This window comes from Psychrobacter sp. NPDC078501 (assembly GCF_044900935.1).
In the GTDB taxonomy this organism is placed as follows: Bacteria; Pseudomonadota; Gammaproteobacteria; order Pseudomonadales; family Moraxellaceae; genus Psychrobacter.
In genome coordinates, this window is sequence record NZ_JBJDOS010000005.1 from 1 (window position 1) to 56,389 (window position 56,389).

Sequence of the window (56,389 nt, forward strand, 5' to 3'; positions counted from 1 at the left end):
TTGAGCGTACTGTACTACGTGGTGAGATACAGGCACGGGTTGGTAACACGCCCTTTATGCTTATGGGAAATTATCCTATCTTGATAATAATAACCTTGTTATTACTACTAAGCTATTTTGGCAAAGGTCTAACCACACTTAGAAGACGAGGGTAATAGTAAACTTAATCATAATAATTTAATCAGTGTAAGTTTTTTATTTTTTCTAGGTAACGTCCTAACGCACGTAAATATAAAAGTTTTAAACTATTGACCCCTGCCGTCAAATCCGTATACATAAACTTGGGAGATTTTAATTACGCAGCTTGACGATAATAATCAAACCACACCTGTCTTGGCGATTGATAGCCCAAACCCTTTTGAATCCTCGTCTGATTGTAGTACAGCTCGATATAACTGATAATATCATTGATGGCTGTGAACCTTGTTTTATAGTCTTGATGATATACCAGCTCATTCTTTAATGTGCCCCAGAAGCTTTCTATCGGAGCGTTATCGAAACAGTTGCCTTTGCCGCTCATTGAGCCTATAAATTGATGCTGCTTAATGGTCTTGTGGTAGGCGTGACTGCAATACTGACTGCCTCTGTCTGAATGAACGATTAGCCCTTTGCTTGGACGTTTACTCTTGATGGCCATATTTAGTGCTTTGCAAACTAAATCTGCGGTCATACGCTTGTTAATAGCGTAACCGACAAGCTCTTTGGTGTATAAGTCTTTGACCCCTGCTAAGTACAGCCAACCCTCATTCGTCCAGATATAGGTGATGTCGCTGACCCACGACTCGTTAGGGCGCTTAGCATCAAACTTCTGATCCAGTACGTTTGGATAGACCAGCTTGTTGTGATTGGAGTCGGTGGTGACTTTAAAGCGCTTATGACGACGACATTTAATGCCGTGTTGCTCTTTGATGCTTCTTACCATATACAGGCTAATGTTATGGCCTTGCTCGCTTAGATGAGCATGCAGTCGATCTGCGCCATAACGTTCTTTCGTTTCATTGTGAGCCGCTTTAACCAGTAATTCAGACTGGTTGCGATGTATCTGTTGGTCGCTGAGATCACGACTTAGCCAGTCGTAATAGCTTGATGGCTTAACCCTTAACACACGGCACATAGTGGTGATGCGAAAGAGGAACTGGTTGTCTTTGATAAAGGCGTACCTGACTAACTGTTTCTCGCGAAGTACGCCGTCGCCAACTCGAGCATAGCTCTCCCCTTACGTCGGGGCGAAGCAGTGCTTCGCTTTATCCCTCCTCATTTAGTATTTCGCGTTCCTCTTCGGCAACTTTAAGCTGTCGCTTTAGGCGTTTTACCTCTTCAAGCGCACTCATAAGTTCAGGGTCATACTGCTTTGTTCCTACAAGCTTGCCTTGATTAGCTTTGTTCTGCCAGTTGGATAGCGTTTGCATGGCGATGCCAAGTTGCTTTGCGGTCGCTGAAATATTGCCGTTGTTATCCGCTATCTTCTTGACGGCTTCAGCTTTAAATTCGTCACTGTAGGTTCTTACTTTCTTGGTCATGGTAAACTCCTGTCAATACGCTTAGTTTACCAAGTTTATCTCTACGGTTTCTTCAGCATAGCTCACCATGATTTTGTATCCCTTAATAGTATATTGTAGTATGTTGTATATAATATAACCCCAGTTCGGGATAAGCACTCAAAAAAAAGATAAAAAAGAAGTCCAAAGTTGCTAAAGTAAGTTTACCAAGACAAACTTCACAACAAGGACTTCTTACATGGACAACCTAACCGAACTATACTGCCATATTGACGACTTTTATCAGCAATTCAAACCTGAGTTTGACGCTCATTTAATCGCAACGGGACACCAAAGGTTAAGAGCATGCCAGATAAGTGTAGCAGAGATTATGACCATCTTGGTACTGTTTCATCAACTGCGGTATCGACCGTTTAAGTCTTTTTACTACCATCACATGCTTGGCATGATGAAACGGGCGTTTCCAAATCTGCCGAGCTACTCGCGATTTATAGAGCTTGTGCCGCGCAGTATCATGCCACTGTGCAGCTACTTGCAAAGCATGATGGGCGACTGTACGGGTATCAGCTATATTGATTCAACCAAGATAGCAGTTTGTCATAACAAACGTATCTACCGTCATAAAGTCTTTGAAGGACTTGCAACCCGAGGCAAAAGCAGCATGGGCTGGTTCTATGGCTTTAAGCTGCACGCCATTATCAATCATAAGGGCGAGCTTGTATCTGTTAAAGTCACTGCGGGTAATACGGATGACAGAGTGCCTGTTAAGGATATGGCAACGTCTTTATTTGGAAAACTATTCGGTGATAGAGGCTATATCAGTAAAGCCCTGAACGAGTGGCTCACAAAACACACTGATACCACGTTGATCACTAAACTTCGGCGTAATATGAAACCCCAATTACTTGAGCCTATGGATGAGGCACTACTCAATCATCGCTCTTTGGTTGAAACGGTGTTTGGAGAGCTTAAAAACTTGTGTCAGATTGAGCATTCACGCCATCGTAGTGTGACGGGGTTTATCACAAACTTGCTGTCAGGTTTGATTGCTTATTGCTGGTTTCCCTATAAACCCACCATCAAAAATATGCCTCAGCAGGGACAGGTAGCAACATTGTAAATAGTATCAATGAGTTATAATGTGGCTTATCCCGAACTGGGGTTGTAAATAGACAAGTCCATACAGACAGTGAATTGGTCAATTCGAATATTGGAAATAATAGGTAGCCCTTCATGTCCCTTAAGAGCGCAGAAAAGTCTCCGTCATTAACGCAAAATAAATCGTCGAAAAAATCTTATCTGTTGGCGTTCGCTTTCAGCGCGGGTTCATTATTGACAGGGCTAGCAGCGACTGGGCTGACGGCCGTGCCAGTGGCATCGCAAGCGGCAGGATTGGGCGATTTATTTAGCAGTGATAAAAGCGCGACCCAACCGAAATTTTTGCCTGTTGATGAAGCGTTTCAGGTCAGTAGCAGTAGTAAACCTGTCAATAATGGCACGCGCTTAGCCATTAACTTTGACATTACGCCTGAGCACTATGTTTATAAAGACCAAATTAAGCTAACGTTGCCTGCTGGCGTGAGCGCTGCACCTTTTAGCTTTAGCCAAAAGCCTATCTCCATAGATGATCCGACCTTTGGTCAAGTATTGGTCTTTGACCAAGCCAATATGGTTGCTAGCACCGTTTTGAGCAGTAGTAATGGCAAGGCGATAAATAATGCCGCTGTAACGATAGGTTGGCAAGGCTGTGCCAAAGCAGGACTTTGTTATCCACCGGAGAAAATAAAAACCACGGTCAAAATTGCTGCGTCACAATCGGCAGCCAATAGTTCAAGTAGCACTGCTACAGTTTCTGCGAGCAATAACAGCAATGCAGAAACTGCGCAAGCATCTACAGAGGCGACTGATACTGATCGTCTTGCTACAGAGCAAACTACGCCAGATGACGAGGTGATTGATTACGCTTTGTTAGATGATGAAGCATTAGATGCAGAGCTTGGTACTAGCAATACCATCTCTGGTGCCGATGAAGAAGTTGTAGGCGACAATGTCACAAGTAATATGCCAGCAAACGATAGCGCTACAACTGCAACAAACAATACCGTTGTCGTTGATAACGCCATTAATAGTGACCCTTTTGGCTTAGCTTCGCATCCGTGGTTGGCATTGGTGTTATTGTTCTTGGCAGGGTTGGTCTTGGCATTGACGCCATGCGTGTTACCGATGCTACCGATTGTTGCCAATATCGTCGCGCGTGAAGACAATCCAACGGTAAAACGCGGTGTTATTTTAACGACCAGCTACGCTATTGGTGTTGCCATCGCTTATGGTATTTTAGGCGCGGTCATTGCGGTATTTGGCGAATCGTTAGGCATTATCGGTTGGCTACAAAATCCGATTATTTTAATTGGGTTTGCCATCGTTTTTGTCTTATTAGCCCTTTATATGTTGGGCGTATTTAGCATTCGTCTGCCGAGATTTATCAGTAGTAAAATGCAGGGTCTAAGCCAAGCGGGGGATAGCAAACTTGGTAGTACGGGTGGCAGTTTAATTGCGGGATTCTTATCGGCGCTCGTGGTATCGCCATGCGTTTCGGCACCCTTATTTGGGGCGCTGCTTGCTGTATCAACGATTGGAAGTCCGCTCCTTGGCTTTGCCGCTTTATTTATGCTCGGTTTTGGTTTATCGGCGCCGCTTATCTTAATTGGCGCGACCCAAGGTAAAATCATGCCAAAAGCAGGCGAGTGGATGAATTGGGTCAAGCAGGGCTTTGCTTTGTTGCTTTTTGCCGTGGCATTGTTATTAATTGAACGCGTCTTTATCTCGCCTGTGATGCTGATGGTTTGGGCGCTGTGGTTTATGGTCGTGGCGATGTGGGCGTGGAGCTGGCTAGGCAAAGGTCGGATGCTGACCCAAGCGCTAGGCTTAATCGCTGGTATTTGGGCGACGTGTTTAATCGTCGGCGCCGCATTGGGCAATGACGACAGCTTGCATCCGCTCGCGTCATTAAGCGCCGCGCCGGTGATGCAGACGACTGCTGATCAACCAGCCATGAGTAATGCAACAGATAAAACTGTTACTACGCTTGCTGAGTTAGATGCCATTGTCGCCGCCAATCCTAAAGTGCTGGTCGATGTCACCGCCGAATGGTGTATTGCATGCCGGATTATGGAGAAAAACTTATTTCATAATCGCCCTGCGCAAATGCAAGATTGGCAATTGGTCAGACTTGATATCACGGAGACTACGGCTGATTCAAAAGCAATCTTAGCGCGTTATAAACTATTTGGTCCGCCAGCATTGCTGTATTATCAAGACGGGCAATTGGTCAATCAGCAAGTGGGTGAAATCGGGCGCGCAGCGTTTGAGCAAACCTTAACCGCGCTAAATTAATCGTTTAAATGTAGATAAATTCCACATCATTTCTACCCATTAAAAAGACAACGTCCTTTGATAATAGGACGTTGTCTTTTTCAATCTTACTAAATAGCCTTTTTAACATAGACGCTAAATCCTTGGTTTAGCATTATTTATTACTACTTACCTTATTATTTACATCAGTATTTGCTCGCAATAACGCTAGTATAGTGCCCTTATTTTCATTACAATAAAGCAACATTGCTAAAGGCGCATTACCACGAGTAATGGCTACCTTGCACGTCCATATTTATTGATTTTCTTTAGGGCGTGTCATCAATTAAGCCAAACGACACAAGAAACTAAGTGAATGGCACTAAGGAAATGACTGGCTAACTTATCATAGCGAGTGGCAATCGCACGATACTGCTTAATCTTGGCAAAGAAGTTCTCTATTAGGTGCCTCGCTTTATAAAGCTCTTTATCGAAGTCTCTTGGCTGCAGCCGATGACACTTAGATGGTATAACTGCATTACCTTGCACTGCTTTAATCGGTTCAATAACGCGGGCATCAGCATCGTAAGCTTTATCGGCAAGCCACGTTTGGCTAATACTGACATCAAGCAATTCATCTGAGCCACACAGGTCATGAGCTGCCCCACCTGTTAGATAAAAGCCAGTAGGATTGCCTAATGCATCTGTTCGAGTATGTATTTTAGTCTTCAGTCCACCTTTGCTGCGTCCAATGGCTTGATCCCTTTTTTTCCAGCACTGTGCTGGTGGGCTTTAACAATCGTGGCATCTAGCATGGCATATTCGTCATCGGATTGTTCAGAGAGTTGATTAAAAACCTGCTTCCATACGCCTTTTTTTGACCAGCGACTAAAACGAGTATGAATCACTCTGAAGTCGCCAAAGCGTTCAGGTAGGTCACGCCAAGGTATGCCGGTCTTGTAACGGTACAGAACCGCTTCTACGAACAAGCGGTTATCCTTTGCAGTAACACCAACGTCACTTGGTTTACCAGGTAGAATGTCTTTAATTCTCTCCCATTGGTCATCACGTAGGGCATGTCGTCTTGTCATAGTCATTGAGCTCAAATTCCTAAATACGATCTAAGTATAGCTTATTCTGAAATATCTATGCTAATTGATGACACGCCCTAGTATGGCATACTTATTTTATCTCAAATTACTTTATAGATATTTTAGATAAAATCTCATGTCCACTAATATAAAGTTCATTAGACATGCACATCTCACTCCATCCTTTCCAGTAACTATTAGCTTTCTTTGAATACATTGACCTATCCCAAATATCTTCAATCCAAGAATTGTGACGATACTTATCAATTACTTTGATCGGATTTTGTTTGGCCCAAATTAATTCGTTAAAGTCTGGTTCTGAAACTATTGCTCCTCTGATCTTTGAGATATGGTACTTACAAAGATACTTTAATGTTAAGGATAGGAGCGCTCTGTCTTCAGAGCCACCTATACCTACTTTGTCACTGACATGCACACGAGAGTCTAGAACCAAACCATGCCAACTATCGTAATGCTTGATAATAACTAGTTCACCGTTTTCAGTATTGTTCCGAGCAAACCAGACCAACTTAACCTCATCTTCATTATTACCTTTTAATAAGCTTCTAGCATTCTCTTCAATATCATAACCAAACTCAAATGTTTCTTTTGCGAAAGGCCTTCCTTCATCATGAACGAGCCAATTCTTTTGGCATCCAAAGTATGTGGCTAATTTTTCTAATTCGTTAAACGATGGCTCTTTTCGCCCTTCAAACCAATCCTCAGTAACGCCCACACTATTGTATCCCAGGGCCTCAGCAACTCTAGAAATACTTGGGGTATGAAAACTATCAGTTGCCTTAGCTTCACTCAAGAGGAAATTTAGTTTGCCAGATAGTAGATTTAAGCGATCGCTACGTAAATGAGCATCAAAAAAACTCTTTAAATCGTCGATAGCTTCGATATAACTTCCTTCTTGACCTTCAAAAGATTTTTCTAGTCGATACTGTGCCTCGGCATTAATTGAACGTCCACTAACTTTTGAGGCATCGGAGATCAGGGCTTTCAATTCAGTAGGAATTCTTAAATTAAACTGCACATTTTTTGACATTTTAAAGCCCAAATAGAATATTGAATTTAAAACAAATAATATTACCATAAGGAACTTGCGGCAATGATAGCATAATGCTATCATATTATGTAACAAACCCTAAAGAGGTAAATACATGTCAAATCAGAAGGTTCAGATGAACGTCCGGGTACCTAAAGAACTTAAGAATTTTGCCATAAATGATGCAAAGAACCAGTTCCATTCGTTATCTCAATATATAGAAAAGCTTATGTTTAAAGCCAAAGAACTCAGTGAACTAGAAAAGAGATGAAACCTTCTCTTAAAGACCTTTTTGACTCTAATGCAAAAGTAATTTATCTAAGACGGTTTAGATTGCAGAATGCAAATTGGTCAAAGACTGCTCAGGCTAATGATTACGATTACACTTTTAGCTCTTTAGCTAACTCAGATTATCACTTCAGAATGCCTGTTATCATTCAATCAGATGGTTTACCTTGGAAAATAGGTAACCTATATCTCATGGGACAACTAGACACTCCTGCGCTTTCAAATATGAAAACGTTATCCGCAAGAGCTATCCACCTAAAATACTATCTACAGTACCTAGAACATAGTAACCAACACTTTTTAGACTTACCTACCCAGTATCAGCAAAGAGTTCCTCGCAAATTCAAAGCTTTTTTACAGGCTGTAATAGAACAGCACGACTTTAGCTCTCAATACATTAATAACATTCTGTCCTCTGTTGCTCATTTCTATAATTATATACAGCATCAATCATTCGTATCTCAGTCTGATATAGAGAATAAGCCCTTTAGAGAAAGGAAGGTTTCTATACCTATTCATAATAATGTAGGAATAATGAGGAATATTAGTGTTATTACAAATGATCTCAAGCTAAGAAGCAGCAGAAAACCCTTACCATCACTAGGTAAGTTGAGAGATGGAGGCAGTCTGCGTCCTTTAAGCTCTGAAGAACAAGAAATTATTTTCAGGGCATTTGATAAAAACTATGCGTCAATAGAGTTAGAGCTAATGATAAGAATAGCTCTCGGAACAGGAGCTAGACAACAAAGCGTATGCACTCTCTCTATTGCTTGTATCAAAACTGCTCTCCACTACTTAGAACAAAATGCTGATTCAAATTATGCCGTGATAAATACTGGATATAAATACAGAACAGATTCAAAGGGTGGGCGACTAAACCGCTTAATGTTTTCACGTAACCTAATTGATCATTTAGCAACATATATAGATTGCGAAAGAGCGGAACATAGAAGACAAAATATAAACAGCTTTTATGCAAATACTGACGATAACTATGTGTTTTTAACTCGAACTGGAAACCCCTATTTAACTGCTGAAAGAGAAATTATAGATCGTAATCGTAACAACCCTAAACCAGTTTGGAACACTGAAGCGCCCGTTATGGTACCTAAAAACGGCCAATCTTTAAGAAATGAATTAAAAAAATTCATTTCCAAGGTTCAAAAATTTGAACCAAGTCTTCAAAATTTTTCATTCCATGATTTGCGTGCTACCTATGGGATGAATATCGTAAGAAACCTTAGAGCTAAGGAATACCCTGATTCTAAGATATTTGATCATGTCAGACAAAGGTTAAACCATAGAAGCCTAACAACCACTGAGGCCTATCTAAAATTCGACTCGGAAGTAAAAGAATTCAATGATATACAAGATACGTTCGGCGTAACATTTGATAAGGGCGAATATAATGTCTAATTCTTTCAATGACAGGCAGCTTATTGAGATAAGCACTAAGCAAATAGAAGATATCGTTGATCCTCAATACACAGTAATTGTAGGTTCAAGAGCTGATGGTGTGTCCTTTAAAGTCGATATTGGTAGAGTCTGCTATACCAATAGAGAGAACGATTCTGGTCATTCCCGAGATAAAACTAAGAGCTATATTACGGGCCTAGTTGATGAATCAACATTGTCTATAGAACGTGTAGAATGGTTGAGAAGGTACCTTAGGGAAATCCTTCAAAAAGGGTTGAGAGATGAAACGGTGCGAGGTTACCTTCATAATTTAAGATATTTTTTTGATTTTTGTGATTTTGAAGGCTCTAAGCCTCTTACTTTAGATGATTTAGCATCTAATTATAAATATTATCAAATTAATCTCTATCAAAAGGCGCGTTTAAGTGGTGCAAAATCTATAAGCACTACAACTCTTTATGACAAGCTAAATACTGCAAGAGATTTCATAAAAATCGCTTATAACTTATCTGATATCGATATACTTAGTATTATTCCCAAGCATCGTCATATGGGGCATAACAGTAAAGAAAGAGACTCCTCATTAGAAGACTTCAAAAACTTCTTACAAACCTGCATTACATACTTTAATGAATTCTCATACGCCATATTAAATAAAATCTACCCTATACCTATTACTTTAGCAAAATCATCAAGTAATGATTATTATTGGGATTCAACTAGAAAATATGGCATAAAGAAACTACCTAATTGCTTCTACAATAGTGGTGAACCCTTACCCTTTAATGAGGTAAAAAATGCTTTATCAAATTATTATAATTGTGAGCATACTAAGAAAGATTTCTATAAAAACACATTAATAAACAACAGAAATACATGGATCAATGAGAATTTAGACTCTAGAAAAATTTATGCTTATAACCTATGTACATATTGCTTTTATTACATTTACCTTTCTTTCACTGCTGCTAATATACAACCCACACTTGATTTGAAAATATCTGATTTAAATTTGGAAAACCTTGGCTTATCAACTTTTGCTAAAAAACATAAATATCGAGCAGGTAGACAGATTGAATTTTCCGCTCCTTCTCACTTAAAACGTTATCTCATACAGTATTTGAAACTTAGAGAGTGGGTTGATAACCTTCATCTTCCTGGAGACTGTCAAGAATACTTGTTTATGCGTATTGGAGAACATCGTCAATTAAAGCGTTTTGCACGTAGCTCTGTCAGTTCTATTGACGACAATACTCCACTTTTTAAAGGGGTTAAAAGGGTTACTGCTAGAGACATTAGAAACCTATGTGCGGAATACTACATAAAACATTCTAAAGGAAATTTGTCATTAGTAGCTAGGAAGTTGAATAACTCTTTAACTACAGTAGCTAAATCTTACACTTCGATCGATATTGAGTCTCAAGCAATAGAGATGAATCATTATCACGAAAAAATGATTACCGCAGTTCTTAGGTCTAATCGAACTAATGAACAAACTATATCTATCAAGACTTCAACTAACTATGATACGGAGAAAATACCAGCAGGATCTTGTTCTAACCTATCAGATAATGATCCTGTTAAGGCATTGGGCTTTAATAATGAAGCCCCCAACCCTTCCTGTGCTACATTTGAAAGTTGTTTGTTCTGTGAATTTTTTGCAATTCATATAGATTTTGAAGATATACATAAACTATTAAGTTTGAAGGAGGCTCTACTAAAGTCTTCTATGATTCGTGATGATCCTGAATATCATCTTCTCTCTATAGAACCATCACTATTTAGAATTGACGAGATTATCAATATTCTTAAAGGAAAAGATAATAGAGTAATTGAACTCGTTGATGATGCTGAACAAAAAATAAAAATGCAAATTTATAATGAGTATTGGGATGAGCATATAAATTTTCTCACTGTAGCCTCAGAATCTAACAGAAAAAGCTTAAGTTTATGACCAAGACAATGATGCGTGAACCCCTCGTTAAAGAGATACAACCAATATCTAAAGACCTAATCGAAAACCCATCATCTGGTTTGATTGTAACGCTTTCCAAGAGTGGAGATGCTTTATCATTATTCTCTGATGATATTTGGGACTATAGTGCTACTAGCAATTCACATAGAACTATTAATTTTAGAACTAAAATTCGGAACCTATCCTCATCTATTAATACCGACGGCAAAAAATTCAAATCAGCAGTTAAGTTTTTGAAGGTATTTACTCTCAATTGGAATTGTGAGATGAATGGATGTTCTATGTCAAAATTGAATAGTGATATAGTCGCTATATCCTTCCTAATTAGTTACTGTGTAAACAATAATATTGACTTTAATAATATATTTACTGACAGTAGTGCAATCGACTTCCTAGTAACTAATAGTTCGACGGAGAAACAAATAGGTTTGCATTTAGGCAAGATACAAAGATTTATTGATACAGCATCTGTTTTAAATCAAAGTAATTTTTGGTGTAACATGCAACCTTCAAAAGAATTTTCAAGCAAACTAAGAAAGACTAGAAAATCTTTCCCTGAGACTTCTCAAAGTCTTCAAACCATGATCATTCCTTCACGTATTTATCAGAACCTGCTAAAAGATACCATTGAAAGTTTGCAGGTTTTTAATAAGCACGCTGAGCAGATCTCATATGTTTTTTCTGCACGTACTAAAGTAAGAGATGAAGCATTAAGATTAGATCAGAGTGTACCTATGAGTAAGCTTACTAAATCACAAAAAAGCTTAATCAGATTTTATTGGCAAACTGCTTTGAAGACAGATACAAAGCTAACTAAGATTTTAGCAGAATTAACAGATTTAAACATCATCAAGAATGCTAATTGGTTAAGTTTAACAATCAGCTTAGGTCAAATACAGATGAAAAGCGCTTTTGTTATAGCTGCGTTTACAGGTATGCGTAAAAATGAATTACTATCTATCCCTTTCAACGGGCTAAGACATATTCATTCCGATACTGGGAATATACCTGTAGTATGGTCAACTACAACAAAATTGGAAAGTAATGGAGTACCAAGATTTACAAAATGGGTAACAGGTTCAATTGTTGAAGAAGCTTTTGAAGCAGCTAAATTTATCACTCAAGGAGCTTTGAACTGGTCTGCTAATAAGAGTCAGGTGGCAGAAGATGAGAGTAAGTTACCGTTGTTTTTTTCAATTGAAAATGGGAAATCTGGAAAGCCTCATCCGCATTTTGATTATGCAACAACTGCCTTAAATAGCAACCTCATTCAAAAAATAATGTCATCAGAGCACTTATTAATTTCAGAACAAGACTTAAAGGAAGTCAGTCAATTTTTATACGGCGATGAAATATCTAATAATATTAAATTAGGTAAGCCTTGGCCTTTAGGCTTTCATCAGTTTAGACGCTCCTTAGCCGTGTATGCTGCTTCTAGTGGTTATGTTTCATATCCTACTCTTAAATCCCAGCTAAAACATATAAGCATGATGATGACAGTCTATTACACGGACTCAAACTCTAGAGCGATAAATATTTTAGGCAACGGCCCTGAAGTCAAAGCTATGCAAAAGGAATGGCAGGAGGCCCAAGCAAGAGTAGAGTCAGATAATTTGCATGAATTGTTAGATAGCAGGGTGACACTAACTGGTGCAGCTGGTAAAAATCTACAAAAAAGAAAAGTAGAGAATAAGCTTCCTAAGTTCTTAGATAATAGAAATAGTACTAAGAAAGCAGTCAAAAATGGCAAAATTCGTTATCGATCTACTTTAGTTGGCGGATGTATGTCTATTAAACCTTGTGATAAAGGTGCTGGTGTATTGGCATCTGCTTGTATTAGCTGTGAAAATGCGGTGTTTTCACCAGAATCCAAAAGTATTTTGCTACAAACTAAAGATTTTTATAAGTCTCAACTCACTTTAGATATTCCAAAGCGTGTTCATCATGAATACGAAGTGAGTATTAAAAAAATAGACAGTCTTCTTTCAGTATTAGAAGTAAATCAAGAGAAATAACATGAAAACTAGCCAGGCAGAACAGGCTTATTGGGATGCTTTGAATCGTCTACAAGATGGTACAGCCAAAATTGTCAATACAAAGTCATCACGGTTTAAGTTTACTAGAGACGCTGTAGGTAGAGAGGCAGGTAAAGGAAAAGGGTATGTCCGTAATGAGAGATATCCAGAACTTTGCGAAGCAATAACAAAAGCGGAAGAAGAACGCAAAAATCGTGCTCAAGAAAAACCTAATACTTCTACTAAGTTAAAACATGAAAAAGAGCTCAAAATCAAAGCTAATTTGAAATACGACATGATAAAAGAAGAATATGACATTATAATGCAAGATTATCTTAACATTCTAAGACAGAATTTTGAACTTCAAAGAGAGTTAGCAGATTCTCCACATATAAGATTAGTGAAAAGATCTAATAAATAGCTTAATCTTGTTCCTGTTTAGCTCAAATACAATCTATGAATAAAGCCTCTCTAAAGCTTTATTTCTCATATTACGGCTATTAAGATGCCTTAAAAGTATTCCTATGAATGACGATCATTTGTGTAACAAACTAAAAATTTTATTTGAACATCTTTTTCCTACTCTAACCATAATTGGTGGAGTAGATGAACCCTACTATGAAGCGCCAAAAGCAGATACAAATGCGAAGATCTTTTTTAAAGAAAACTACCCAAGAAGCCTATTACATGAAATTGCTCATTACTGTTTGGCAGGGCAAAAACGACGCAAATTAGATGACTATGGTTACTGGTATACTGAATGTGGTAGAACAAGTGAAGAGCAAGAGCTATTTCAATTGGTTGAAGCAAGACCTCAAGGCTTAGAAAAGGCTATGTGTGAAGCTATAGGTATACATTTTTCACCTAGCTTTGATGATTTTTCAGGTCGACCGATATCAGAGGTGTTTCTAAAAAACTTAGAAGTTAATTATCAAGAGATGATTACGAATCCTCCTCCTACGGCTAGAATAGCTTTAGAAACATTAATGCATACAGATTTTTCTACGTTAAGGGATAATTAGTTTATTAACTACATATTGCAAATTCATACTTACTTAATTTTAAAATTTCAAAGCAGTCATGTGAAGTATATTCATCAGGCTACTATTCAGCCGATGATAACTATAGTAAATATTCTAGCCTTCCCAATTTTATTGAAAAAACAAAGAATATCTACTAAGAGAAGAACCAACAAAAAGTCCCGATCTATTCATCAAAAATAAAATATTGATATGTCTCGATTGTATATACACGGCTAATATAAGCTTCTTAGTGCTTTGAAAAGTGATAATTCCAATGACTCACTTAATGTACAATATCTCCTTTTATGAGGAATATTGTACATTTTTTTATCAAGAAGCTGATTTTACATCATTACAATTACTTCTTTATCAATCAATAACTTAGTAATGTACATTTATAGTTAAGAGTTTACTAGAGTTGAGTCATTGGTGCGTGGCTGGTGACGCTCGTAGACAACTATCTGACTTTGGCTACTGGTATGCTCCAGATGGACGATCAGCGGCGCAGCAGCAGGCATTTGAGCGTGTAGAAATCAAACCTCAAGCATTAGAGTGTTTATTCACCTTGGCGTGTGGACGAAATTTCCAAGTCTCACAAGATAATTTGTTTGCCGACTTCGACACTAGTAGTAGCACCTTTGCTATTGATGTCTATCAGCAAGTAAAAAGCTATATAGCCAAACCTCATACTCTGCCGCGTGACGCTAAGACTTTACTGACTGCGTTACTTAGCGCTTGCACTTCTTCATCTGAAACCAACGCTTAATTCACATTACTAAGCGTCCCTACTTATTAACGATTTTCTACGGTTGGTAACGCCTTGCCACTAAACTTATATCTGCTTTGAGCTATACTGATAATTGAAGTGATATTTTAAAGATATCGATCTGCTTTAGTTCTAGAATAGTTTTTCTAATATAACTAATGATTGAACCACATTTAGTTAATGAAAAATTTGTCTCAATTAAAAACCAATAATTATAAAATAAGGAACCACTATGGAAATCTTCTATATTCATCCCGATAATCCGCAGCCACGTCTCATTGAGCAAGCCGCTGACCTATTGCGCAGAGATCAGCTAATTATTTACCCAACTGATACCAGTTACGCTTTTGGTTGCCGTTTGGGTGCAAAGGATGCTCTAGCGAAGCTTAAGCAAATCCGTGAACTCGATGATAAGCATCAATTTACCTTGCTATGCCGCGACCTAAGCGAAATCGCCAATTATGCAACAGTTGATAATGTGCAATTTAAACAGCTGAAAGCCCACACACCTGCCCCAATTACTTTTATCCTTACTGCTACCAAAGACGTACCGAAAAAACTGGCACATGCAAAGAAAAAAACCATTGGTATTCGTGTACCTAGTAACCCCATTGCTCAAGCATTATTAGAAGCGATGGATGAACCTATCTTAACCAGCTCACTGATTTTGCCTAATCGAGACGATATTTTGGATGACCCATTTGAGATTGAAGACTTACTAGTCAATCAAATCGACGGACTGATCAATGCAGGTATAAAGACGACCAAGCTTACTACTATCGTAGATATGACTAGCAGCGTTCCTGAAGTTATCAGGCAAGGTGCTGCCAATGTCGATTCGTTGTTACTCTAAACAGCTAGTTATTGCTTTAAACAACTACTAGTATATCTAGTCAAATTTAAGACAAAAAAAAGCTCCAATTGCATTGGAGCTTTTTTATGGGAATATGTCTTAGGTGTAAAACTAGTCACGATCAACCAATTCTACATAAGCCATTGGCGCATTGTCACCATCACGGTAACCGCATTTTACGATACGCAAATAACCACCTGGACGCGTCTGGTAACGAGGACCTAACGTGCCAAATAATTTGCCTACCATAGCTTTGCTACGCATACGGCTGAACGCTAAACGACGGTTAGCAACGCTGTCTTCTTTAGCCATAGTGATCAATGGCTCGGCAACGCGACGTAGTTCTTTAGCTTTTGGTAAAGTTGTTTTGATCAGTTCATGCTCAAATAATGAGTTAGTCATGTTCTGAAACATTGCCTTACGATGACTGCCGGTACGACCCAGCTTGACTCCACTCTTACGATGGCGCATAGTCAAAAATCCTTAAAGTTTAACGGCTACGATAAGAAAAGCGATCATCAACACGTAAATCAGCTGGTGGCCAGTTATCTAGGCGCATACCGAGCTCTAAATCTTTAGACGCTAATACGTCCTTGATTTCTGTCAATGATTTCTTACCAAGATTTGGGGTTTTTAGAAGTTCAGTCTCTGAACGCTGTACCAAATCACCGATATAGTAAATGTTTTCAGCTTTCAAGCAGTTGGCTGAGCGAACCGTTAGTTCAAGATCGTCCACAGGGCGTAATAGCACCGGATCAACCTCTTCTTTCTCTTTCACAGGCTCAGGCGCTTCTTCAGCTTCTAGGTCAACAAAGATAGAAATCTGTTGTTGTAAAATAGTGGCTGCTTTACGAATTGCTTCTTCTGGATCTATAGTGCCATTAGTTTCAAGCTCAATGATAAGACGATCAAGATCAGTACGCTGCTCTACACGAGCGTTCTCAACCTGATAAGCAACACGAAGCACAGGACTAAAACTTGCATCAAGCTTTAAACGTCCAATTGCTTTAGTATCACCATCTTCACGGCGCTGGTTTGCTGGCTCATATCCACGACCCATCACTACACGCAAACGCATCTTAAGATGACCACGATCGCTCAATGTACCCAAGACCAATTCTGGATTGATGATGTCAACATTGTGCGGTAACGCGATGTCTGCAGCAGTAATAGTGCCTGGACCTTGTTTATCCAAGGTCAAAAATACTTCATTTTGGTCATGAAGCGTAATTGCCAAACCTTTTAAGTTCAAAAGCAAGTCAAGTACATCTTCTTGTAGCCCTTCAAGCGTAGAGTATTCATGGTCAACACCATCAATCTCAGCTTCAATGACTGCAGCACCAGGTAATGAAGATAACAAGATGCGACGCAGAGCATTACCTAGGGTATGCCCAAAGCCGCGTTCTAACGGTTCGAGCGTGACTTTCGCAATCGTTTCATTAACCGTATCCACATTAATGGCATTCGGCGTTAGAAACTCAGTTGCATTTAGCATCATGATGTCACCTCGATTTATTAAACTGGTTTAATTAACGTTGAGTGCTCAATGTTATTTTCATAACATTGAGCATTACGTTATTACTTAGAGTATAGCTCAACGATCAAGCTTTCGTTGATTTCAGCAGGTAGATCAATACGATCAGGCGCTTTTTTGAACGTGCCCTGTAATTTGCTGTGATCAACATCAAGCCATTCTGGAATGCCACGTTGTGACGCTAGTTCAATAGCGTTTTTAATACGTAGCTGTTCGCGAGACTTCTCTTGGATAGCGATGACATCACCATCTTGAAGCTGAATTGATGGAATGTTCACACGAACAAACTCATCACGGCCAGCTTTCTTTACCATTACGGTACGATGGCTAACTAGTTGACGTGCTTCAGCGCGAGTTGAGCCAAAGCCCATGCGATATACAACGTTATCTAGACGGCTCTCAAGCATAGCTAAAAGGTTTTCACCAGTAGCACCGCGCTTACGAGCAGCTTCTTTATAGTAGTTAGCGAACTGACGCTCTAATACACCATAAATACGCTTAACTTTCTGCTTTTCGCGCAGCTGTAGAGCATATTCTGAGGTCTTGTTACGGCTTACACCGTGCTGACCTGGTGGACGACCAGCTTTTTTCGTTTTTACGTCATATGGTTTAACGCCAGACTTAAGACCTAAGTCTGTACCTTCACGACGTGATAATTTCAGTTTTGGTCCAATATAGCGGGCCATTGTTATGTCTCCTATAAGCTTTTGGAATAAAAAGCTTCGTCTTTAATATTAGACGCGGCGCTTTTTCGGCGCACGGCAACCATTGTGTGGGATTGGGGTTACATCAGAGATGCTGTTAACTTTATAACCCAATGCACCTAGTGCTCTTACCGCAGACTCACGACCCGGTCCTGGTCCTTTGACCAAAACGTCGATATTCTTAACACCGTATTCTTGAGCCGCTTTACCAGCGACTTCAGCTGCAACCTGAGCTGCAAATGGTGTAGATTTACGTGAACCACGGAAGCCTTGTCCACCTGAAGTGGCCCAAGCCAATGCATTACCTTGACGATCGGTAATCGTAACAATGGTGTTATTAAAAGACGCATGGATATGGGCAATGCCCTCCGATACTGAACGACGAGTCACCTTTTTGCGACTGCGAGTGTCTTTTGCCATCTTTTAGCTTCCTAAGTTAATTATCTTTTGAGAGGGCGTGTCGGACCCTTACGAGTACGAGCGTTGTTCTTGGTGTTCTGACCTCTAACTGGTAGGTTACGACGATGGCGGATGCCACGGTAACAACCAAGATCAACTAAACGCTTGATATTCATTGAAACTTCACGACGAAGATCACCTTCAGTCATGTAGTTTGCAACTTGTGCACGGATAGCATCTAACTGTGTATCATCTAACTGGCTAACTTTAGTAGTAGGGGCAATGCCAACTGCTTCTAAGATTTTCTGAGCAGTGGTACGACCTACACCAAAGATGTAAGTTAGTGAAATAACAGCATGCTTATTATCCGGAATGTTTACGCCGGCAATACGAGCCATTGATTTCTCTCCATTAAAGAAAAATAAGCGTTATTTATCAATAAGGCATTATTTTTCAGAATTGTTGCTGTTGATACTACACACTCTATAATAACTTTTGATACTAGCATTTAGTAAAAGCCTGTATCTAAAAACCATTATAAAACATTCTGTATAAACACGGCAAGTGGCGGATGATATCCCATCCGCCGTTATTTTTCAAGTATTAATTTATATAGTAACAAAAGTTTAAAACTTTTTGATACTAGATATTAACCTTGGCGTTGCTTGTGGCGCGGTTCTGCCGTACAAATGATATGTACACGGCCTTTACGGCGCACAACTTTACAGCTACCACAAATCTTTTTAACTGATGCTTGAACTTTCATAGCATGCTCCTTGAAATATCGTACCGCTCATTAAGATTGAGTGGGCGATTGAATTAACGTCTGATCATGATATTGATGGGTCATCAAATGCGCTTGAATCTGCGAGATGAAGTCCATTACCACAACCACCATAATCAGTAGCGACGTACCACCAAGTTGAAACGGTACACCAAACGATGACTGGACGACCATTGGCATTAAACAAATAACCGTCATATACATCGCGCCAATAAAGGTCAGTCGGTTTAATACATGATCGAGGTAACGCTGAGTTTGTTGTCCTGGGCGAATACCTGGAATATAAGCACCACTACGTTTAAGGTTTTCTGCTACTTCACGAGGGCTAAATACTAATGCCGTATAAAAATAACAGAAGAAAATAATCATTGCACCGAACAATACTAGATACAGCGGCTGTCCTGGAGACAACACCAATGCCATATTTTGTAATATCTTTTGTACAAAGGTAGGATCAGTTGATTGACCTACCCACTGCCCTAAACTTGCAGGAAACAACAATAGAGAACTTGCAAAAATAGCTGGGATAACCCCTGCCATGTTAAGCTTCAACGGCAAATGTGACTGCTGCTGAGCGTAAATTTTGCGGCCTTGCTGTTGTTTCTGAGCATAGTTAACAGGGACACGGCGCTGAGCACGTTCAATATAAACAATACCTGCAGTTACCGCGATTCCCAGTAGTACAAAAATAAATAGTACAATCAAGTTCATTTGACCTTGATTGACCTGTTCGATAGATTGCGAAATCATACCTGGTGTACCAGCCACAATACTCGCAAAAATGAGCATTGAAATACCGTTACCAACGCCACGTTCTGTAATCTGCTCACCAAGCCACATCAAGAACATTGCGCCCGCTACTAATGAAGTAACGGCTGGAATATAAAAGGTCAAACCAGATGATAAAGTAAGGTTTTGGCTGATCAAACCAGCACACATTCCTAATGACTGTACTAGTGCTAAAGCAAGCGTTCCCTGACGGGTGTACTTGTTTAGCTTACGTCGTCCTGCTTCACCCTCTTTTTTGAGAGCCTCAAGCGATGGCAATACTGCAGACATCATCTGTACAATAATCGATGCTGAGATATATGGCATAATGCCAAGTGCCATGATAGACATACGCTCTAGCGCACCACCTGAGAACATATTAAACATGCTCAAAATGGTGTTTTCGTTGCGCGAAAACAGATCAGCCAAGTTAACCGGGTTTATACCCGGCACTGGAATATGCGACCCTAAACGATAAACAATCAATGCGCCGATTAAGAATAATAAACGCGACCATAGCTCATCATACTTGCGTATAAATGCGAATGGATTAAGCGGTATACCAGCCGATGACATTGATTGCTTTGACACGTTACTACTCCTCGATGCTACCACCAGCAGCTTCGATTGCTTGCTTAGCACCTTTAGTCACTTTGATACCTTTGAAAGTATAAGCTTTAGTGACTTCACCTGATAGCATTACACGAGCACGTTTCATATCGTGACGGATAAGGTTAGCAGCTTTAAGTGTTTCAAGGCTAACTACATCGCCTTCAATTTTATTCAGTTCAGAAAGACGTACTTCAGCAGTCTTCATAGCCAGTTTACTGGTAAAACCAAATTTTGGTAGACGACGATATAAAGGCATTTGACCACCTTCAAATCCTGAGCGAATGCTAGAACCTGAACGAGATTTCTGACCTTTTACACCACGACCACCAGTCTTACCAAGACCTGAACCGATACCACGACCACGACGTTGGGCAGTTTTCTTTGCGCCAACACCTGGTGATAATTCATTTAATCTAAGACCCATTACGCTTCCTCCACTTTTACCATGTAGTTAACGCGATTAACCATGCCACGTGTTGAAGGAGTATCTTCTACTACAACAGTGTGATTAATGCGGCGTAAACCCAATCCTTTCAAGCTCGCTTTGTGGCTCTTTAGGCGATGGGCACCCGATTTAAATTGAGTGACTTTCATTTTTTTCATCGTAACTCACCTAGTCTAAGTTAACCCAAGATTTCGTCTACAGATTTACCACGTTTAGCTGCCATCTTCTCTGGAGTTGACATATCACGTAAACCGTTAAACGTTGCGCGAACAACGTTAGCAGTATTGGTAGAACCATAACATTTAGTCAAAACATCTTTGACACCAGCAACTTCTAATACAGCACGCATTGCGCCACCAGCGATTACGCCAGTACCTTCAGATGCAGGTTGCATGTAGACTTTACTAGCACCATGACGTGCTTTGATTGGATGATGCAAAGTTGCATCATTTAGCTCAACAGTAATCATATTACGTTTGGCAGCTTCTAGTGCTTTTTGGATAGCAGCTGGCACTTCACGTGCTTTACCACGACCAAAACCTACACGACCATTACCATCGCCCACTACAGTCAATGCAGTGAAAGAGAAAATACGACCACCTTTAACAACTTTCGCTACGCGATCAACGGTAACTAAGCGTTCTACTAGACCGTCAGTCTGTTCATTTTTATCATTTTTATCATTTCTAGCCATGATTAAAACTCCAATCCGTTTTCGCGAGCAGCTTCTGCTAAAGCTTTAACTCGACCATGATATTTGAAACCACTACGGTCAAAGGCAACTTTAGTAATGCCAGCTGCTTTTGCGCGTTCTGCGATCATTTGGCCTACAGACGTTGCTGAATCAGCATTACCAGTCGCGCCTGAACGCAAGCTGCTGTCTAAGGTAGATGCCTGAGCAATCACTTCACCACCATTTGGAGAGATAATCTGGGCATAAATATGTTTTGACGTGCGGTTAACCGTTAAGCGATGAACGCCTAAGAAACGGATATGCGCGCGTGTTTTCTTAGCTCGACGCAGACGAGCTGCTTTTTTATCAAACATTTCAACTCACCTTATTTTTTCTTAGCTTCTTTGCGAATCACATGCTCGTCACTATAACGAATACCTTTACCTTTGTAAGGCTCAGGTGGGCGGAAACCACGGATGTTGGCGGCTGCTTGACCAAGCTGCTGTTTATTGTTTGATTTCAAAACAATTTCAGTTTGCGTTGGCGTTTCAGCTGATACACCTTCAGGTAACGTATACTCTACTGGATGAGAATAACCAACGTTCAAGGTTACTTTGTTACCAGTAACTTGCGCGCGATAACCAACACCAATTAACTGAAGACGTTTTTCAAAGCCTTCGTTTACGCCAGTAACATAGTTGTTAACAAGAGCGCGCATGGTGCCAGTGTGCATCATAGCTTCTTTTGAATCGACTGTAGGTGAGAAAATGATAGCATCATCTTCCTGTTTCAGCTCGACCAATTCATGCAGGCGTAAAGACATAGAACCGTTCTTGCCTTTAACTTCGACCTGCCGATCGTTCAAAGTAACGCTTACGCCGTTTGGCAGCGTCACTGGGGCTTTAGCCACACGAGACATAGGAATATTCCTTAAAAAATTTAACTTCTTTATATTAGCGAAAAAACTAACAGGCTAAAAAGCGTGTTAGTTTAGCATAGTTGACTGTGTTAGACATCTATCAATTCGAAATAATTTAATATTACTCAATCAATAGAAGCCTAACAACCATCAAATAGACTTCATCGTCGTATAGCTTACGCTACAAATGCGACGATTTCACCACCGATACCAGCAGCGCGTGCAGCACGATCGCTCATGATACCTTGGCTAGTAGATACGATAGCAACACCCATACCTTGCTTAACAGTAGGTATAGCGTCTTTACCGCGGAACTGGCGTAAACCAGGACGGCTATAACGTTGGATAGTTTCGATGACAGCACGGCCTTCGAAATATTTCAATTCAATAGTAAGGGTTGCTTTGTTGTTTTCTTCTTCAGCAACAACAGCGCTAGCCACATAACCTTCGCTAACTAGCAAATCAGCAATTGATTTACGTAATTTAGAGCTCGGCATTGCTACCGATACTTTGTTAGCCATTTGTGCGTTACGGATACGGGTTAGCATATCCCCAACGGTATCTTGCATACTCATATAGTTACTCCTTACCAGCTTGCTTTACGAACACCAGGCACATCGCCTTGCATGACACGCTCACGCAGCATATTGCGTGACAAGCCAAACTTGCGGAAGTAACCGTGAGGACGACCGGTGATAGCACAACGATTACGCAGACGTACTGGTGATGAGTTACGTGGAAGAGCTTGTAGCTCTAACATCGCTTCCATACGAGTTTCGTCACTTGCAGTCATATCACTGATAGTTTCTTTTAGCTTGATACGCTTTTCAGCATATTTAGCAACCATTTTTTCGCGCTTTAATTCGCGGTTAATCATGCTCTTCTTTGCCATAACGTCTTTACCTTATTTAAATGGGAAGCCGAATGCTTTAAGCAACGCACGACCTTCTTCATCAGATTGAGCTGACGTGGTGATTGTCACATCCATACCACGGATACGATCAATCTTGTCAAAATCTACTTCTGGGAATACGATTTGTTCTTTGATACCCAATGAGTAGTTACCACGTCCGTCAAAGGCTTTAGGTGAAAAACCGCGGAAATCACGAATACGAGGAATTGCAATGGCAACGAGACGATCTAAAAATTCGTACATTTGCTCACCGCGTAGCGTTACTTTACAGCCAATTGGCCATTCTTCACGAATCTTAAAGCCAGCTACTGATTTACGCGCTTTGGTGACAACAGGTTTTTGACCAGCAATCGCGGTCATATCAGCTACAGCACCTTCCAACAATTTCTTGTCTTGAGACGCGCCGCCTACACCCATGTTAAGTGTGATTTTAGTGATTTTAGGCACTTGCATCACATTTGCCAAACCAAGCTCTTCTTTGATTTGCTGCTTTAGTTCATCGTTATATAAAGATTTTAATCTTGCCATTACCATTACACCCTTAGTGTCTTACGCAGTCGCCACTACTTCACCGCTTGAACGATAGACGCGTTGTTTCTTGCCGTCTTCGCCAAACTGATAAGTAATACGGTCTGCTTTTTGGGTTTGCGCATTTAAGATTGCGACATTTGAGATATGCAGAAAAGCTTCTTGCTTAAGAATGCCACCTTCAACGCCAGTTGCCTGATTTGGCTTCTGATGTTTGGTAACAATATTAATGCCTTCAACTTTAATACGATCGTTTTTTACAGCTTGTACAGTACCTTGCTTGCCTTTGTCTTTCCCAGCAATCACGATAACTGTATCGCCTTTACGTAATTTTGACATGGATTACCTCACAATACTTCTGGTGCTAGTGATACAATTTTCATAAACTGATCACCACGTAGTTCACGAGTTACCGGTCCAAAAATACGAGTTGCAATCGGCGCTTTGTTTTGGTTCAACAATACCGCAGCATTGTCATCAAAACGTAACACAGAACCATCAGGACGACGAACGCCTTTTTTGGTGCGTACAACTACTGCATTCATCACGTCGCCTTTTTTAACACGACCACGAGGAATGGCTTCTTTAACCGTTACTTTAATAATGTCGCCAACTGATGCATAACGACGATGAGAACCACCCAGTACTTTAATGCACTGAACTCTTCTTGCACCGCTATTGTCTGCAACTTCCAGCATTGACTCAACCTGAATCATAGCGTTACTCCACACGTATGAGCAATAAAAACCAGTTGCTGCCGCTAGCACAGTATGAGTAGACGGCATTTTAATATAAATAACCGCGACTTACTCTTAATGTGAGTGATATACGCTCGGCGCAATCAGCATCCTTAAAAAGGCGGCTATTTTAACAGCTTCTGGCTTTTAATGCAATTTACTTAGATTTTTTCTACTTTTTCAACCACATCAACCAAAGTCCAAGACTTGGTTTTTGAGATTGGACGCGTTTCTTTGATACGGACAAGATCGCCTTGTTGGCAAACATTATTCTCATCATGTGCTTTGATTTTTGTAGAACGACGAAGCTGCTTGCCATACAAAGGATGACGAACCAGACGCTCAATCAAAACTGTGATGGACTTATCCATCTTGTCGCTAACAACTCGACCTGTCAATACGCTAGCATTGGTATCTGTTTGATTGTTATCGCTCATGAGTCGCCTCGTTGTTTCTCGTTAATCAAAGTCTGAAGCTGAGCAATCGTGCGACGATTGTCACGTACTTCATGGGTATTACCCAACTGACCAGTTGCTTTAGCCATACGAATACGGAAAGCATCAAGTTGCTTTTCATCAAGTAACTGGGTCAGTTCTTCTAATGATTTATCACGTAATTCACTGATCTTCATTACATTATCGTCCGCTTAACAATGGTAGTTTTAAAGGGCAGTTTTGCTGCAGCAAGCGTGAAAGCTTCACGTGCAAGCTCTTCTGGTACCCCTTCAATTTCATATAGCACTTTACCAGGTTTGATTTCGCATACCCAATATTCTACTGGACCTTTACCTTTACCCATACGTACTTCTAATGGTTTGTTGGTAATCGGTTTGTCAGGGAATACACGAATCCAAATCTTACCGCCACGCTTAATTTTACGAGTGATGGTACGACGTGCTGCTTCGATTTGACGAGCTGTCATACGACCACGCGTCAATGATTTTAGACCAATTTGTCCGAATGCAACGGTGCTTCCACGATGAGCTAGCCCAGTGTTACGACCTTTGTGCATTTTACGAAACTTGGTACGTTTTGGCTGTAACATAGTTTAACCTCTGTCTGAGTTTCGACGGTTTCCACGACCACGGCGTTTTGGCGCACGAGTCTGCTCTTCTTTGACGGGATTATATACACTGTTCATACCGTCAAGGATTTCGCCACGGAAAATCCAAACTTTAACACCGATGGTGCCGTAAGTTGTCTCTGCACGAATTGACGAATAGTCAATATCAGCACGGAGTGTATGCAATGGCACACGACCTTCACGGTACCATTCACTACGAGCAATCTCAGCACCGCCTAGACGGCCAGACAGCTCAACCTTGATACCTTTAGCACCAGAACGCATGCTGTTCTGTACCGCGCGTTTCATCGCACGACGGAACATAACACGACGCTCAAGCTGGCTACCAATGCCGTCTGCTACCAAACGTGCATCAAGGTCAGGTGACGTGATTTCTTCAATGTTGACCTGAGCAGGTACGCCCATAATTTTGGTCAATTCTTTTTGAAGTCTTTCGATATCTTCGCCTTTCTTACCGATAACAATACCAGGACGCGCAGTGGCGATGGTAATCTTAGCAGCGCCAGTAGGACGCTCGATCATGATGTTGCTGATCATAGCGTTGTCTAGCTTTTTGCGTAGATATTCACGAACTTGAATGTCGTTGATTAGGTATTCTGAGTATTGTTTAGGGTTAGCATACCAGTTTGCGTTATGCTTTTTTACAACACCAAGACGAATTCCGATTGGATGTACTTTTTGACCCATAACTTATTCTCCTACCTTTATAGTGATGTGACAAGTACGCTTGCTGATACGATCAGCACGGCCTTTGGCACGTGGTAGGATACGTTTTAGCGTAATGCCTTCATCAACATAGATAGTAGCGACTTTTAGGTCGTCAATATCTAAGCCGTGATTATGTTCGGCATTGGCGATGGCTGAGTTAAGGCATTTCTTAACAAACACAGCGCCTTTTTTATTGCTATACGTTAGGATATCCAAAGCACGCTCAATAGATTTGCCACGAACTTCATCAGCAACGAGTCTAACTTTTTGTGCCGATATGGCGGCACCGCGTAATTTTGCAGTTACTTCCATGGTAAGCACCTTATCTCTTAGCTTTTTTGTCAATGCCGTGACCACGATACGTACGAGTCGGGGCAAATTCACCTAGTTTATGACCAACCATCTGCTCACTCACGATAACCGGTACATGAGTACGGCCGTTGTGAACAGATAAAGTTAGGCCAACCATTTGTGGCAGAATCATCGAGCGGCGCGACCAAGTCTTAATTGGCTTGCGTGAGTTGGTGTCTAATGCATTCTCAACTTTAGCAAACAAGTGCGCGTCTATGAATGGACCTTTTTTCAATGAACGAGGCATGAAATTCTTCCTTTATTTCTTCTTGGCGCGACGGCGGATGATCATGTTGTCAGTACGCTTATTGTGACGCGTTTTAAGTCCTTTAGACTTCTGACCCCAAGGGCTGGTTGGATGGCGACCTTTGTTACGACCTTCACCACCACCGTGTGGGTGATCAACCGGGTTCATAGCGACACCACGAACAGAAGGACGAACACCACGCCAACGTGAAGCACCAGCTTTACCAAGTGATTTCAAGTTGTTTTCAGTGTTAGAAACTTCACCAATAACAGCGCGGCAATTTACGTGTACACGGCGAGTTTCGCCAGAACGCATACGTAGAATAGCATAAACACCGTCACGACCTAGTAACTGAACGCTAGCACCCGCAGAACGAGCCATCTGTGCACCTTTACCGATTTTAAGTTCGATATTGTGAATCACAGTACCCAATGGGATGTTTTTTAGCGGTAAGCAGTTACCTGGACGAATTGGAGAAGTCTCGCCTGACATTACTGTATCACCAACTACTTGTTTCTTAGCAGCGATAATGTAACGACGTTCGCCATCAGCATACTTAAGTAGAGCAATATGAGCAGTACGGTTAGGATCGTATTCAATACGCTCTACCGTTGCTGGGATATTGTCTTTAGTACGTTTGAAATCGATAATGCGATAATGTTGCTTATGACCACCGCCAATGTGACGAGTAGTAATGCGGCCATTATTGTTACGACCACCTGACTTGCTTTTTGATTCTAGAAGTGCTGCAAACGGACGACCTTTGTACAGGTGTGGATGCACTACTTTTTCAACAAAACGACGGCCTGGTGATGTTGGCTTTGCTCTTACGATAGGCATGAGTGTAATCCTTATTCGTTATTCGCTGTTTCACTAGTAGAATCAGTAGTATTCGCTACTTCTTCACCAGCATCAGCCATTTGTACATCTTGACCAGCTTTTAAGGTAACATAGGCTTTTTTGTAGTCGTTACGACGGCCGATGCTTTTACCAAAACGCTTTGTCTTACCTTTAACATTCAAAGTGTTTACTTTAGTAACTTCAACACCTTCAAACATCAACTCAACTGCTTTCTTGACTTCAAGCTTAGTAGCATTAGAATCAATTTTAAATACCTGCACACCAAGTGAGTCGCCAAGCATTTGAGATTTTTCTGAGAATACAGGCCCTCTTAAGACCTGATAAAGTCTTGCGTTATTCATGCTAGTGCTTCCTCAAATTGTTTCGCAGCTTCAACTGACATGATCACTTTATCAAATGCGATCAAGCTCACTGGGTCCACTTCATTTGTACCAAGTACATTGACGTGTGGAATGTTGCGAGCAGCTAAGTATAAGTTTTCATCAACTTCTTTAGTAACGATTAGTGCACGAGGTGCATTCAAATCGTTTAACTTAGCAATCAGTTCTTTGGTTTTCGGCCCAGAAACGCTCAACTCTTCTACCAAAATCAGACGCTCTTGACGAATCAATTCTGCTAGGATGCACTGCATCGCACCGCGATACATTTTACGGTTTACTTTCTGTGACCAATCTTGTGGTTTTGCAGCGAATGCACGACCACCTGAACGCCAGATTGGGCTACGAATAGAACCCGCACGAGCGCGACCAGTACCTTTTTGGCGCCATGGCTTAATACCACCGCCAGAAACTTCGGCACGTGTTTTTTGTGCGCGTGTACCTTGGCGAGCACCAGCTAAATAAGCGGTGACGACTTGATGCACTAGTGCTTCGTTGAATTCACGACCAAATGCCGTATCAGAAAGCTCAACCGCCGCACCTGTAACTGTTTTTAAATCCACGTTAATCCCCTTGCTTAGGCTTTGACTGACGGACGTACGATAACATCGCCACCGGTGGCACCTGGGATAGCACCCTTGATGACAAGTAACCCTTTTTCGGCATCAACCGAAATCACTTCTAGGCCCTGAACGGTAACACGTTTGTTACCCATCTGACCCGCCATCTTCTTGCCTTTGAATACTTTACCTGGTGACTGGTTTTGACCAGTTGAACCATGCGCACGATGAGACACTGAGTTACCATGAGTAGCATCTTGCATACTAAAGTTGTGACGCTTAACAGGGCCTTGGAAACCTTTACCTTTGCTCTGTCCTGTCACATCAACCATCTGACCTTGTTCGAACAAGTCAGCTAGAATCTCGCCACCAATCTCACGACCTTCAAGATCGCTTTCGTTGGCACGGAATTCCCAAACACCACGGCCAGCTTTAACACCAGCTTTAGCGAAGTGACCCTTTTGTGCAGCTGTTACGCGGCTGTCACGACGAGTACCTGTGGTAATTTGGATGGCTTGATAACCATCTACATCAGTATTTTTTACTTGAGTAATGCGGTTTGCATCGACCTCAACAACTGTTACAGGGATAGATGCGCCTGTTTCAGTGAAGACACGGGTCATGCCGCACTTTTTACCGACTAAACCGATCGCCATTTTAGACCTCTTTATATCTTATATTAATGGGTTGGGTGTTTAATGTGCATTAACCCAAAGCAATTTGAACGTCAACACCCGCCGCTAAATCTAATTTCATTAGCGCATCCACAGTTTTGTCAGTTGGCTGAACGATATCAACCATACGCTTATGAGTACGGATTTCGTACTGGTCACGAGCGTCTTTGTTAACGTGTGGTGAGGTTAGAACGTTGAAGCGCTCAATGCGAGTCGGCAACGGTACAGGACCACAAACTTGCGCACCGGTGCGCTTTGCAGTATCAACAATCTCTTGTGCAGATTGATCAATCAGACGATGATCAAAAGACTTAAGACGGATACGGATTCTCTGGTTAGCCATGCCAGCAAGCTCCTAATATGTGCCTTTGTCATTCTTGCGTCGCAAGACCATGATCAAAAGCAGTTTGGTTAAATATTCACTTAAAGCGGCCTTCTGTTCTTAACCAGAATGAGTTCTTTATCCGAACTTATAGCGTGCCAAAAGCAAAATAGTTTAAAGCCCCGCCAACCCTCCTATTAAATGGAAAGTAGCAAAGGCATAATGAAATAGTGCTAGAAACGATGCTCTAGCTGTCATAGCGCCAGCTTTTTTTATTCAGCTGCGCATATATAATTCAGTGGTGTATATTATACATAGTATTTTAGGTATTGCAAGAGCAATCTCTAGTATGATTAGAGATGCTCCTTCTTATACTGGCTACTAATCACACAAATAGTTGCATCTAAAATTATTATTTGTTTTAAATAATATTAATCTAAAACAATATCATACTGCTCTTGAGTGTATAGATTCTCTACATCAAAAGTAATGACCCTACCCAGTAGATACTCTAAATCGGCTACTGTGTCTGACTCTGTTGTAAGCAGTAAATCAATGACTGCCGCATGAGCCACTACTGTGAACTTTTTGGGAGAGTTATAAGTGCGTGCGCAGCGCATAATTTCGCGGAAAATCTCAAAACAAACGGTTTCTGCGGTTTTGACAAACCCGCGACCTTGGCAAGTTGAGCACGGCTCACACAGCTGCTGACCCAATGATTCACGCGTGCGCTTGCGTGTCATTTCTACCAATCCAAGCTCACTGACCTGCGTAATCTTAGTTTTTGCATAATCTTGGGTAAGCTGCGCCTGTAAGCTCTCAAGCACATCATCTTTGTGTTGTTGCTCAAGCATATCGATAAAATCTAGAATAATGATGCCGCCTAGATTACGTAAGCGCAACTGTCGAGCGATAGCATGTGTGGCTTCTAGATTAGTCTTATAAACCGTATCCTCTAATGAGCGACCGCCTACAAAAGAACCTGTATTGACATCAATCGTGGTCATAGCTTCGGTCTGGTCGATGATCAGATAGCCGCCAGACTTTAGATCGACACGGCGCTTTAGTGCATCACGTAAGTCGTCTTCGACACGGTGTACATCAAACAACGACTGCTCAGCGGTGTAATGCACGATACGATCATAGACGAAGGGAACAAACTCTTTGGCAAAATATCTGACTTGCTCATAGATTTGCGTATTATCAATGATGACTTTTTCGGTATCAGCGTGAACCAAGTCACGGATAGAACGTAATGGTAATGACAGTTCTTGATAGATCAGCTCTGAGCTCTGATGATGATTAATCTCTTGGCGACGAGCACAGATAGTACGCCACAGCTGCAATAGATAATAGATGTCCTCTTCTAGCTTATCGACAGGCAAACGCTCAGCAGCAGTGCGGGCAATCAGTCCACCTTTTAGATTGACCGTCTGCATCAAGCTACTAAGCTCAGTCTTTAATCGGCTACGCTCTTCTTCACCATCGATACGCTGCGATATACCAATATGATCACTCGATGGCAAATATACTAGATAACGTGATGGTAGTGAGATGTTAGTCGTTAGACGAGCACCTTTGCTCCCCAGCTGGTCTTTAGTTACCTGTACCAAAATACGCTGACTTTCATGCAAACGATGCTGAATCAAAGTTTTAGACGCTGGTACTATTTCTGTGCTTTGCGCACTGACAATAGGCGGTGTCACAGCCAAGCTATCAGCAGAAGCGTTGGCAGTGGCATCGTCCTCATTTATCTCGTGCTTAGTGGCCTTAGCCGCTTTGTTTTTTTCTGCAACGGGGCGTGGTTCACGCTGCATATCATTAACATGTAGAAATGCGGTCCGTGACTGACCAATATCTACGAAGGCTGCCTGCATACCAGGAAGGACACGTACGACCGTCCCTAGATAGATATTGCCGACCAACCCCAGTTTGTGATGTCGTTCAATATAAATCTCGCCCAAAATACCATTGTCTAAAACCGCAACACGGGATTCCATTGGACTAATATTAATCAGCAGCTCTTCGGACATAGTTTTTTCTCTTATCTCTCAGCTTTCTTATTAGACGGTCATCGCCTATTAGATTGACAGTGTAACAAATGCGACTTGCTCTTGCCCATTACCCTACCGTGTCATTATGTGCATATCCCATTATAACGGGTTGACTGTGTCCTTACTGCCTTCTGTCATTTCTTTGATTAGTGCCAGCGTTTGCGCCAGTGGCAGACCAACGACATTGGTATAGCTGCCATTAATACGACTGACCCATGCCGCACCCAGTCCTTGAATACCATACCCACCTGCTTTATCAGCAGGTTCGCCACTATCCCAGTAATCGCTCATCATCTGTGTCGTCAGTGGTATAAAAGTCACTTCCGTACGTTCAGTGATTCGCTGCTGGTTAATAATTTGTAAGGAATGTGTAGGTTCTGATGGGCTTCGTTCTGCTATAGGCAATAGCTGTACTTGAGTCGCTTGAACGGCAGTCCATACTTCGTGGACGTTATCAGACATACGCTGCCACATACTATATGCGTGCTCGCGATCAATAGGCTTGACCAAGACTGTCTTACCGTCTGACAGTACACCGATGGTATCAGAAGTCAAAATAATAAACGGTGATGTAAGGCTATCGTGATTTGCTTGAGAGGTGTCGCTTAATTGTTGTATCGCGGCATCGGCTTTGGTTGCGACCATGCGTTCGATATAGTCTGTTGGCGACTCATTATCTAACGGTGTCTCATCAATATCCACGCTTAAGATAGTAAAGTCTAGTTGCGCTCTTTCTAGTAGCTCACGACGACGCGGAGAGCCAGACGCTAAAACGATATCCATCAATCTTCTCTTCATTTATAAATTTATGATGTGTGTGGTTGTACAGTATTGTATACAGAGCAAGCTAAGCTGTTAAACAAAGTAATCTTGATAACTGATAATTTATCAACGTGAAAACTTGCGTAAAGCAAACAGTACGAGTGGCCAGCTAATGATACTCATAAACAATGACACAGCAGACTGGGCGACAAAGACGTTTTGAATAAACATCTGTAGTATCCATAGATTTAACTGAAAGACAATCAGCCCTAGACTAGCAATTAACCAAGCGCTAACGGTATTCAACTGTCTGACATAGATACTGGTAATTTTAATAACCAGTGCAACTACAACAGCGGCAAAAGCTTGCTGCCCTAAATGGGTATCCATTAATAAATCAGCAATTAGTCCAACTGTGAATGCGGTGAAAATACCCACATAGCGCGGCTGAAACAGCAACCAATAAATCAGCACCATGATCATGACCATGGGACGCAATGTGGCCATGCTTGGGCTTAATGGATAGACATTGAGTGATGATGCAGCGATGAAACTTAGAACAATCACAACTATCAATAGTACCGTGGCATTCTCAGAATCAGGATACGACATGGGTACTTACCTTAGCGAGTGTTTGATAGTTGCTGTTATATTGTTGATTGGATATTGGCAAGGTGAATACCATAAGTGGAAAGAGCTTTAAAACGTTAATACTGTGGCTTACGTCATTATCTATGGAGCAATAGCAGCAGCATTATTCTCATTTAGCAGCTTGTCTTGAAGTATTAATACATAGGCATTGTCAATAAAGTTAGCTGCTGGAGTAACTTCGATCGTTCTAAAGTTATCAGTTTGCTCGTCTTTGACATGCGCGATACGCCCTACTCGATAACCTGCCGGAATACGACCGCCCAATCCTGACGACACTAGCTCATCACCTACCCGCACATCCGATGTTTTGAATACGTAATTGAGACTTAATGAGGATGGAATGCCTTGACCTGTGACGATAGCACGCTGACCGGTACGCTTGACAGTAACCGCAACTGACTGCTGCTCATCTGTAATCAACAACAGACGGCTAGTATTCGGGTAGACATTGATAATCTGTCCTAATACACCATCTTCATCGATGACCGTTTGCCCAACTTGTACGCCATCTTGCTCACCTTTGTTAAGCACCACAATCTGTCTGAGCAAATTGGTATCTGTACCGATGACTTGCGCCAAATTAAGATCAAACTGCTCAGGCTTGGTGGTAGATAAGATACCTTGCAGACGTGCGTTCTGCGCCAAGATATAATCTTGCTGTTGTAGCTTGGCATGCGCGTGTATCAATTGCGACTTTAGCTGCATATTTTCGCGACGCAGTGCTTCTTTTGACTGCAGGCTGCCACCAGCCCAATGCTTGGCATAGCTTGGTAATAGAGACAGCTCATAGATTGGCTGCATGGCGGCATGACTGGTGCTACGTACTGGCTTGAACCAATCAGAGTTTTTGCTATCAAACCACATCAAAATTAAGGCTGCTATCAATACGATAACAGTCTTACGAAGTGATAACGGCTGGCGCGCAAAAATACTTGGAGTCATAAGTCGTCTGATTTAAGGATTCTAAAATGAACAATAGCACTTATTTATAGCATGAGTGTTTATCGAGGATATTGGGTTCTAGCACAAATGAATGCAATTAAAGGTAGCACAATCGGCTACCTTTAATTTTATATATAGTCAATTTTATATAAATTAGATACGGTGTTAGTCTCGCTCAGCCTACTATTTGTAGTACTTTCGCTTGCCTTCCTTATATCCAAATTATATTAAACCGACTATATTTATAGTTTCATCATTCACATAAATCATCATATATTGCCAAGACTATAGGGCAATTAAGAATAAAGATGACTTAAACAAAAATCATGTTTAAACTTTTGTTATTGATGAAATCAAGCGCGATACCACCGCCACGACTAACGCAGGTCAACGGGTCTTCTGCTACCGTTACTGGCAAACCGGTCTCTTGCGAGATAAGTTTGTCTAAGTCACGTAATAGTGCGCCGCCACCTGTCAATACAATGCCACGCTCAGCGATGTCCGATGATAACTCTGGAGGAGTCTGCTCAAGTGCTACTTTTACAGCGCTAACAATACCGCTCAATGGATCAGTCAACGCTTTTTGCACTTCTTCTGAATTGACAGTAAAGGTCTTTGGCACACCTTCTGCCATGCTACGACCACGAACTTCTACTTCTAGTTGGCTGTCTTCATTCAATGCAGAACCGACTTCTTTTTTGATGCGCTCAGCGGTTGTCTCACCGATGACACAACCATGCGTACGGCGTACATGAGTGATGATCGCTTCATCAAACATATCGCCACCGATACGAATCGACTCAGCATATACGCAACCAGATAGTGCGATAACAGCAATCTCAGTCGTACCACCACCGATGTCCACCACCATAGAACCACTGGCTTCATGAACTGGCATACCAGCACCGATAGCCGCAGCCATCGGCTCTTCTAGCAATAGTACTTTGCTCGCACCTGCTGATGATACTGCCTCACGAATCGCCTTGCGCTCAACTAGAGTAGACTTACATGGTACACAAACCACGACGTTAGGCTGTGCCATAAAACGCTTGGCTTTTACTTTAGCGATAAAGTGCTTAAGCATTTTTTGCGTCACTTCAAAATCAGCAATCACACCGTCTTTCAACGGGCGAATCGCTGTGATGTTCGCAGGCGTACGACCTAGCATCTGCTTGGCATCGATACCAACAGCGGCGACGGTCGGGTTCTGAGTACGATTGCTTCGTAACGCGACCACCGTAGGCTCGTCAAGAACGACGCCTTTATTAGGAATAAAAATTAGGGTGTTCGCAGTACCGAGGTCGATAGCGATATTATTTGATAAAAATCCAAACAGGTTCATGACTAATATATCCAGCGTCTTACGAATGAGGCGAATGAGATTGACTGAGGTGTTACTCGTCAGTGTTGAGCAGGTCGTCGTTAAACATTACTTGTGGCAACAGTTAATCATCCCAACAAGTCAAAATCCAAGCAATAATAATGAAATGAAAAAACTGAGCTAAATTATACCGATTTAGCTCAAAAAAAACATAGATATTTGCATCAGTAAGTAAGGATTTTTGTCTTAGACGCCAAAAGTTGTTACAAAGTTTGAAATAGTAGTGAATATCATTCAACTCAATGAAACATCATTTAATCTGATAACTAACAAGGCTCTACAGGCAGATGAATGTTTTGCTTAATAGCAGATGCATACTGTAACGTATTTTAGAAGCTAATTGGAGAGCAATTGAGGAACAATGATGAATTAGGGGGTCAGTTTTGCAATTCTCTGTAAATCATTGTGTCTTAATTGGCATTATGGCTTGGATGACACCATATCTTATTCAATATTACGTCTTCATCAATTCAGACTGTTGGTTGAGATTGTGCATCAATCAAGCGTCATGCTCTGTAAACTTGAGTCAGATGCTTTATAATAAGCTCACTTACTATTTATATCTATTTTAATTGTTTCTATTTTAGCGCTTACGTATTTTCGTTTTCGTAAACTACTCTAACAAAAACTGTCCTTAACTGGAGAAACTATGTCTCAGCAGCCAGCAACGTCTGACAGCAACGTCAGCCGTGAAGAAATCCTAGAAGTTGCCAACCTTGCCCGCTTAGGTGTCGATGAAAGTACAGCCGATAGCTATGCTGATGATATCAGTAAAGTATTAAAACTGATGAATACGCTATCTAACGTTGATACCACAGACATCAAGCCACTAGCCAATATCCATGAAGTTTGCCAAGAGTTGCGTGCTGATGTGGCAAAACACGACATCAATCGTGAGCGTAATCAGTCAGTCGCACCTGCCGTAGAAGAAGGCTTATATCTAGTGCCTCAGGTGATTGAATAATAGTGGCTGAATAACACAATCACGCATTTGCCATTATCTCATTTTATTTTATGCTATTAACATTTTGACGGACGACACCTTATGTCTGAACTTCATTTATTAAGTACCGAGCAGCTCATTACTGGCTTGCAAAACAAACAATTTAGCAGCGCGGAATTAACCGAGCATTACATCAAGCGTATCGATGCGCTAGACAGCAAGATTAACAGCTTTATCACTCATACTTCTGAGACTGCACGCGCACAAGCACAAGCGGCAGACGAGATGCGCGCACAAGGCGATCAGCGTCCGCTACTTGGTGTACCAATGGCGCACAAAGACATCTTCTGTACTCAGGGCGTACTGACCACTTGTGGCTCAAAGATGCTGCACAACTTTGTCTCACCATATGACGCGACCATCGTTTCTAACATCGATAAGGCTGGCATGATTAGCTTAGGTAAGCTCAATATGGATGAGTTTGCGATGGGCTCAGACAACAGTAGCTCTTACTACGGTACGGTACAAAACCCTTGGAACCTAGAGCGCGTCCCTGGTGGCTCGTCAGGTGGTAGTGCTGCTGCTGTTGCCGCAGGTTTTGTCCCTGTTGCTACCGGTAGTGATACGGGTGGCTCTATTCGTCAGCCTGCTTCATTCTGCGGCCTAACAGGTATTAAGCCGACTTATGGCCGTGTGTCACGCTTTGGTATGATTGCCTACGCTTCAAGTCTAGATCAAGCAGGTAGCATGGGGCGCAGCGCTAAAGATTGCGCCTATCTGCTCCAGCCGATGATTGGTCATGATCCACGCGATGCAACTTCTATCAAATACGAGATGCCTGACTACGTACAAGATATCAATGATGCCCAAGCTGCTGCTGGTGATAAGCCATTTGACGGTCTTCGTATTGGTGTAGCCAAAGAATACTTCGGTACAGGGCTTGATAGCGAAGTTGAGCAAGCAGTACGTGCGGCTCTGAAGAAATATGAAGAGCTTGGTGCAACGATTGTAGAAGTGAACATCACTGATCCTGAGATCACGCTTGCCACTTACTATATGCTAGCGCCTGCCGAAGCATCATCTAACCTATCGCGCTTCGATGGCGTACGTTTTGGCTATCGCTGTGAAAACCCAACGGACCTTATCGATCTATACACGCGCTCACGCTCCGAAGGCTTTGGCCCTGAAGTACAGCGCCGTATCTTGACAGGGACGTATGCGCTATCGGCTGGCTACTTCGATGCTTACTATACTAAAGCACAGAAGATTCGCCGTTTGATCGTTAAAGACTTTGATGAAGCATTTGCTAGCTGTGATGTGATTGCTAGCCCAACCGCACCAACTGCTGCCTATAAATTAAGCGACAATCTCGACCCTGCGACCATGTACTTAGGTGATATTTATACCATCGCAGTCAACTTAGCGGGTCTGCCTGCACTTAGCCAACCGGTTGGTTTGACTACAGAAGGTCTACCAATTGGCTTGCAATTAATCGGTAAGCATTGGCAAGAGAGTCAACTGCTCACGACTGCGCATCTGTTCCAGCAGCATACTGATCATCACCTACAACACTCTACCATCGCAAAGGAGACGGTATAATGAGTACAGTTACTACTGATAACAATGCCGTCCGTGAACACGCCGTGCGTAAAGAGCTATTTGTCGATGGCTATGAAGTGGTCATCGGTATCGAGATTCACTGCCAGCTAAATACGGAAAGTAAGATCTTCTCAAGTGCGCCGACTGATTTTGGTCATGAGCCAAACAGCCAAGCTAGCATCGTCGATTTGGGTTTGCCTGGCGTATTACCAGTGCTAAATGCTGGTGTGGTCGATCGCGCGCTAAAATTCGGCATCGGCGTCAATGCTGAGTTAGGTCTATTTAATACGTTTGACCGCAAAAACTACTTCTACCCTGATTTGCCTAAGGGCTATCAAATCACCCAGATGGCCAATCCTATCGTAGGTGAAGGCTACATCGATGTCGTGGTAAATGAGGGCGAAAAGAACGAATACCCTAAACGTATGGGTATCACCCGCGCGCATCTAGAAGAAGATGCTGGTAAATCTGTACATGACGCTGTCGATGGTATGACGGGTGTGGATTTGAACCGTGCTGGTACGCCACTGATCGAAATCGTCTCTGAGCCAGACATGCGCTCAGCCCACGAAGCACTTGCCTATATTAAAGCCATTCATCAGCTAGTTACTTGGCTAGGTATCTCAGACGCAGTAATGGCTGAAGGCTCATTCCGCTGTGATTGTAACGTCTCTGTGCGCAGACCAGGTGATGAGCTTGGTACGCGTACTGAGCTAAAGAACTTAAACTCGTTCCGCTTTATCGAACGTGCTATCAATCGTGAAATCGAACGTCAAATCGATATCTTAGAAGATGGTGGCAAAGTCGTTCAAGCGACGATGCTGTATGATCCAGAGCGTGATGAAACTCGCACCATGCGTACAAAAGAAGACGCCAACGACTATCGCTATTTCCCTGATCCTGACCTGCTGCCTGTCCGTATCGAGCAGCATACGGTTGATGAGATCAAAGCAGCGATGCCAGAGCTACCAGTCGCTCGTCGTGCACGCTTTGAAGAAGCGCTTGGTTTGTCAGAATATGACGCTCGTATCTTGACTGGTAGTCGTCAAATTGCTGACTACTTCGAAGATGTGGTGGCTGAAATCGGTCAGCAAGATGCCAAAATGGCTGGCAACTGGGTCATGGGCGACTTGCTCGGCGCACTGAACAAAGATGACACCGACATCATCGACTCCCCTATCAGCGCCAAACAATTGGCTGGCATGCTCAAGCGTATCAAAGATGACACGCTATCTGGCAAACTGGCTAAGAAAGTCTTTAGTGCTCTATATGAGCGCGAAGGCGGCGATGGTGATGATGCAGCAGATAAAATCATCAAAGACAAAGGCCTTAAGCAAGAAACCGATACTGGTGCTATCAAAGCGATGGTAGAAGAAATCATCGCAAAAAATGAAGCGATGGTCGAAGAGTATCGCGGCGGTAAAGAAAAAGCCTTTAACGGTCTGGTCGGTCAGGTCATGAAAGCCAGTCGCGGTAGTGCTAACCCACAGCAAGTGAACCAAATTCTAAAAGAATTATTGGGTTAACATTGGCTGCTAAGCGATTATACTGACTATGCTAGGCGGAATAATATTGTAGAGTTTGGCTGCTATAAATAGCCCTTGCAATATACATAATTTTGCGTAAAATAGTCAGTCACTCGGGGCGTAGCGCAGTCTGGTAGCGCACTACACTGGGGGTGTAGTGGTCGCAGGTTCAAATCCTGCCGTTCCGACCAAACATAGCAGTAAAGAGAAAAGCCAATCATTGTTTTCAATGGTTGGCTTTTTTTGTGCTAAATTTGACTGGTGATTGTATGATGTTTTGATTGAGCAAATAATAATAAAAATCTTGCAAGGCATGATGAATAATCTAAAGCCAGTCATCCATATAGCTTTAGGCTGGTTTGTCTTATATCTACTTTGATTTAATGGTGTGTAGAGGTGTGAATTGTGACTTATTTTTTTTCTGATATTCAAAAAGGTTATGATACCCACATGGAACTTGCTTCCTTGTTAGACGTACTTATATCTATATCCGAATATCCTATATGTTCTGCTATTGAGTTCTTGCAATATCACGATTTTCAAAAGAAGATTAAATTTTATTACTTAGAAGATATAAGTTATAAACCTATTGAACTAATGGGAGCTGAAAATATTGTCAATAATACTCTTTACGAAATTAATAGTGATTATCCTTTAATAACAAAGGTGTTAACAGAGTTACCGCCTCACATTATGAACATAATATGTATAGTCTAATCCAAATAAAACCGATACAATCCTATTAACAATTGCATTTAATGAAATAAACGATGACTTATTCAATAGACTATCGCAAACAGGTACTTTCTAGCATCACTGATGGTATGACCATACGAGAAGCTGCGCTATTTTATGGACTTAGCACCAGCACCATTCACAGCTGGCAGAAGAAATTAGCGCCTAAAACAACCAGAAATAAAGCACCGACTAAAATACCTGATGACGCATTGATTGAAGACGTAAAAAGATACCCAGATGATTATAACTATGAAAGAGCTCGTCGCTTGAACTGTAGTAAAACGGGCATTTTTAATGCTTTAAAGCGTCTTGGTATCAGTCAAAAAAAAGACCTTGGAACATCCAAAAGCGTGTCCGATAAAAAGAGCGGTATTCCAGAGTAGGCTTGATCGCTTTACGCAGCAAGGCTACCCCATTGTCTATATGGATGAAAGCGGCTTTGAGGCTGAAACCATTCGTTCTCATGGCTATGCACCGATTGGTACACCCTGTATCGATAGCTACAACTGGCAAGCAAGAAAGCGAACCAACGTCATCGGAGCTCTCTATGAAAAGATGCTATTTGCGCTTGATTACGTTGAGCAGAATATCAATAGCACCATATTCTACGACTGGTGCAAACACACTTTAATTCCAAGTCTCAAGACTAAATGCGTGATTGTCATGGATAACGCTCGGTTTCATAAAAGCAAACGTATTCAAAAGCTACTCAACAGACATGGCCATCGTATTCTTTGGCTACCACCGTACAGCCCTGATCTAAACCCTATCGAGAAAAAATGGGCACAGGCTAAGTTTCTACGCCAAGGATGGATGGAGAATAATCTACCTAAACTGTTTCATGATATGGGCTGTATCGATTTTATAAAGACTTAACTATAAGCTTCGGCAAGGACTTTTACACAAAGATTCAAAATTTAAGTAAAGAATTAAATTAGATATAAAAAATTTAAATCAGAGTTAATTATATTTATATAACAGTATTTTCTAATTAAACTATATTATAAAGGTAATCATTATTAATATTTAATTATATAAAATACTATATGATAAAAAATTAAGGAAAAATATGTTTAATGTTACTATTTCTCTAAAAAATGATATTTTCTTTGGAGAGTTTCTAGCTGATAGTTACTTTTTCGAACCGTCTAAATATGATTATGCATTTTATTTATATAAGGGACATGAAAGAATAGCTACTAAAGCCTATTCTGAAAATACAGAAGCTATATTCGATATAGACAATCCATCTGGAATATTTTCTATTAAGGTAATTGTTAGAGATAAAGAACATGGCGATAAGCGATCATTTTATTCAGAGAAAATAAATTTCGATTGTTAATCTAATTATTGTTTTAAATTTTAGGATAGTTGTATGAATAATATGCAGATATTAGAAAAATATAAAGAACTTAGTGTATATGGTTTAATTTTAGAATTAGAAAAGAATAATGGAACTGAGATTAATACACGAGTAGCAGCTTATAATCTATTGAAAGCAGGCCGTATCATTGCAAAAAAATCAGTCAGTAAAACTCTTGGTTATTTACCAGATATTGCCTTTGACCTAAGTCGTCACGAAAGTGTTTATCGCATTGCAGCTTTTCTATATATAGATCTAGGCGAAAAACAAAAAGCATTGGAGTGTGTATCTTATTTGCATTATTACTATAAGGATCATGAGACTGAACCACATGCTCAATATAACCTCATCTTACAACAACTAATTAATGCCTTCGAAAATGAGTCAGAAATTAATGTATATATAGATAACGGGGAAAAAGAGTATCAAGAACAAAAGATATTAAATATTATTAAGGATTATCCTGAGTTTCTCTCAGAAACAGATATTACGGATCAAGCCACTTATTTCAGCAAAATATATCGTCGTTTAGGTATTAATGCAGTTTTTGCATCAATTATCAGTGATGTACGTTTTAATAGTCGTCAAAAAGCTATTCTGCTTATTAGAGCAAGTCGTGCTGTAGCAACAATATCTGATGAAGGTCCAAGTATTGAGTCTTTGTTTGCAAATAGGGCATTGGAGCTAGATACCTCAGATTCAGTGATAAAAAATAGCTATCAAGCTTATCTTAGAGCAGGTGACTTAAACAAACTTACGCAGTTGAAAGAGCAATATCCAGAGTTGCTGTAAATACATAATTTAGTGATTTCTGAGGTTACAGTGATACTAAAACTAGCGTTAGTAAGTGATGAGTTGACTGCCCAGTCTTTAAAAGCCACTAGTGCGATTAAGGTTGTAGAACAAAATCTTCGTTATCAGATATGGCGCAATAAAAAGCCTGATCTAATAGTTGTTGAGTCTGCTTGGCGAGGGTGTAAAGAATCATGGCGCTATAAGATAGCCAATTACCCTGACTATCCTGAGCGTAACAATGTCGAGCTGCGCAAACTGTTGGAGCTGGCAGACAAGTACAATGTGCCTGCTGTGTTTTGGAATAAAGAAGATGGTGCTCACTTTAATCGCTTTATCGATTCAGCCAGTTTATTTAAATATGTGTTGACGGTTGATTCCAATTGTGTAGATAGATACCAAGCGATATTGGGTGATAAAGTAAAAGTAGGGGTATTGCCCTTTGCGGTACAGCCTAAGTTTCACTATCCTGCTATATCACCGCCGCGTTACCGCAAGAGTCTATTTATCGGCAGTTACAGTAAGCATATTCATAACGCTCGCCAGCAGTGGCAAGATAGGATATTCAGTGCAGCATCGCCCTATGGACTAGACATCATAGATCGTAACTCAGATCGTAACCCTGACGTATACCGTTACCCAGATCTGCCCAATACCACAGTCTTTCCCAACGTCCCTCATAATCAAACGGGTGATATATATCGTCAGTACTCACACTGTATTAACGTAAATACAGTGACTGACTCGCCAAGCATGTTTTCTCGTCGTTTGATTGAGATTATGGCATGTGGAAGACTGGCTGTTAGCAACCCTAGCGTATCCATCAATACACGGTTTGAAGGGATGTGCGAGGTGGTTGAGAGTCGCGAGCAGGCAGATGAGCTATTTGCACAGCTATCGAGAGGCTATACCAAGCAGCAGATAGAGATGATGCGCTATGCCAGTCATCATGTACTAGAGAACTATAACTATGATCAATGGCTACAGCATATTATTGATTTTATTGATTTATAAATAGTTTGTATTGTTAGAAAACTATTGATCAAAAACCCCCGTGCTAGGTAACCTTAGCACGGGGGTTTCTTTTAAAATGTTTATGTCTACTCTAGTCAACAATCAATTGCTCTGGGCCACCTTCTTGCTGCGTTGCAAGATTTGCGACCATAGATAGGGCATGAGCTTGTTGATCTATCGGTTGTGTTACTGCTTCGCCTCTCGATCCTTCACGCAACCAATTTTTAGCTATGTCATCGCTGTTTTGGTTGTGCTGCTGATTTTGTAAATTATACCAAGCCAAATCATGATGCAAGCTGACCACGTCGCCCATGATAAGTAGAGCAGGCGTTGGTAGCTGAGCTTGCTCTTGTTTGGCAACAATCGTTGCAAGCGTACCTGTCAATACCTGCTGATTGGGCATACTCGCATTAGAGACGATAGCAATCGGCGTCTCGTTACTGCGTCCTGCATCAACCAAGCCTTCAGTCAAACGAGCCAGCGAATGCAGACCCATATAAAACACCACTGTCTCATCAGTATTCAAGAAGTTCTTAAAATTACTGTTGGGCGCGCCAGCCTTCAGAAACCCCGTCACAAAGCGCACTGATTGTGAATGATCACGGTGAGTTAAGGGAACGCCTGCATAGCTAGCGGCGGCATTGGCAGCGGTAATGCCTGGCACTACCTGATACGGGACGCCATGCGCTCGTAAGCTTTCTATCTCTTCTCCTCCGCGACCAAAGATAAACGGATCGCCACCTTTTAAGCGAACGACACGGCGACCCTGTTTCGCATGATTGACGAGTAGCTCATTGATACCTAATTGCGCAACTGTATGATTACTGCGTTTCTTACCGACAAATACTTTGTCCGCGTCACGGCGGCATAAGTCCAATACTTGCGGTGATACGAGCGCGTCATAAAATACAATATCCGCTTGCTGCATCAGACGCAGCGCTTTAAATGTCAACAGCTCTGGATCACCAGGGCCTGCGCCCACAATATAGACTTCACCAACGGCTGGTAACTCTTTTTCTGATTCATCAGATAGAGTAGCAGTAATCGTGTCTGACTCTTTCACCGCATTTGCATCGTCGCTTTTCTTACTGATAGCCGCTGCGGTACTATCCAAATCGGCTTGCAGTTGTGCAGTGGCTTCAGTTTCATTACCGGCGAACATCAGCTGACTGACCTGACCTTCAAACGCACGCTCCCAAAACTGACGACGTCCCGTGAGTGTTGGTATTTTGGCTTTAACTTCACTACGGAAGTCACCAGCCAGCTTTGCCAACTTACCATAGCCTTGCGGGATTAATGTCTCAAGGCGGGCCCGTAATAGACGTGCCAGTACCGGCGCTTTACCGTTTGATGAAATACCAATCACGATAGGATTACGATCGATAATGGCTGGAAAGATAAAGTCACATAAGTGCGGCGTGTCGACCACATTGACTGGAATGTTTAGCTCAGTCGCATCTGCATGAATCTGGTGATTGAGTGTTTCATCGTCAGTCGCGGCAATGATTACGCGTGCGCCTACCATATAGGTTTTGTTATAATTCTCATAGATAAACTGGTGCTTATCGTCAGTTAGCAAGGCTTGTAGCTCGTGGCTGATATCAGGTGCAAGTATAGCGATACAGGCACCTGCACGGCTGAGTAAGTCAGCTTTACGCAGTGCCACTTCGCCGCCGCCCACGATGAGCACTTTACGGTCTTCTAATTTAAAAAATAGCGGGAAGGTGTTCATAATGTCACCATATATTTAATTGTTTATTATAAAAGGATTTGAGGGATGCCGCCATTATGCGGTATCACAGGCACAGTCTCACCTAATGAATTGGCATTAGCATATTCGTTTTTGTCATGTTAATGATGGTTTTTTGTGAGAAAGGGAATAGGTTTTATGAGACATGATAGGCGTACTAGAGGTTTAGAAGGGCATAATTTTATATTTTTTAATTCAGAACAATTATGAATGCATCATGATGAGTCAAAACAATACGTTTAATAGACTAAAAAAATCAAGTACTGTCTTTTTCGGACTGATTTTAGGGTTGCTAGTTAGTTCAGATGTACTAGCAGAATGCGCGTTGGCTGAAGGTTATAAGTTACCAAATGGGGTTGTATTTGATGAACACTGTGAGTTTGATGGTGAACTCGCGCCCGTAATAAAAGGTAGTAAGTATGGATTCATCGATAAGCAAGGTGTGATAAAAATACCAACACAGTATGACTTTCCAATTGCTTTTGTAGAAGGTCTAGCAAGTGTTCATAAGGATAACTTATCCGGATACATTAATATGCAGGGTGAAGTTGTTATACCTCTCAAATACAGCCTTACTTATCCATTTGAAGACGGTTTAGCTGTAGTTGGGGTAGATAATAGAAGAGGAGTCATTGATAAACAGGGACAGATATATTCCGATAATGTACGATGATTTAATGGGTTTTAATGAGGGTTTATCTGCAGTTGAGAACGAAGGGAAGTATGGATACATTGATATTAATAATAAGTTAATTATTCCTTATGAATATGATTCTACTATTTCCTTTACAGAAGGCCTAGCAGCGGTTGAAAAAAATGAAAAGTTCGGATTTATAGATAGGCTAAATAATATCGTGATACCCATTGAATATTATAGTGTGACTTGGTTTTCAGGTGGTTTAGCCGTCGTTAATAATGATGATAAGTTTATGATCATTAATAGGTCGAATCAAGTAGTCAAAGAGCTAGACTATACAATGGTCTTCCCCTTCATTAACGGATTAGCACTTGTCTATGATAACGGTAAGCATGGATTTATTGACAAAAATGGTGATGTAGCAATTGAATTAGACTATGATGACATTCCATTTATTGATCCTTTTAAAGATGGTACCGCCTATGTCAAAAAAGATGGTGAATGGTTCTACATTAATAGACAAGGTAAACGTGTAGAAAAAAAGTTTTAAGTCCAATGAAAAACTGAAAAAAGCCCTTTCTTAAATGAAAGAAAGGGCTTTTCAAATTCATAAACAGCTAAAATTACAGCTGAGTATGCAAACCACACTCACGGCTTTCTTCTACCTTAGTTGGATCAAAGTAGTCATGCTCGTTTGGCAAGTTATGCTCTTCTAGATATACATCTAAATCAGCATCTGTTTTTTCAAACAATGGCGCTACTTTTAGCACGCCGTCTTTTGATAAGCTAAGTACGTCAAGACCTTGGCGGAACTCAGTTTGGTCTTTACGAATAGCATTGAACCACACGTCTGGCTTTAGCTCATCTAACGCACGGCGGAACGGCTCAAGTTTAACTTGCTCAGTGAACTCGTCATGCTGTGGGTTATCGATACCTGGAATACCATTCATCGTCGCGTCACGGTGTGCAGCCGTTTGCTTAGGAATATAAGTAACGACGTTTAGGTTCAAGTCATGGATAAGCTTGTTGGCAAATTGATAAGTAGCATCAGTGTTGTAGCCTGAGTCTACCCACAATACCGTGATATCAGGACGCTGTTTAGCAACCAAATGCAAAATCGCTGACTCATACGGACGGAAGTTGGTCGTAATGATTGGGTTTTTTGCTTGAGTCAGTGCCCACTCAACGATTTGCTCAGGTGATTTACCTTGCAGGTCTTGGTTGGCTTGGTCAAGATCTAGGTTTGGGTGTAATTGGCTCATAATACATTCCTTAATTGTTGTTAATATAAAAGTGTTGATTAAAAATATCGGGCATTACTATAAAATTAATGGTCAATGCGACAGCTATGCGACTGAAGTCTCTGACGATTGTGCAAACATCGGTAAATCTGAAGCGCTTCGACCGTCATAGCTACTGGCAAGGGCAGTAAAGGCTTGCTCAATGCCAAACTTAGAATCGGCTTCTAGGTCATGCTCGCTCAATACAAAGCTATCAACCCCAGTGCGTAGCATATAAGCAATTTGATCGCGGCCAAACGCGCCAGCCACTCGAATCTCGCCTGTATAACCGATTTGGCGCAGCGTACGTGCAAAGCTAAAGTGACGACCATCAGCGAACTTAGGCACATCAATCACGATAAGCGCGTGCGTTGATAAGAACTCACTAAGTCCTTCTAGTGCATCAGCGTCAGTATCGGCAGTAACCCACAATCCAAGTCGGCTACTGTGCTGTACGATCAGCTCATAAACTTCTTTGATCAGCCCACCAGCTTGTGCGCCTGTCGTATCTAATAGATCAACGAGTGGCACGATGACGTCCGGCTTCTCTTGTTTTTGTAGTAGCTCAAGCAACGTAACGTTAGTCGATACAATGCTTTCTGGCAGTGCATCAGTGGTGAGTACATGCCATGTATCTTGACTGCCAATATCGACGCCATGACTGTCCAAAATATGGTGATTAGCCATAGACCTTCTCCTTAAATGGATCAATACCAACGCGCTCAACCAATTGACCAAAGCTTTCTACATCATTATCAGTGCTGGCACGTAAGTCCACATAGACATCAACGATCTGCTGTATGGTGTTTGCGACCTCAAGGGCAGGCACAGATTTTCCTAGGATTTTACCAAGTTTGGCATCGTCGCTAGAGTTGCCGCCAAGGCTGATCTGATACCAATGTTCGCCTTTTTTATCGACGCCCAAGATACCAATATCGCCTGTATGATGGTGCGCACAAGCATTGATACAGCCAGACATGTTCAGGCGAATCTCACCCAAATCATATAGATAGTCTAAGTCATCGAACTGTTTTTCGATTTGCTCAGCGATGTTGTGCGTCGTTGCATTGGCAAGCGAGCAGTAATCCCAACCTGGGCAGACAATCATATCCGTTAGGGTATTGATGTTTGCGCGCGCTAAATGCAACTCTGATAGCTGCTGCCACAATTCATAAAGCTTATTGGTCTCCACATCAGCGAATACTAGATTCTGCTGATAAGTACCACGCAGCTCACCAAAGCTATACTTGTCAGAAAGATCAGCCAAGGCATCCATCTGTGATTCACTGACATCACCAGATGGTACATATTTGCCATCGACCAAGCCTGCTTTGAGAGAAATAACCACGGCACGATAACCAGCTACTTTATGAGCGACGGTGTTTTGGTTGTACCAATTGGCAAAGTCTTTATCAGCGTTTAGTTGCTGTTGTAGCTCAGACTGTACTTGTAGTGCGTCGAATGATGCATAGTCAGGTTCACTAAAGAAGCCAGTTGCCGTTGCAAAATTCTCATCAGTCAAAGTAAGCGGGCCATCTTTGGTATGAGCTTCCCACTCAGCATTGACCAATTTGGCAAAGGCTGGACCGCCCATGCTTTCGACCAAAATTTTGATACGTGATCTGTATTTGCTGCCTTTGTCACGGCGACCGTGCAAGTTATAGACACGCAAGATGGCGTCTAAATAACTCAGCAGATGCTGACGTGGCAAGAATTTATTGATGACTTTACCAAGAACAGGGATACGTCCAAGACCGCCACCAACCAATACTTCAAAACCAATCTCACCTTCATCATTGGTTTTTACGTGTAGACCGACATCATGTACTTGGGTTGCCGCGCGGTCATCATTAGTGCCGATGACAGCAATCTTAAATTTACGCGGCAAAAAAGCAAACTCAGGGTGGAAGGTTGACCACTGACGAATAATTTCACAATAAGGACGTGGATCAGCGATTTCTTCTTTATGAATACCAGCATATGGATCGGTAGTGGTATTACGAATACAGTTGCCCGAGGTTTGGATAGCATGCATCTGTACTGAGGCTAATTCAGCCAAAATATCTGGCACATCTTCTAGCTTTGGCCAGTTCAGCTGGATATTGGTACGCGTCGTGAAGTGTCCATAGCCTTTATCATATTTGCGAGTAATTTCGGCCAGTTTGCGCAACTGGTAGCTGGCAAGCAAACCGTAAGGAATCGCGATACGCAACATCGGCGCATAACGCTGGATGTATAGGCCGTTTTGCAACCGTAATGGCAAAAACTGCTCTTCTGGCAGCTCACCTGCCAAAAACCGCTCGGTTTGGTCGCGAAATTGGGCAACTCGTTCCTCTACCAAAGTCTGGTCAGCGTAATTATATTGATACATGACGTAATCTCAGTTTTGTTTTTAATCTTAAAATCAGCGACGAAAATGATTTGCGTGTGTAATAGGTTTTATTGCCGTTCGCAATGTAAATAATTCAGCTATACATCATATAAGCTTGTACCCAGAAACATAAATTCCTTTCAGACATATCCATATCCAAACACAGCATAAATTTTCATAACGAAAGTTAGGTAGCCTATGCGTATCAAATTTAATGCCCAATCGTTAGTACGCTATTTATTATATATCGACGGCTTTCTTCTCAGTTTTGTAAATTTAATCATTTTTGCATTTTTGCTCATCTCTTCCAACCATTCTTTTTATAAGAGGTTTTAATAACTATATGTCTCAAACTCAAAGCCCAACCCAATCCCAATTCAAATCAAAGCTGGTTCCTCCACACGGTAGTGCAGAGCTTAAGCCACTATTATTAAACGGTGCAGCACGCGATCAAGCATTAGAGCTTGCCAGCACATTGCCTACCATCACCCTAAGCTCACGTGAGCGCGGTGATTTAATCATGTTCGGTATTGGTGGTTTTACTCCGTTAAATGGTTTTATGAATCAAGCGGACTGGCAGGGCGTAGTAGACAACATGCGCTTGCAAAGCGGCGAAAACGCAGGTTTATTTTGGCCAATCCCTATCACCTTGTCTGCGCCAAAAGAGACTGCGGATAATTTGAGCCAAGGTGACAAAGTAGCATTGGTCGCTCAAGATGGTGAAGTCATGGGTATCTTGACGGTAGAAGAGACTTATACCATCGATAAAGAGCACGAGTGTCAGCAAGTATTTACGACCACGGATTCAGAGCATCCAGGCGTACAACAAGTATTGAACCAAGAAGCCGTCAATATTGCCGGTAGTGTTGAAGTACTTAGCGAAGGTGAGTTCCCAACGTTATATCCAGAAATCTACAAAACGCCAGCAGAAACGCGCGCAATTTTGGATGCTAAAGGCTGGAAAACAGTGGCGGCATTCCAAACGCGTAATCCAATGCACCGCTCACATGAGTATCTGGCTAAAATTGCAATTGAAATCTGTGATGGTGTATTGATTCATTCATTATTAGGCGCATTGAAACCTGGCGACATCCCAGCAGAAGTTCGTCAAGAAGCCATCAAAACGCTAATTGATAACTACTTTAGACAAGATACCGTTATTCAAGCGGGCTATCCATTGGATATGCGCTATGCTGGTCCACGTGAGGCATTATTACATGCGCTATTCCGTCAAAACTACGGCTGTAGCCATCTGATTGTCGGTCGTGATCATGCGGGTGTTGGCGATTACTACGGTGCGTTTGATGCGCAAACTATTTTTGAGCACGTTGGTAAAGATGACCTTATCACTCAGCCGCTCAAAATTGGCTGGACGTTCTGGTGTAATGCTTGTAATGCGATGGCCTCTGACAAGACTTGCCCGCATAACGCCTCTGAGCACGTTAAAGTGTCAGGTACCAAGCTGCGTAAAGCGCTATCAGAAGACGAAGATGTACCAGATAACTTTAGCCGTCCAGAAGTACTACAGATTTTGCGTGACTACTATGCTGGTATCGCAAAAGAAGAGCGTGCTGAGGTGAAATTAACGGGTGCATCTGCGGTATAAGGGCAGATCATCAGTATAAATAACTCGTACTGAATCAGTCGTAAAAAAGGTGTCAGACTTATTGTCTGGCACCTTTTTGTTTTTATCACTATTTTTAAAATGGAAAACAACTTAACACATGCTAGCGATGACTATTAAATATCTAAACCTACTGCTAGCTTCTTATATTCTCCAGCAAGCGAGCCGCCACCTGAGCAAAAATAGTTCAGTGCATACTTATCTGGGCTGTCGATGATGAGGGTGTCGTCCTTAAATTGGAAAAAAGTCGTACTGCCATTTACCTTTGCCTGAAAAATCGTACCGTGAGCAGTATCTTGCCCCATTAATGTCGCCTTACCATCGAAATGACAAGTAGGTTTTTTGATATCGTTGCGTGAGCGAACTTTAATGTCAATCTGTCGATCACCATCTGCTCGTACCATCACGCCAACCCAATCATAGCCTTGCGCTCGTTTGTCGTAGTCGGCAGTAGCGTAATCCGCTGAAACCTTGTTTGTTGAAACTTTATCTGTTGAAAATCTGTCTGCTGAGACATTGTCACCTAAGATATTACCTTGAATAGCTAGCAAGGTAGATGTTGTACTGGCAACTGATTTGACCTTGCTGTGGTTAGCGCTGTTCATAGTGGGCGACACGTTATTACAGCCTGTTAAAGCAGCTAGGGTAGAGGTCATTATTATTAGCCCTACAATAGAATGAAATTGATGGTATGAAGTATTCATATAAGGGCCTTTGGTCAAGTAGGAGAGTAAGGTTTGCATAGTATCGGGATAATGAAAGTATCATTGATACAGCAAACTTTATGACGTACAAATAATGGTACAGCCTACCCAAATCATAGTCTACTTAATAAACCTGCCAGCAACTATTCAACTCATTTTATTCTTAACGATGCAAAACGATTGCTCCTATCACTTATGCCAACTTCACTAGTCGATAAGCTAATTCGTCACTAAGCGTTTGCTATTTATGCTGCTAGCATAGCTTGCATCATCCCGACAACCGAACTCAAAAGATTGTAGGCTCTGTGATGATGGTCAAGATTTTGACAAAACGCTTCTAATACTTTTATCGAGAGCATCATGCAAAAAAAATTCCAACAAATCAGCATTGCTAGCATTCAATCAACTAATAATAAGCCTGTAAAAGCGCGTGTACTTGCCACCAGCGGTATGCTCGCAGCAGCGATGATAATGACAGGCTGTAGTCCAACAGAAGCGACGCAAGATGACGCGACGAATAATGCCAGTGGCGAGACGCAAGATGTCAATTTACTCAACGTTTCCTATGATGTGTCTCGCGACTTTTATAAAGACTACAACACCTTATTCAGTACCGACTATCAGAAGACTCATCCAAATAGCAAAGTAAATATCAATCAGTCACATGGCGGCTCTAGTAAGCAGGCGCTCTCTGTCGCCAATGGTTTGCAAGCGGATGTAGTGACCTTTAACCAAGAGAGCGATATGAATCTGTTGGTGGAAAAAGGCTTGGTCGCTGCTGACTGGCAACAAGCACTACCAAATAATGCCGTGCCGTATACTAGCACCATGGTATTACTGGTTCGCGCTGGTAATCCAAAAAACATAAAAGACTGGTCAGATTTGGCACGTAATGATGTCGATGTGGTCATCCCGAACCCGAAAACCAGTGGCACAGCGCGTTATGCCTTCTTGGGTGCTTATGGCTACGGCTTACACCAATTCAAAGAAAGCAGTAATGAAAATCCTGTAAAAACCAATGACTTTATCAAAAAACTACTGGCCAACGTCGTCACTTATGATAACGGTGCACGCGCTGCAACGACCAGCTTTACTCAGCGTGGTTTAGGTGATGTGCTGATCACGACCGAAAACGAAGCACATTTGACTGCCCAACAATTTGCAAAGGGTAACGTTGACATCGTATATCCGAGCTATTCGATTACGATTGCCAACCCAGTAGCAGTCGTAACGGCAGTGACTGAAAAATCTGGTAAGACAGAAGCAGCTAATGCTTATCTGAAAGGTTTATGGGATAAGCCTGCCCAAGAGCTCATGGCAAAAATGTATATGCGTCCAAGTGATGAGCAAATCCTAGCTGCTCACAAAGATACTTTGCCTGATATTGAGACGTTTGAACCTGTGGCTGTGTTTGGCTCATGGGCAGAGATTATGGATGCTTTCTTTGTAGATGGCGGCCGTTTTGATCAGCTGGCAAGTACTAAGTAGTCGTTAATTTTTAGTTTATAGAACTATCTATCTTAGCTGCTTTCAATGAAACGCGGACAAGATAGATAGGGCGCATGTCAGCATTCAAACCATCAATAAACAAACAGTCAGTTATACATATAGATTCTTTTGACAACTTATTGATATATCTGGCTTTGTTTACTGGTTATTCCCTTTTGGCAATAACATACGCATATTCATCATTAAACATAATAAGATGGCGCTGTTAGCATACTTGCATTACACAACAGACATCTTTGAGGTATTTATGACAGACGTAGCTCGTTATCAACAGAAAAGTAAAACTCTTAGTGCCCTGAGTATTGCTGGTGTTGCTTTGACTCTTGGTCTAGCTGGCTGTAGCAACAGTGAGACTACTGAGGCCGCAGCTGATGGTTCAGCGACGACAGAAGGGCAAAATATCGAGCTACTTAATGTCTCATACGATGTGGCACGTGACTTCTATAAAGACTATAACCCATTGTTTGTTGAGCACTACAAAGCTGAAAACCCAGACAGCAATATCCTAATCAAACAGTCACATGGCGGCTCAAGTAAGCAAGCATTGTCTGTTGCCAACGGTCTACAAGCCGATGTTGCCACCATGAACCAAGGCTCTGATATTGAGCTGCTTGAGAAAAAAGGCTTAGTTGAGTCAGATTGGGAAAGCAAATTCCCAGACAACGCGGTGCCGTTTACTAGTACGATCGTATTTTTGGTGCGTAAAGACAATCCAAAAAATATCAAAGACTGGGAAGATTTGACCAAAGATGGTATTGAGATCGTCATGGCCAATCCAAAGGTCACAGGTAACGGTCGTTATGCGTTCTTGGGTGCATATGGTTACGGTCTACATGCTTTTAATCAAGATGAAACAAAAGCTAAAGGCTACGTAAAAGACATGCTAAAAAATGTCAAAGTCTATGAGAACGGCGGACGTGCCGCGACAACGACTTTCGTACAGCGCGGTATTGGTGATGTATTGGTCACGTTTGAAAACGAAGCCAACCTTGCAGCGACTGATTTTGGTGCAGGTCAAGTAGACATCGTTTATCCAAAATACTCGATCAAGTCAGAAAGCCCTGTGGCAGTTGTGAAGACGGTAACAGATAAAAAAGGCACTACAGACGCTGCCAAAGCGTATCTTGATTACTTATGGAGTGAGCCTGCTCAGCAGCTAGCGGCCAATCTATATCTACGTCCTAGCGTTAAGAGCGTGCTTGACAAAAACGGTGACAAATTACCGCCAGTTGAGACTTTCCGCCCGAACGATGCCTTTGGCACATGGGATGAGATCATGAGCACTTACTTCAGTGATGGTGGTGTATTTGACCAATTGGCAATTAATGCGCCTCAGTAATCGCGAGCTAAGTAGTTAGAGCAGCTACTGCGTTAAACACTGAAACGGATTAACTCAGTTAATCGTGCAGTCAGTCATGAAGCACCCCATAAAGGACATGGTCGTACGCACTATGTCCTTTATATCATAAGCCGACCAATAATAATTTTGATAACAATGGTAATAATGGTCTTACAGTGAGCACCCTCGCTAAGTACCATCAGTTAGGCAATAGGACATCACTATGAGTGCAACATCTTCTTCTGCCAGTAAGCCCGGCAACAAAAAAGGTTGGCTGACCCGTTTGCGTCAGCGCAATGTGCTACCCGGCTTCGGTCTGAGCATGGGTATTACTGTCTTTAGCTTGTCGTTATTGGTGGTACTACCGTTTGCCATGATGGCTTATACCACGACGCAGATGGGTTGGACGGGCTTTTGGGAAACCATTACTCAGCCACAAGTCACTGCCGCTATCAAGCTGAGCTTATGGATGTCTTTTTTGGCGATGCTGACCAATATGGTATTTGGCACACTAGTCGCATGGGTGCTTGTCCGCTATGAGTTTTGGGGTAAGTCACTGATTAATGCCTTGGTGGATTTGCCATTTGCACTACCAACGGCCGTTACAGGTATCTCGCTTGCCACTTTGTATGCGCCTAATGGCTTGATCGGTCAATGGTTTGCCAAGTTCGATATTCAAGTCGCTTTTACGCCGATAGGTATTTGGCTAGCACTAGTTGTGGTGAGCTTCCCCTTTATTGTCCGCGCGGTGCAGCCAGTACTCGCTGAGCTGTCCGTTGAGTTTGAAGAAGCGGCTGCGGTATTGGGCGCTAATCGTCTGACGACTTTTCGTAAAGTGATTTTGCCAGAACTATTGCCAGCCTTGCTGATGGGTGCAGGTATGATGTTTGCTCGTGCCACTGGCGAGTATGGTTCAGTTATCTTTATCGCGGGTAATATTCCGATGCAGTCTGAGATTTTGCCGCTTATCATTATCAGTAAACTTGAGCAGTTTGATATTCAAGGTGCTTCTGCGGTTGCACTATTTATGCTACTCATATCATTTGTCATCTTGCTGACCATTAATATCATGCAGTGGAAACTGTCGCGCCGTGTAGGAGCTCGCTAATATGCAAATATCTAATAGCTACGACTACCAAAGCAACGCTGCGACCAAAGATACCCCATGGATACGTCGTACCTTTATTGCCATTGCGGTGTTATTCATGGTTGTCATGTTGGTCATTCCATTACTGGCTGTGTTTTATGAAGCTTTTAAAAATGGTTGGCAGTTGTATATTGCTTCATTAGTAGACCCTGAAGCTTTGCAAGCCATCAAGCTGACGCTTATCACGGCAGGTATTGTCTTGCCAATTAATATGGTAATGGGCATCGCAATTGCATGGTTGGTCACGCGTTACCAGTTTAAAGGTAAGCAGCTGGTCACCACTTTGCTAGATTTACCATTTTCGGTATCGCCAGTGGTTGCAGGTTTGATGTTTGTGCTGCTGTTTGGACTGAACTCTACTATTGGTGGCTGGCTTGAGAGTATGGGTTTCCAAGTAATATATGCAGTGCCTGGTATTATTTTGGCTACACTATTTGTGACCTTTCCGTTTGTTGCACGTGAGCTGATTCCATTGATGCAGACTCAAGGCGACTCTGAAGAGCAAGCAGCGCTAACATTAGGCGCGACTGGTTGGCAGACGTTTTGGCATGTAACATTGCCTAATATCAAATGGGCGCTGCTATATGGTTTGATTTTGACCAATGCCCGTGCGATGGGTGAGTTTGGTGCGGTAAGCGTGGTTTCTGGTCACATTCGCGGCGAGACCAACACCATGCCGCTATTGGTTGAGATTGCCTATAACGATTATAACTTTACCGCTGCGTTTGCCTTATCGA

At 41.8% G+C, this 56,389-nt stretch carries 63 protein-coding genes, 1 tRNA gene and 3 pseudogenes (1 of these 67 cut by a window edge); 26 read left to right on the forward strand and 41 right to left on the reverse strand.

Features of this window, described 5'->3' with window-relative positions:
- Nucleotides 1-295: 295 nt before the first annotated feature.
- Nucleotides 296-1,520 (reverse strand): annotated as a pseudogene (locus ACI2IW_RS09720) (IS3 family transposase).
- Between the two features lie 217 nt (nt 1,521-1,737).
- On the opposite strand from ACI2IW_RS09720, the gene ACI2IW_RS09725 reads away from it, so the two are divergent.
- Nucleotides 1,738-2,619, forward strand: a complete 882-nt coding sequence (locus tag ACI2IW_RS09725; protein ID WP_404693536.1) for an IS982 family transposase — start codon at nt 1,738-1,740, stop codon at nt 2,617-2,619.
- Between the two features lie 113 nt (nt 2,620-2,732).
- A complete protein-coding gene (locus ACI2IW_RS09730) occupies nt 2,733-4,892 on the forward strand; it encodes a protein-disulfide reductase DsbD domain-containing protein (RefSeq protein WP_057758740.1) in 2,160 nt (719 codons plus the stop codon).
- A 300-nt stretch (nt 4,893-5,192) separates the two neighbouring features.
- Here the strand turns inward: ACI2IW_RS09730 and ACI2IW_RS09735 are convergent.
- Both ACI2IW_RS09735 and ACI2IW_RS09740 read right to left on the reverse strand, forming a co-directional pair.
- A pseudogene (locus tag ACI2IW_RS09735) lies at nt 5,193-5,941 on the reverse strand (IS5 family transposase).
- Nucleotides 5,942-6,047: 106 nt separating this feature from the next.
- Complete coding sequence (locus ACI2IW_RS09740; protein WP_057758737.1) at nt 6,048-6,992, reverse strand: Arc family DNA-binding protein; 945 nt, start codon at nt 6,990-6,992, stop codon at nt 6,048-6,050.
- A gap of 267 nt (nt 6,993-7,259) precedes the next feature.
- Between ACI2IW_RS09740 and ACI2IW_RS09745 the strand changes: the two genes are divergently transcribed.
- The 7 genes and pseudogenes from ACI2IW_RS09745 (at nt 7,260) to ACI2IW_RS09775 (ending at nt 15,327) form a co-directional block, all read left to right on the forward strand.
- Complete coding sequence (locus ACI2IW_RS09745; RefSeq protein ID WP_057758735.1) at nt 7,260-8,696, forward strand: site-specific integrase; 1,437 nt, start codon at nt 7,260-7,262, stop codon at nt 8,694-8,696.
- The gene (locus ACI2IW_RS09750) at nt 8,689-10,650 is read left to right on the forward strand and encodes a hypothetical protein (protein WP_057758733.1); all 1,962 of its coding nucleotides are present in this window, start codon (nt 8,689-8,691) and stop codon (nt 10,648-10,650) included. The genes ACI2IW_RS09745 and ACI2IW_RS09750 overlap by 8 nt, the downstream gene beginning before the upstream one ends.
- Nucleotides 10,647-12,686 carry a hypothetical protein gene (locus tag ACI2IW_RS09755; RefSeq protein WP_057758731.1) on the forward strand — a complete coding sequence of 680 codons (2,040 nt, stop codon included), beginning with the start codon at nt 10,647-10,649 and terminating at the stop codon, nt 12,684-12,686. Before ACI2IW_RS09750 ends, ACI2IW_RS09755 begins: the two co-directional genes overlap by 4 nt.
- 1 nt (nt 12,687) lies before the next feature.
- The gene (locus ACI2IW_RS09760) at nt 12,688-13,107 is read left to right on the forward strand and encodes a hypothetical protein (protein WP_057758729.1); all 420 of its coding nucleotides are present in this window, start codon (nt 12,688-12,690) and stop codon (nt 13,105-13,107) included.
- Between the two features lie 103 nt (nt 13,108-13,210).
- Nucleotides 13,211-13,708 (forward strand): elongation factor P hydroxylase, encoded by a 498-nt coding sequence (locus ACI2IW_RS09765; protein WP_057758727.1) that lies wholly within the window; start codon nt 13,211-13,213, stop codon nt 13,706-13,708.
- Nucleotides 13,709-14,102: 394 nt separating this feature from the next.
- Nucleotides 14,103-14,474, forward strand: a pseudogene (locus ACI2IW_RS09770) (elongation factor P hydroxylase); the annotation flags it as partial.
- Nucleotides 14,475-14,706: 232 nt separating this feature from the next.
- Nucleotides 14,707-15,327 carry an L-threonylcarbamoyladenylate synthase gene (locus ACI2IW_RS09775; RefSeq protein ID WP_404693537.1) on the forward strand — a complete coding sequence of 207 codons (621 nt, stop codon included), beginning with the start codon at nt 14,707-14,709 and terminating at the stop codon, nt 15,325-15,327.
- 111 nt (nt 15,328-15,438) lie between these two features.
- On the opposite strand, the gene rplQ is transcribed toward ACI2IW_RS09775, so the two are convergent.
- From rplQ to ACI2IW_RS09940, 33 genes are all read right to left on the reverse strand, one after another.
- The gene (gene rplQ, locus ACI2IW_RS09780) at nt 15,439-15,798 is read right to left on the reverse strand and encodes a 50S ribosomal protein L17 (protein WP_021813387.1); all 360 of its coding nucleotides are present in this window, start codon (nt 15,796-15,798) and stop codon (nt 15,439-15,441) included.
- Between the two features lie 19 nt (nt 15,799-15,817).
- Nucleotides 15,818-16,825, reverse strand: coding sequence for a DNA-directed RNA polymerase subunit alpha (locus tag ACI2IW_RS09785; protein ID WP_021813386.1), 1,008 nt, complete (start codon nt 16,823-16,825; stop codon nt 15,818-15,820).
- Nucleotides 16,826-16,905: 80 nt separating this feature from the next.
- Entirely contained in the window at nt 16,906-17,547 is a 642-nt protein-coding gene (rpsD, locus tag ACI2IW_RS09790; protein ID WP_301449228.1) for a 30S ribosomal protein S4, read from the reverse strand.
- 48 nt (nt 17,548-17,595) lie between these two features.
- Nucleotides 17,596-17,985 (reverse strand): 30S ribosomal protein S11, encoded by a 390-nt coding sequence (rpsK, locus tag ACI2IW_RS09795; protein ID WP_045454458.1) that lies wholly within the window; start codon nt 17,983-17,985, stop codon nt 17,596-17,598.
- A 20-nt stretch (nt 17,986-18,005) separates the two neighbouring features.
- The gene (gene rpsM, locus ACI2IW_RS09800; RefSeq protein ID WP_021813384.1) at nt 18,006-18,362 is read right to left on the reverse strand and encodes a 30S ribosomal protein S13; all 357 of its coding nucleotides are present in this window, start codon (nt 18,360-18,362) and stop codon (nt 18,006-18,008) included.
- A 251-nt stretch (nt 18,363-18,613) separates the two neighbouring features.
- Complete coding sequence (rpmJ, locus tag ACI2IW_RS09805; RefSeq protein ID WP_010196721.1) at nt 18,614-18,730, reverse strand: 50S ribosomal protein L36; 117 nt, start codon at nt 18,728-18,730, stop codon at nt 18,614-18,616.
- Between the two features lie 30 nt (nt 18,731-18,760).
- Nucleotides 18,761-20,092 (reverse strand): preprotein translocase subunit SecY, encoded by a 1,332-nt coding sequence (gene secY / locus ACI2IW_RS09810; RefSeq protein ID WP_404693603.1) that lies wholly within the window; start codon nt 20,090-20,092, stop codon nt 18,761-18,763.
- Nucleotides 20,093-20,111: 19 nt separating this feature from the next.
- Entirely contained in the window at nt 20,112-20,552 is a 441-nt protein-coding gene (rplO, locus tag ACI2IW_RS09815) for a 50S ribosomal protein L15 (protein ID WP_057758719.1), read from the reverse strand.
- On the reverse strand, nt 20,552-20,731 hold the full coding sequence (rpmD, locus tag ACI2IW_RS09820) for a 50S ribosomal protein L30 (RefSeq protein ID WP_057758718.1): 180 nt from the start codon (nt 20,729-20,731) through the stop codon (nt 20,552-20,554). The genes rplO and rpmD overlap by 1 nt, the downstream gene beginning before the upstream one ends.
- 20 nt (nt 20,732-20,751) lie before the next feature.
- Nucleotides 20,752-21,267 (reverse strand): 30S ribosomal protein S5, encoded by a 516-nt coding sequence (gene rpsE, locus ACI2IW_RS09825; RefSeq protein WP_057758716.1) that lies wholly within the window; start codon nt 21,265-21,267, stop codon nt 20,752-20,754.
- A 2-nt stretch (nt 21,268-21,269) separates the two neighbouring features.
- On the reverse strand, nt 21,270-21,620 hold the full coding sequence (rplR, locus tag ACI2IW_RS09830; RefSeq protein ID WP_057758713.1) for a 50S ribosomal protein L18: 351 nt from the start codon (nt 21,618-21,620) through the stop codon (nt 21,270-21,272).
- An 11-nt stretch (nt 21,621-21,631) separates the two neighbouring features.
- Entirely contained in the window at nt 21,632-22,165 is a 534-nt protein-coding gene (gene rplF, locus ACI2IW_RS09835) for a 50S ribosomal protein L6 (protein WP_404693538.1), read from the reverse strand.
- A gap of 176 nt (nt 22,166-22,341) precedes the next feature.
- Entirely contained in the window at nt 22,342-22,740 is a 399-nt protein-coding gene (gene rpsH / locus ACI2IW_RS09840) for a 30S ribosomal protein S8 (protein WP_101204864.1), read from the reverse strand.
- A gap of 11 nt (nt 22,741-22,751) precedes the next feature.
- Nucleotides 22,752-23,057 (reverse strand): 30S ribosomal protein S14, encoded by a 306-nt coding sequence (gene rpsN, locus ACI2IW_RS09845; protein WP_010196705.1) that lies wholly within the window; start codon nt 23,055-23,057, stop codon nt 22,752-22,754.
- Nucleotides 23,058-23,069: 12 nt separating this feature from the next.
- Nucleotides 23,070-23,606 (reverse strand): 50S ribosomal protein L5, encoded by a 537-nt coding sequence (gene rplE, locus ACI2IW_RS09850; protein ID WP_101204865.1) that lies wholly within the window; start codon nt 23,604-23,606, stop codon nt 23,070-23,072.
- A 21-nt stretch (nt 23,607-23,627) separates the two neighbouring features.
- Entirely contained in the window at nt 23,628-23,945 is a 318-nt protein-coding gene (gene rplX, locus ACI2IW_RS09855; protein WP_101204866.1) for a 50S ribosomal protein L24, read from the reverse strand.
- A gap of 8 nt (nt 23,946-23,953) precedes the next feature.
- Complete coding sequence (gene rplN / locus ACI2IW_RS09860) at nt 23,954-24,322, reverse strand: 50S ribosomal protein L14 (protein WP_010196702.1); 369 nt, start codon at nt 24,320-24,322, stop codon at nt 23,954-23,956.
- Nucleotides 24,323-24,504: 182 nt separating this feature from the next.
- Complete coding sequence (rpsQ, locus tag ACI2IW_RS09865) at nt 24,505-24,780, reverse strand: 30S ribosomal protein S17 (protein WP_404693539.1); 276 nt, start codon at nt 24,778-24,780, stop codon at nt 24,505-24,507.
- A complete protein-coding gene (rpmC, locus tag ACI2IW_RS09870; protein ID WP_102094164.1) occupies nt 24,777-24,974 on the reverse strand; it encodes a 50S ribosomal protein L29 in 198 nt (65 codons plus the stop codon). The genes rpsQ and rpmC overlap by 4 nt, the downstream gene beginning before the upstream one ends.
- The gene (rplP, locus tag ACI2IW_RS09875; RefSeq protein ID WP_010196693.1) at nt 24,974-25,387 is read right to left on the reverse strand and encodes a 50S ribosomal protein L16; all 414 of its coding nucleotides are present in this window, start codon (nt 25,385-25,387) and stop codon (nt 24,974-24,976) included. Before rplP ends, rpmC begins: the two co-directional genes overlap by 1 nt.
- Nucleotides 25,388-25,390: 3 nt before the next feature.
- Nucleotides 25,391-26,113: a 30S ribosomal protein S3 gene (gene rpsC, locus ACI2IW_RS09880; RefSeq protein WP_057758704.1), complete on the reverse strand. Its 723-nt coding sequence runs from the start codon at nt 26,111-26,113 to the stop codon at nt 25,391-25,393.
- A 3-nt stretch (nt 26,114-26,116) separates the two neighbouring features.
- Entirely contained in the window at nt 26,117-26,446 is a 330-nt protein-coding gene (rplV, locus tag ACI2IW_RS09885; protein WP_021813373.1) for a 50S ribosomal protein L22, read from the reverse strand.
- A gap of 10 nt (nt 26,447-26,456) precedes the next feature.
- Nucleotides 26,457-26,732, reverse strand: coding sequence for a 30S ribosomal protein S19 (rpsS, locus tag ACI2IW_RS09890; RefSeq protein ID WP_010196682.1), 276 nt, complete (start codon nt 26,730-26,732; stop codon nt 26,457-26,459).
- A gap of 12 nt (nt 26,733-26,744) precedes the next feature.
- Nucleotides 26,745-27,572 (reverse strand): 50S ribosomal protein L2, encoded by an 828-nt coding sequence (gene rplB / locus ACI2IW_RS09895; RefSeq protein WP_057758702.1) that lies wholly within the window; start codon nt 27,570-27,572, stop codon nt 26,745-26,747.
- Between the two features lie 11 nt (nt 27,573-27,583).
- A complete protein-coding gene (gene rplW / locus ACI2IW_RS09900) occupies nt 27,584-27,934 on the reverse strand; it encodes a 50S ribosomal protein L23 (protein WP_057758700.1) in 351 nt (116 codons plus the stop codon).
- Nucleotides 27,931-28,533, reverse strand: coding sequence for a 50S ribosomal protein L4 (gene rplD / locus ACI2IW_RS09905; protein ID WP_057758698.1), 603 nt, complete (start codon nt 28,531-28,533; stop codon nt 27,931-27,933). Before rplD ends, rplW begins: the two co-directional genes overlap by 4 nt.
- A 14-nt stretch (nt 28,534-28,547) precedes the next feature.
- Nucleotides 28,548-29,186, reverse strand: a complete 639-nt coding sequence (rplC, locus tag ACI2IW_RS09910; protein ID WP_057758696.1) for a 50S ribosomal protein L3 — start codon at nt 29,184-29,186, stop codon at nt 28,548-28,550.
- Nucleotides 29,187-29,235: 49 nt separating this feature from the next.
- On the reverse strand, nt 29,236-29,547 hold the full coding sequence (gene rpsJ / locus ACI2IW_RS09915; protein WP_010196670.1) for a 30S ribosomal protein S10: 312 nt from the start codon (nt 29,545-29,547) through the stop codon (nt 29,236-29,238).
- A 410-nt stretch (nt 29,548-29,957) separates the two neighbouring features.
- Nucleotides 29,958-31,559, reverse strand: a complete 1,602-nt coding sequence (locus tag ACI2IW_RS09920; RefSeq protein ID WP_404693540.1) for a ribonuclease E/G — start codon at nt 31,557-31,559, stop codon at nt 29,958-29,960.
- A gap of 120 nt (nt 31,560-31,679) precedes the next feature.
- Nucleotides 31,680-32,363 carry a nucleoside triphosphate pyrophosphatase gene (locus ACI2IW_RS09925; protein ID WP_201556164.1) on the reverse strand — a complete coding sequence of 228 codons (684 nt, stop codon included), beginning with the start codon at nt 32,361-32,363 and terminating at the stop codon, nt 31,680-31,682.
- A gap of 105 nt (nt 32,364-32,468) precedes the next feature.
- On the reverse strand, nt 32,469-32,954 hold the full coding sequence (gene mreD, locus ACI2IW_RS09930; protein WP_102077940.1) for a rod shape-determining protein MreD: 486 nt from the start codon (nt 32,952-32,954) through the stop codon (nt 32,469-32,471).
- Nucleotides 32,955-33,074: 120 nt separating this feature from the next.
- Nucleotides 33,075-33,935 (reverse strand): rod shape-determining protein MreC, encoded by an 861-nt coding sequence (gene mreC, locus ACI2IW_RS09935; RefSeq protein WP_102077941.1) that lies wholly within the window; start codon nt 33,933-33,935, stop codon nt 33,075-33,077.
- Nucleotides 33,936-34,248: 313 nt separating this feature from the next.
- Nucleotides 34,249-35,277 (reverse strand): rod shape-determining protein, encoded by a 1,029-nt coding sequence (locus ACI2IW_RS09940; RefSeq protein WP_082624553.1) that lies wholly within the window; start codon nt 35,275-35,277, stop codon nt 34,249-34,251.
- Between the two features lie 34 nt (nt 35,278-35,311).
- Between ACI2IW_RS09940 and ACI2IW_RS09945 the strand changes: the two genes are divergently transcribed.
- The 10 genes from ACI2IW_RS09945 to ACI2IW_RS09990 all read left to right on the forward strand — a co-directional run bounded on the left by ACI2IW_RS09945 (nt 35,312) and on the right by ACI2IW_RS09990 (nt 43,291).
- On the forward strand, nt 35,312-35,440 hold the full coding sequence (locus ACI2IW_RS09945) for a hypothetical protein (RefSeq protein WP_404693541.1): 129 nt from the start codon (nt 35,312-35,314) through the stop codon (nt 35,438-35,440).
- A 525-nt stretch (nt 35,441-35,965) separates the two neighbouring features.
- The gene (gene gatC / locus ACI2IW_RS09950) at nt 35,966-36,280 is read left to right on the forward strand and encodes an Asp-tRNA(Asn)/Glu-tRNA(Gln) amidotransferase subunit GatC (RefSeq protein WP_404693542.1); all 315 of its coding nucleotides are present in this window, start codon (nt 35,966-35,968) and stop codon (nt 36,278-36,280) included.
- 81 nt (nt 36,281-36,361) lie between these two features.
- Nucleotides 36,362-37,858: an Asp-tRNA(Asn)/Glu-tRNA(Gln) amidotransferase subunit GatA gene (gatA, locus tag ACI2IW_RS09955; RefSeq protein WP_160023587.1), complete on the forward strand. Its 1,497-nt coding sequence runs from the start codon at nt 36,362-36,364 to the stop codon at nt 37,856-37,858.
- The gene (gene gatB, locus ACI2IW_RS09960; protein ID WP_404693543.1) at nt 37,858-39,384 is read left to right on the forward strand and encodes an Asp-tRNA(Asn)/Glu-tRNA(Gln) amidotransferase subunit GatB; all 1,527 of its coding nucleotides are present in this window, start codon (nt 37,858-37,860) and stop codon (nt 39,382-39,384) included. The genes gatA and gatB overlap by 1 nt, the downstream gene beginning before the upstream one ends.
- Nucleotides 39,385-39,498: 114 nt before the next feature.
- Nucleotides 39,499-39,575: transfer RNA gene (locus tag ACI2IW_RS09965), tRNA-Pro, on the forward strand.
- Nucleotides 39,576-40,154: 579 nt separating this feature from the next.
- Entirely contained in the window at nt 40,155-40,505 is a 351-nt protein-coding gene (locus ACI2IW_RS09970; RefSeq protein ID WP_240990684.1) for an IS630 transposase-related protein, read from the forward strand.
- On the forward strand, nt 40,456-40,998 hold the full coding sequence (locus ACI2IW_RS09975) for an IS630 family transposase (protein ID WP_404693544.1): 543 nt from the start codon (nt 40,456-40,458) through the stop codon (nt 40,996-40,998). The genes ACI2IW_RS09970 and ACI2IW_RS09975 overlap by 50 nt, the downstream gene beginning before the upstream one ends.
- Before the next feature lie 193 nt (nt 40,999-41,191).
- Entirely contained in the window at nt 41,192-41,464 is a 273-nt protein-coding gene (locus tag ACI2IW_RS09980) for a hypothetical protein (protein WP_404693545.1), read from the forward strand.
- Between the two features lie 33 nt (nt 41,465-41,497).
- Nucleotides 41,498-42,277 carry a hypothetical protein gene (locus tag ACI2IW_RS09985; protein ID WP_404693546.1) on the forward strand — a complete coding sequence of 260 codons (780 nt, stop codon included), beginning with the start codon at nt 41,498-41,500 and terminating at the stop codon, nt 42,275-42,277.
- Nucleotides 42,278-42,307: 30 nt separating this feature from the next.
- Nucleotides 42,308-43,291, forward strand: coding sequence for a glycosyltransferase (locus ACI2IW_RS09990; protein WP_404693547.1), 984 nt, complete (start codon nt 42,308-42,310; stop codon nt 43,289-43,291).
- 91 nt (nt 43,292-43,382) lie between these two features.
- Here ACI2IW_RS09990 and cysG read toward each other — a convergent pair whose 3' ends face one another.
- On the reverse strand, nt 43,383-45,023 hold the full coding sequence (gene cysG, locus ACI2IW_RS09995) for a siroheme synthase CysG (RefSeq protein WP_404693548.1): 1,641 nt from the start codon (nt 45,021-45,023) through the stop codon (nt 43,383-43,385).
- A gap of 235 nt (nt 45,024-45,258) precedes the next feature.
- On the opposite strand from cysG, the gene ACI2IW_RS10000 reads away from it, so the two are divergent.
- Nucleotides 45,259-45,714 (forward strand): WG repeat-containing protein, encoded by a 456-nt coding sequence (locus tag ACI2IW_RS10000; RefSeq protein WP_404693549.1) that lies wholly within the window; start codon nt 45,259-45,261, stop codon nt 45,712-45,714.
- A 4-nt stretch (nt 45,715-45,718) separates the two neighbouring features.
- Entirely contained in the window at nt 45,719-46,228 is a 510-nt protein-coding gene (locus ACI2IW_RS10005) for a WG repeat-containing protein (protein WP_404693550.1), read from the forward strand.
- Between the two features lie 73 nt (nt 46,229-46,301).
- Here ACI2IW_RS10005 and ACI2IW_RS10010 read toward each other — a convergent pair whose 3' ends face one another.
- From ACI2IW_RS10010 to ACI2IW_RS10020, 3 genes are all read right to left on the reverse strand, one after another.
- Nucleotides 46,302-46,940, reverse strand: a complete 639-nt coding sequence (locus tag ACI2IW_RS10010; RefSeq protein WP_114700031.1) for a phosphoadenosine phosphosulfate reductase family protein — start codon at nt 46,938-46,940, stop codon at nt 46,302-46,304.
- A gap of 84 nt (nt 46,941-47,024) precedes the next feature.
- Nucleotides 47,025-47,645: a DUF934 domain-containing protein gene (locus tag ACI2IW_RS10015; RefSeq protein WP_404693551.1), complete on the reverse strand. Its 621-nt coding sequence runs from the start codon at nt 47,643-47,645 to the stop codon at nt 47,025-47,027.
- Complete coding sequence (locus ACI2IW_RS10020; RefSeq protein ID WP_404693552.1) at nt 47,638-49,329, reverse strand: nitrite/sulfite reductase; 1,692 nt, start codon at nt 49,327-49,329, stop codon at nt 47,638-47,640. The genes ACI2IW_RS10015 and ACI2IW_RS10020 overlap by 8 nt, the downstream gene beginning before the upstream one ends.
- A 343-nt stretch (nt 49,330-49,672) precedes the next feature.
- On the opposite strand from ACI2IW_RS10020, the gene sat reads away from it, so the two are divergent.
- Entirely contained in the window at nt 49,673-50,935 is a 1,263-nt protein-coding gene (gene sat, locus ACI2IW_RS10025) for a sulfate adenylyltransferase (RefSeq protein WP_404693553.1), read from the forward strand.
- 134 nt (nt 50,936-51,069) lie between these two features.
- On the opposite strand, the gene ACI2IW_RS10030 is transcribed toward sat, so the two are convergent.
- Nucleotides 51,070-51,609, reverse strand: coding sequence for a hypothetical protein (locus ACI2IW_RS10030; RefSeq protein WP_404693554.1), 540 nt, complete (start codon nt 51,607-51,609; stop codon nt 51,070-51,072).
- A gap of 408 nt (nt 51,610-52,017) precedes the next feature.
- Here ACI2IW_RS10030 and ACI2IW_RS10035 point away from each other — a divergent pair, with 408 nt between their 5' ends.
- The 4 genes from ACI2IW_RS10035 to cysW all read left to right on the forward strand — a co-directional run.
- Complete coding sequence (locus tag ACI2IW_RS10035) at nt 52,018-53,145, forward strand: sulfate ABC transporter substrate-binding protein (protein WP_404693555.1); 1,128 nt, start codon at nt 52,018-52,020, stop codon at nt 53,143-53,145.
- Between the two features lie 268 nt (nt 53,146-53,413).
- Entirely contained in the window at nt 53,414-54,505 is a 1,092-nt protein-coding gene (locus ACI2IW_RS10040; RefSeq protein WP_404693556.1) for a sulfate ABC transporter substrate-binding protein, read from the forward strand.
- A gap of 223 nt (nt 54,506-54,728) precedes the next feature.
- Nucleotides 54,729-55,613 carry a sulfate ABC transporter permease subunit CysT gene (gene cysT, locus ACI2IW_RS10045; protein ID WP_057760265.1) on the forward strand — a complete coding sequence of 295 codons (885 nt, stop codon included), beginning with the start codon at nt 54,729-54,731 and terminating at the stop codon, nt 55,611-55,613.
- A 1-nt stretch (nt 55,614) separates the two neighbouring features.
- Nucleotides 55,615-56,389, forward strand: the 5' portion of a protein-coding gene (gene cysW / locus ACI2IW_RS10050; RefSeq protein WP_404693557.1) for a sulfate ABC transporter permease subunit CysW. It continues 176 nt past the right edge of the window; the window shows 775 of its 951 coding nt (coding positions 1-775); it begins with the start codon at nt 55,615-55,617; the stop codon falls past the right edge of the window.

Excerpts from the sequence above, each read along its gene's own strand:
- ACI2IW_RS10020 (WP_404693552.1), bottom strand. The coding sequence starts at position 49,329 with ATGTATCAATATAATTACGCTGACCAGACTTTGGTAGAGGAACGAGTT.
- ACI2IW_RS10035 (WP_404693555.1), top strand. The coding sequence starts at position 52,018 with ATGCAAAAAAAATTCCAACAAATCAGCATTGCTAGCATTCAATCAACT.
- rplC (WP_057758696.1), bottom strand. The coding sequence starts at position 29,186 with ATGGCGATCGGTTTAGTCGGTAAAAAGTGCGGCATGACCCGTGTCTTC.
- sat (WP_404693553.1), top strand. The coding sequence starts at position 49,673 with ATGTCTCAAACTCAAAGCCCAACCCAATCCCAATTCAAATCAAAGCTG.
- mreD (WP_102077940.1), bottom strand. The coding sequence starts at position 32,954 with ATGTCGTATCCTGATTCTGAGAATGCCACGGTACTATTGATAGTTGTG.
- gatA (WP_160023587.1), top strand. The coding sequence starts at position 36,362 with ATGTCTGAACTTCATTTATTAAGTACCGAGCAGCTCATTACTGGCTTG.
- rplF (WP_404693538.1), bottom strand. The coding sequence starts at position 22,165 with ATGTCTCGTGTGGCTAAAGCCCCAGTGACGCTGCCAAACGGCGTAAGC.
- rpmJ (WP_010196721.1), bottom strand. The coding sequence starts at position 18,730 with ATGAAAGTTCAAGCATCAGTTAAAAAGATTTGTGGTAGCTGTAAAGTT.
- ACI2IW_RS09925 (WP_201556164.1), bottom strand. The coding sequence starts at position 32,363 with ATGGATATCGTTTTAGCGTCTGGCTCTCCGCGTCGTCGTGAGCTACTA.
- ACI2IW_RS10005 (WP_404693550.1), top strand. The coding sequence starts at position 45,719 with ATGGGTTTTAATGAGGGTTTATCTGCAGTTGAGAACGAAGGGAAGTAT.
- ACI2IW_RS09945 (WP_404693541.1), top strand. The coding sequence starts at position 35,312 with ATGAGATTGACTGAGGTGTTACTCGTCAGTGTTGAGCAGGTCGTCGTT.
- ACI2IW_RS09760 (WP_057758729.1), top strand. The coding sequence starts at position 12,688 with ATGAAAACTAGCCAGGCAGAACAGGCTTATTGGGATGCTTTGAATCGT.
- ACI2IW_RS09985 (WP_404693546.1), top strand. The coding sequence starts at position 41,498 with ATGAATAATATGCAGATATTAGAAAAATATAAAGAACTTAGTGTATAT.
- ACI2IW_RS10030 (WP_404693554.1), bottom strand. The coding sequence starts at position 51,609 with ATGACCTCTACCCTAGCTGCTTTAACAGGCTGTAATAACGTGTCGCCC.
- ACI2IW_RS09920 (WP_404693540.1), bottom strand. The coding sequence starts at position 31,559 with ATGTCCGAAGAGCTGCTGATTAATATTAGTCCAATGGAATCCCGTGTT.
- rpsE (WP_057758716.1), bottom strand. The coding sequence starts at position 21,267 with ATGGCTAGAAATGATAAAAATGATAAAAATGAACAGACTGACGGTCTA.
- rplN (WP_010196702.1), bottom strand. The coding sequence starts at position 24,322 with ATGATTCAGGTTGAGTCAATGCTGGAAGTTGCAGACAATAGCGGTGCA.
- rpsC (WP_057758704.1), bottom strand. The coding sequence starts at position 26,113 with ATGGGTCAAAAAGTACATCCAATCGGAATTCGTCTTGGTGTTGTAAAA.
- ACI2IW_RS09750 (WP_057758733.1), top strand. The coding sequence starts at position 8,689 with ATGTCTAATTCTTTCAATGACAGGCAGCTTATTGAGATAAGCACTAAG.
- rpmD (WP_057758718.1), bottom strand. The coding sequence starts at position 20,731 with ATGAAAAAAATGAAAGTCACTCAATTTAAATCGGGTGCCCATCGCCTA.
- cysG (WP_404693548.1), bottom strand. The coding sequence starts at position 45,023 with ATGAACACCTTCCCGCTATTTTTTAAATTAGAAGACCGTAAAGTGCTC.
- ACI2IW_RS09940 (WP_082624553.1), bottom strand. The coding sequence starts at position 35,277 with ATGAACCTGTTTGGATTTTTATCAAATAATATCGCTATCGACCTCGGT.
- ACI2IW_RS09765 (WP_057758727.1), top strand. The coding sequence starts at position 13,211 with ATGAATGACGATCATTTGTGTAACAAACTAAAAATTTTATTTGAACAT.
- ACI2IW_RS09745 (WP_057758735.1), top strand. The coding sequence starts at position 7,260 with ATGAAACCTTCTCTTAAAGACCTTTTTGACTCTAATGCAAAAGTAATT.
- ACI2IW_RS10040 (WP_404693556.1), top strand. The coding sequence starts at position 53,414 with ATGACAGACGTAGCTCGTTATCAACAGAAAAGTAAAACTCTTAGTGCC.
- cysT (WP_057760265.1), top strand. The coding sequence starts at position 54,729 with ATGAGTGCAACATCTTCTTCTGCCAGTAAGCCCGGCAACAAAAAAGGT.
- rplV (WP_021813373.1), bottom strand. The coding sequence starts at position 26,446 with ATGGAAGTAACTGCAAAATTACGCGGTGCCGCCATATCGGCACAAAAA.
- gatB (WP_404693543.1), top strand. The coding sequence starts at position 37,858 with ATGAGTACAGTTACTACTGATAACAATGCCGTCCGTGAACACGCCGTG.
- rplW (WP_057758700.1), bottom strand. The coding sequence starts at position 27,934 with ATGAATAACGCAAGACTTTATCAGGTCTTAAGAGGGCCTGTATTCTCA.
- rplE (WP_101204865.1), bottom strand. The coding sequence starts at position 23,606 with ATGGCAAGATTAAAATCTTTATATAACGATGAACTAAAGCAGCAAATC.
- ACI2IW_RS09980 (WP_404693545.1), top strand. The coding sequence starts at position 41,192 with ATGTTTAATGTTACTATTTCTCTAAAAAATGATATTTTCTTTGGAGAG.
- secY (WP_404693603.1), bottom strand. The coding sequence starts at position 20,092 with ATGTCATCGGCTGGTATACCGCTTAATCCATTCGCATTTATACGCAAG.
- rplO (WP_057758719.1), bottom strand. The coding sequence starts at position 20,552 with ATGGGTCTTAGATTAAATGAATTATCACCAGGTGTTGGCGCAAAGAAA.
- rpsK (WP_045454458.1), bottom strand. The coding sequence starts at position 17,985 with ATGGCAAAAGACACTCGCAGTCGCAAAAAGGTGACTCGTCGTTCAGTA.
- rplQ (WP_021813387.1), bottom strand. The coding sequence starts at position 15,798 with ATGCGCCATCGTAAGAGTGGAGTCAAGCTGGGTCGTACCGGCAGTCAT.
- ACI2IW_RS09740 (WP_057758737.1), bottom strand. The coding sequence starts at position 6,992 with ATGTCAAAAAATGTGCAGTTTAATTTAAGAATTCCTACTGAATTGAAA.
- ACI2IW_RS10000 (WP_404693549.1), top strand. The coding sequence starts at position 45,259 with ATGATGAGTCAAAACAATACGTTTAATAGACTAAAAAAATCAAGTACT.
- ACI2IW_RS10015 (WP_404693551.1), bottom strand. The coding sequence starts at position 47,645 with ATGGCTAATCACCATATTTTGGACAGTCATGGCGTCGATATTGGCAGT.
- ACI2IW_RS09785 (WP_021813386.1), bottom strand. The coding sequence starts at position 16,825 with ATGATGCTAAATGCAACTGAGTTTCTAACGCCGAATGCCATTAATGTG.
- rpsQ (WP_404693539.1), bottom strand. The coding sequence starts at position 24,780 with ATGAGCGATAACAATCAAACAGATACCAATGCTAGCGTATTGACAGGT.
- ACI2IW_RS09970 (WP_240990684.1), top strand. The coding sequence starts at position 40,155 with ATGACTTATTCAATAGACTATCGCAAACAGGTACTTTCTAGCATCACT.
- rpmC (WP_102094164.1), bottom strand. The coding sequence starts at position 24,974 with ATGAAGATCAGTGAATTACGTGATAAATCATTAGAAGAACTGACCCAG.
- ACI2IW_RS10010 (WP_114700031.1), bottom strand. The coding sequence starts at position 46,940 with ATGAGCCAATTACACCCAAACCTAGATCTTGACCAAGCCAACCAAGAC.
- rpsH (WP_101204864.1), bottom strand. The coding sequence starts at position 22,740 with ATGAGTATGCAAGATACCGTTGGGGATATGCTAACCCGTATCCGTAAC.
- mreC (WP_102077941.1), bottom strand. The coding sequence starts at position 33,935 with ATGACTCCAAGTATTTTTGCGCGCCAGCCGTTATCACTTCGTAAGACT.
- rpsS (WP_010196682.1), bottom strand. The coding sequence starts at position 26,732 with ATGCCTCGTTCATTGAAAAAAGGTCCATTCATAGACGCGCACTTGTTT.
- rplR (WP_057758713.1), bottom strand. The coding sequence starts at position 21,620 with ATGTTTGATAAAAAAGCAGCTCGTCTGCGTCGAGCTAAGAAAACACGC.
- rpsD (WP_301449228.1), bottom strand. The coding sequence starts at position 17,547 with ATGGCCCGCTATATTGGACCAAAACTGAAATTATCACGTCGTGAAGGT.
- gatC (WP_404693542.1), top strand. The coding sequence starts at position 35,966 with ATGTCTCAGCAGCCAGCAACGTCTGACAGCAACGTCAGCCGTGAAGAA.
- rpsJ (WP_010196670.1), bottom strand. The coding sequence starts at position 29,547 with ATGGCTAACCAGAGAATCCGTATCCGTCTTAAGTCTTTTGATCATCGT.
- ACI2IW_RS09725 (WP_404693536.1), top strand. The coding sequence starts at position 1,738 with ATGGACAACCTAACCGAACTATACTGCCATATTGACGACTTTTATCAG.
- ACI2IW_RS09755 (WP_057758731.1), top strand. The coding sequence starts at position 10,647 with ATGACCAAGACAATGATGCGTGAACCCCTCGTTAAAGAGATACAACCA.
- rplB (WP_057758702.1), bottom strand. The coding sequence starts at position 27,572 with ATGCCTATCGTAAGAGCAAAGCCAACATCACCAGGCCGTCGTTTTGTT.
- rpsM (WP_021813384.1), bottom strand. The coding sequence starts at position 18,362 with ATGGCTCGTATTGCCGGCGTAAACATTCCGGATAATAAGCATGCTGTT.
- ACI2IW_RS09730 (WP_057758740.1), top strand. The coding sequence starts at position 2,733 with ATGTCCCTTAAGAGCGCAGAAAAGTCTCCGTCATTAACGCAAAATAAA.
- rplP (WP_010196693.1), bottom strand. The coding sequence starts at position 25,387 with ATGTTACAGCCAAAACGTACCAAGTTTCGTAAAATGCACAAAGGTCGT.
- rpsN (WP_010196705.1), bottom strand. The coding sequence starts at position 23,057 with ATGGCAAAGAAGAGCATGATTAACCGCGAATTAAAGCGCGAAAAAATG.
- rplX (WP_101204866.1), bottom strand. The coding sequence starts at position 23,945 with ATGTCAAAATTACGTAAAGGCGATACAGTTATCGTGATTGCTGGGAAA.
- ACI2IW_RS09775 (WP_404693537.1), top strand. The coding sequence starts at position 14,707 with ATGGAAATCTTCTATATTCATCCCGATAATCCGCAGCCACGTCTCATT.